Raw genomic sequence first — 57437 nt, 5'->3', positions numbered from 1 at the left:
GATTAAGGTTGTACGCAGCCCAGCGCCGGAATTCAATAAAGTCAGCAGCGCTCATTGAAGGTGAACGATCTACTATTTTAGATGTTGTTATTGTTCCATCATAATTCAAATTGAAGCGACCTGATTTTCCCTGTTTGGTGGTAACAATAATAACGCCGTTTGCACCACGTGAACCATAGATCGCAGTGGCAGAGGCATCTTTAAGGATATCGATAGATTCAATGTCTCTGGGGTTTAATGTTTCAATCGACGAAGCAGACATCAAAGGCACTCCATCTACCACATACAACGGCGAATTACTTGCCGATAAGGAACGATTTCCACGAATACGAACACTTCCAATAGTTCCCGGCCGTTCGCTTGATTTAATATCAACACCTGCAGCTTTTCCCTGTAGAGCTTCTATAGCGTTGTTTACAGGACGGTTTGTTAAAGCTTCGGCACTAACGCTCGCCACAGCGCCTGTAACATCCGATTTTTTCTGAGTTCCATAACCGACAACTACAACCTGATCCATTTCAGAAATCATGGTTTTTAAAATAATAGTAGGCGTCTTATCATTCACCACTACCTCCTGTGTTTCAAATCCTACATTGGAAATTACCAATGTTGAATGTAACGGTGCGTTGATCTTAAAGACACCATTATCATCTGTCACAACCGTCATCTCACTTCCTTTCAGTTTAACACTGGCCTTCACAACCGGTTTAGCCGTTTCATCCAGAACAGTGCCGGTAACCGTGACTGGCTGTTGGCCTAATAAAAACAAAGGCAAACAAAAAATGGCTACTGTTAAGAACAGCCTGCAGCAAGCATACGTCTTTCGTTTCATGTTCATTTTATTTAAGGGTTCTTCTATACAGATAAAAATAAAAAACAGGTTTTTCATAAAAAAGCTTCTTCCTTTATACTACAACATAAAGCCATTGAAATAAAACCGGGGCAATAACAATACTGGCTTACAATCCTTATCTAAGGTAAAGTGTTGGTAAAATTCAGGCATCCTGTTCTATCCTGAAATCACTGCTGCAAGTAGCAGAAAGGCGCACCAGATAAGGTTTAGCCTCAAAAAAATATTTGCAATATTGACAAATATCCGGGAAAATAAATCCCTGGATAGGGTTCAACTGGTCAGCCTGAAATCGCCCTTCTTAATATAGCGTCCCCATCGGCCTTTGCCAGTGGCATATCTGCTCCAGTTTGTTTATGCACTAATTGCGCAGGCGTTACAGTATGAAGATAATGATACACACGGTCCAGTACCTGCTTCACTTTTTCGGTAGTGGTTTCCCCGTAAGGAATATCATAATCCGGCTTCATAAGATGCAACGGCATGGTAGCATCATTGCCTTTACCGGTAACATACTGTGCTGCAGCCATACCGGCTGGCATTAAAGCAATTACAAGTAAGAACGCTTTACTGATCCTGATAAGCATCATCTCCATTTAGGAGTTAGGCTGATAAGTATTAAGGCATGTAAAACACTTCTTTAAGCGGCACCGATACAGGCGAATGGTCAGGGTTGGTTTCCATAATATCGGCCATATAGGCCCACCATTTTTTCATTACAGGATGCGAAGGAAGATCGTCCATTGATTTACCCTCTTCCAGCTTCAGCACACCCAGCAGGTCATTGGTATCGCTGTCCAGGAAGATAGCATAATCGCTCACCCCGGTTTCCTTCAGCAGGACCGATAACTCGGGCCATAGCGCATCATGTCTTTTCTTATACTCGGCTTCATAGCCTTTGAATAGTTTCATTTTAAAAGCAAGTCGTTGCATGTAACAGGTTATTGAGTTAAGATCATTACAAAAGCAGCTATAATAACCGCCCAATGCTTACAATCATTCCTCAAGATAATAGGTTTCTTATTCCGGGGCATCCTGATCTGTCCTGAAAAAAAGGATGGAATGGGGCAAACGCATTTTAAATTCAATCCTAAAACTATGCATAGGGTTAAATAAATATTCCCCTTTCATGGGTTAACGGGGTACAATACATTCTTTATAATCCTTGCACCACTTAGGAGCTTAATAACCGGGCAAATAAGCCTGCTGAAAATTCAGGGAGTGACAGGAAGCATAAAAGCCTCCAATATCAGAGGGGTTTGCGCTGAAGGATGCAGCAGCTAAGTCCAGATATACTGTATTTTTTGCTTTGACCCGAGTTATCTCTAACCAGGATCAGACCTGCAGATGAGAATACCTGTAAGCCCATAAAAGAGAAAAACAAGCAATAGTCATGTATAGATTTTCTTTACAGGTCAATTAATTTACACCGCTCACATAAATATTTTGATGATAACGCCAACATCGGCGAATTATTACGGCCGCCTGATTCGTGCCTTTATGAATCAGAAAAATGTTATGCCATCAATGCACCACTTTACCGCCTCCTAGGGCCGGAAAGGAAAGTCTGTATTTTCTATATGCTCCTTCTGCATGATCGTAGCGATTTCAGATACAATGCCGGGATGAGCGGCGGCTACATTATTTTTTTCAGCAGGGTCTGTATCAAGATCATATAATTCTATCGGAGTAGCGGTTTCCATTGCCTTTAACCGTACGGCTTTCCAGCGGCCCATGCGTACTGCCTGTTTGCCTCCCTGCTCATGAAACTCCCAATACAAATGATCATGCTGCTTTTGTTTGCGCCCCAGCAGTTCCTGCACAAAAGATATACCATCAATACCGGCCGGAGCTTTGGTTCCTGCCAGCTGTGCGCATGTGGGCAATACATCCCAAAAGGCGCCAATGTACTTAGACTGTGAACGGGGTTTTATTGTACCAGGCCAGTATGCAATAAAAGGCGTTCGGATACCGCCTTCATACAGATCTCTTTTAAAACCCCGGAAGCCGCCATTGCTGCTGAAAAAAGCAGGGTCATTGCCCCCTTCCTTATGCACACCGTTATCACTTGCAAAAATGATCAAGGTATTTTTGTCGATACCTAATTGTTCCAATTGCTGTTTGACTTCTCCTACGTACAGATCCAACCGGCTGACCATTGCCGCATAAGCTGCACGGGGATAAGCCTGCGGCTGATACCCTTTGCCAGCCCAGCCGCTTGCAACAGCTACAGGCTGCTCGTTAAACATTTTTTTATAAAAAGTAAATAAGGAATCATTCTGTGGTAACTGCAATGCCGCGTGCGGCAAAGTGTACGACAGAAAAAGAAAAAACGGCTCGCTGCTGTTGCTTTCAATAAAAGCTTTTGCCTTATCATGAATGAGCTGTGCGGAATACACCTGCTGATCCTGCGGTGAGTTGGGCAGATCTACCCTTGTATTGTTGTGCCATAAATGATCGGGAAAATAGTCGTGCGCCAGCGATTGACAATTATATCCATAAAACTCGTCAAAGCCCTGCCTGACAGGATTTCCAGGGGTTTCGATGTAACCCAGGCCCCACTTTCCAAAGCAGCCGGTTGCATAGCCTGCATCTTTTAGAACTTCAGCAACCGTAACCGCATCTGCCGGTAATGGCCATTGCCCCTCCGGTGAGGTGGCTTTATTACCCCGGACAGGCGTATGGCCCGTATGCTGGCCGGTCATCAGCGATGAGCGGGATGGCGCACAAACAGAAGTGCCGGAATAGAACTGGCTAAACTTCATCCCCTGGTGTGCCAGGAGATCAATATTAGGTGTTTTTATTTTCTGTTGGCCGTACACTCCTATATCACCAATGCCTAAATCATCGGCCAGTATGAAAATGATATTGGGCTGTTTAGGCTGTTGCTGCGCCGCAGCTGAAAAACTATAAATAAGTAATATTAAAAAAACAGGCAGGATACTTTTTTGATTCATAAAGTAATTACAATTAATTTTCAACAGTGGGTACAACAAGAATAGGGATCTGTGCCTCATGTAAAATCCTTACAGAAGTTTCACCATTTAATAAACGGGATAGTGCCCCATGGTGACGCATACCTACTACAATCATTTCCGCGCCCGCTTCCCGTGCATAGTTTACCACTTCATCTTCCACAGACCCAAGCAGGATATTGATAGCGGCAGGTTTTACCGGAAGCGGTTCAACCAGTTTCTCTAATTGCTCTGCTGCAGTTTTCTTATAAGTATCGATCAATTCCATTTCATTAGGTAAAATAGCCGGTTCAATAGCACCCAGCGGATCCATGACATTCACTCCTGTATAAGAGCCAATAGGTGGTATGACATGCACAAGATGCAATTCAGCATTTAGCTTACGGGCTATCTCAACGGCCTTGTTTAAAACAATTTCTGTTTTTTCCTGCAGGTCTAACGCTGCTATAATTTTATTCATACTGTTTATTTATATGGATTATGTAATTTAGTTCAGGATATAAAGCTACTACATTGAAACAAGATAAAGAAGTTTGGCTGAGAGGCGAAATAGTAGATGGTGTTACACCATTGCTGCAGCCTGTTGCCCATGCGATGCTGCAGGCACAGGAAGAGATTAACACGCTGATGGAAGATTTCCCTGATGAATTGCTCTGGAATCAACCTGCAGGCTGTGCCCCGCCGGCTTTTCACCTTTTACATATTGCAGGTGTATTAGACCGGCTGCTTTGTTATGCAGCAGGAAAAAGCCTTACGGATGCGCAGTTGCAATACCTGAAACAGGAATCTGTGCCGGCAGCTACAACAGTAAAACATTTATTGCAACATTTTAATAATCAGGTTATCATAACCATCGAACGCCTGAAACAATTTACCGTACAAGATTTAGCATCATACAGAGGAGTTGGACGGGCTGCCCTGCCATCGACAGTAATAGGGCTTTGCACGCATGCAGCCGAACATACCATGCGCCATACAGGACAATTGCTGGTAACCGTTAAAGTGCTTACACAATTGATAACGGGCCGTCAAAGTTCCTGAATAGCCTTCAGCTATCTTCAATTTTGCCGGACAGCCTTTATAAAACGGATGAATTATAATTGATACACATTATTATATAATTTTAAAAAGGAAAATACTGGTGTCATGAGCTTATTGAATATATATACGGGTGGACAGCAAGAATATTTGAAAAGACTGAATATCATCTATACAAAGCTTGTTGAAAAAATAAATAAGGATGCCGAACTTTCGCCTCAAGAAAAATCTAAAGCCAGGGAGCATGCTTTAAAAGATTTAAAGACCAACAAAAAGAACAGCATCAGGAATTCTTATTAGCCCGTTACTTTCATTATATCCGTCGCTGCAGTTTTCGGCTTAAATCTTGTATTATGCTTTATTATTTTAATACAGATATCATGAAGAAAGCTTATCTATTAACCGGAGCCGGATTATTTATCGCAGCAGGAACAGCTGCTTATTTTGCCTGCCGTAAAACCATACCCACAGGAATTAAAGCAATTAATCACTTTAAAAAGGAGCGGTTTGCCGGGAAGTGGTATGAAATTGCCCGGCTTGATTATCGGTTTGAAAAAAACATGAGCCATGTTACAGCTGCCTATACCCCAAATGAAGATGGTACTATAAAAGTTACCAATACCGGTTATAATTATAAAACATATAAACAGGAGCAATCTATAGGGAAAGCAAAATTCGCCGGTAATGAAGAAGTAGCTATGCTTAAAGTGTCTTTCTTTGGACCCTTTTACGCAGGTTATAATGTAATTGCTATTGACGATAATTACCAGTATGCTTTAATATGCGGCAGAAGCAGGGATTATTTATGGCTGCTATCAAGAGAAAAAACAATGCCTGAAACGGTAAAAAATGAATACCTGGCCATTGCGGAAAAAGCAGGCTTCGATATTTCAGAACTGGTATGGACCAGGCAATTATAGCTAAAAAATTCCCGTAGCCTTCACAGAATGATACCAGATTCGCATTTTTCAAATAAAAATAATGGAAATAATTCATCCCGGCTCTTACGAGCTGCTTTCTGCTGCTGAAGCCATACAAATTCAGAAAAAAATGCGGGAACAGATCAATCTCCGGCCTTTTAAAGGTGCAATTCATTATATCGGAGGCGCAGATATATCTTTTAACAAATTTGAAGACACTGTTTACGGAGGTATTGTAATACTGAAATATCCCGAAATGACAATAGTTAAAAATGTATCAGTTGTTGCACAAACCAAATTTCCTTATATATCCGGATTATTGGCATTCAGAGAAGTACCTGCATTGTTAATGGCCTGGAACAAACTGGATATAAAGCCTGACCTGATGGTACTTGACGGTCAGGGAATTGCTCATGAAAGACGCATGGGCATCGCAACGCATTTTGGATTGCTTACAGATGTACCTTCTATTGGTTGTGCCAAATCCAGGCTTACCGGCACTTTTGAAGATCCACCTGATACAGTATTTGGCTCATCACCCCTGATGCATAAATCGGAACAGGTAGGTGTAGCGCTCAGGACGAAGGTAAATTGTAATCCTGTATTTGTGTCTCCCGGCCATAAGATTAGCATTGAACAAAGTGTGGATATTATTAAGCACTGTACCAGGAAACACCGCATTCCCGAGCCTACGCGCCTGGCCCATTTACTCGTTAATGAAGTACGCATCGGCCATAAAACTATTAATCGTAATACTTTATTTTAAAGTTTTCAGGGGAAAGCCGTATCAGTTGAATACAAAGCTTTTATAGAGATTATCCAAAAAGTCAGGTAACAATCGGGTAACGGTGCTCATTGTTTTTCTTTTTCAACGTTTCCTTATATTATCAGGCTTCATGTATAAATAATAGTAGTCAACATATTTTTTTATGATTGATTTTTGGGGCTTGAATGTTTCAGATATTTCCTGCATTTTCACGCTACACATTGATAATTGCAATAATTACAAAAATACAGAAAAGCTGATGCCGGTAACATTGACTTTTCTTGATTGTTTTACAGGTTTCATAGTTGCGAAATAAAAGAACGTTCCATACTTTCAAATTTTTGAAAGACTTTCTGCACACCCTTACCAGCTTTTCATTAAGAACTTTTGCCTAAATCCAAGCCGTCAAGATCCGGAGGCAGTAGCATCAACTGGTGCTGATTGTACATTTCAACGATGAAATTGGTAGAGAAACTTAAAAAGATTACCTGTTGCGAAAAATAATTTCCCGATCTCGTAAACACTAAAGATCAACCTGCTTTTAGCTTTGCACTCCCTTAACAAAGTATTAAGGTTTTATTCACCAAAAGAAGTTGCAATGTTTAAACAAAAATTAATCAAATTTTCTATCCTTCTATTTTGCACCGTGATGATTTTAACCGCATTCACAGCGAGCATTTTTGCTCAAACAAAGCAAGCGGGCATTATCGAAGGCAGGATATTAAGCGCTGATAATAAGCCACAACAAAATGTGATCCTGGTGTTGGAGCCTTTGCAAAGACAAACTATGTCGGATGATAACGGTTATTTTGAATTCAGAAATATTCATTACGGGCAATATACTATTGCTGTTAAATCCCTTGGTGTAACGGCGCAGCCTGTTGCTGTTGAGCTTAACACTCCAAAGATATCTGTTGAAGATATCCGGTTGGCAGAAGTGGCCAGTGTGCTGGACCGTGTGATTGTATCTTCTTCTTACAGGCATGTTAACAAAAACAGCACACAGGTGGCCAGGATGCCGATGACTTACACCGAAAACCCGCAGAACTATGCGGTGATCCCCAGTGAATTGTTAAAAAACCAGTTAGTAACCACCACCGAGCAGGCATTGCTGAATATTCCTGGTGTAAGCAATTTATCCATAGCAGGCGGAAGCGGCGGCTCTACGCTGCAGTTCATGTCGCGCGGTTTCACCAACGGTTCTATTATGTACCGCAACGGTGTATCTACCGGGTATGTAACGCTAACAGACCTGTTCAATGTAGAAAGAATAGAAGCGATCAAAGGCCCTTCTGCTACCTTGTTTGGCGGTAACCAGGGTGCGTCTTACGGTGGTGTATATAATATGATCACCAAGCAGCCGCTGGATGTGAAACGTGGTGAGATTTCCTTTACCACCGGCAGCTACGATATGGCCAGGACTACGGTTGATTATAATACGCCATTAAATGAAGATAAAACCGCTTTGCTAAGATTAAACGGGGTGTACGATAGCAGGAATACTTTCCAGCAGATTTCTCAAAATACAGTAGGACTGGCGCCTTCGCTTTTGATAAAAGCAACTGACCGGCTGACGCTGCATTTTGATGGATATTACTTCCGCAGTGCCCGCCCCATCATACTTTTCGGCTTTGAAGCGCCTCCCGGAGGAGGAGGAGGTACTACTGATTATCAGGGAAATGTATCAGCTCTTGGATTGGACCCTAAAAACGCTTACGCTTATCCCGATTTTAACAGTACCCAGCAGACCATAGCCATAAGTGGTATGGCAGAATATAAACTATCTGACAAGTGGACCTCCCAGACCAACTTTTCAATGGCCCGGAATAATAATGTAACGCATTATATTTCGCTGCTTGCAAAAAAGAAAAGCGCAACGGATACCACCTGGATTCGCAGAAGCGTATTAGATATCCCCAGCAGCCAATTGTACACACAGCAATTTCAACAGAATTTTATCGGCGATTTCAACATCGGTAATATGCGCAACCGTTTGTTAGTTGGACTGGATTATTTCAGAAGCAATGTGCTTGGAGCCAGGGCCAGCGCCTTATACGACTCCATACCTACTACTGCCACAACCGCACAACTGTTTATTAAAGAAGCAAAAGTTGATGCGCTGTTCCCCAATGCCAATTATGGCGGTAACAGAAGTATCCAAAACAGCTACGGCTTATATGTTTCTGAAGTGCTGAACGTTACAGACAAGTTGTTGCTGATGGCAAGCCTGCGTATTAACAGGTACACGGCAGTAAACCAATACCAGCAAACCTCCTACTCCCCCAAGCTGGGTATTTCCTATCAAATTATTGACAATGCCCTTTCTGTATATGCCAACTATAACAACGGGTACTCCAACGTTGCAGGGCAGGATTCCCTTGGCAATTCCCTAAAACCTACTTACGCCAACCAATTAGAAGGAGGAGTGAAATTTGACGCCTTCCACCATCGCCTTACGGGTACTGTTAGTGTTTATGATATTAAAGTGTCCAATGTTCCCAGGGCGGTGGGCACCTATTTTATACAGGATAACGAGCAGAGAAGCCGTGGAGTAGACGTGGATATACTGGCCAATCCCGTTCCGGGCCTGAACATTGCAATGGGTTATGGTTACAACGATATCCGGTATGAAAAATACTATGGTCCCACGCAAACAAGCATCGAAGGTAACCGGGTGCCGGGCGCACCCTATCATGCCGGTAATATGTGGGTGAACTATGGAATCACTTCCGGCCCGCTCAAAGGCTTCGGTTTGGGTGCAGGGGGTAATGGACAAAGCAGCAGCTTTACCATCAACACTAATAAGATTACTTTGGACGGGTATACCGTTTTTGGTGCAAGTGCTTTCTACGATGCCCCGAAATTCAGGGTTACGACTAAAATAGATAATATTGCCAACAAGAAATATTTTACGTACAATGCATGGCTGAATGCCGGACCAACGAGAATGTTGCTGTTTAATGTTACTTACAGGTTCTAAATTAGTCATTTGTAATTATAAATGTTGGACTGTTACAAAGCAGTCCAACATTTGATTTTAAATCAATAATGATACGGTCAGTTTTTACTATACTCGTTTTTTTTGTAAGTGCAGCCTGTATAGCCCAGGACTCTTTGTTTACCGGAACAAAGCACCAGCTATATTCCAAAGTCTTAAAAGAAGAAAGACCTTATCGCGTAGCGCTTCCTAAAAGCTATACCGATAAAAAATATACCCCCGCAAGCTATCCTGTTTTATATGTGCTGGACGGAGAAATGGCTTTTGAATACTACACCGCCATTGTTCGGTTTTTAAGCAAGGGCGTATATGCCAGCATCCCCGAAATGATAGTGGTAGGTATTGATAATACAGATAGGACCAGAGACCTTACCCCTACACCAGCATCCAAGCGTTCGCCCGATGATGCTTCCAAAATATTATTTACCGATAGCGGCGGCGGAGAAAATTTTATACAGTTCATCGGTACAGAATTAATGCCTGCTATTGACAGCGCTTACAGAACGAATGGCTATCAGCTATTTGCCGGCCATTCTTTCGGAGGGTTACTTGCTACCTATACTTTATTGAACCACACCCATCTTTTTAATGCCTACCTGGTACATGATCCCAGCCTCTGGTGGGATCACCAATATATGTTAAAGCAAACCGCTCAACTGCTGCCGGGTATCCAATTTAAAAATACAAGAGTATATGTTTCGCAGGCCAATAATGAAGACAAAGGATCGTTTGATGACCATTTTGAAAGCATTAAAGCTTTTCGCCACATTTGCGATTCAATAAATAATCAGACACTGACATTACAATACAGGTTTTACGAATATGAAGATCATGGTACGCTTCCGCTGCCTGCTACTTTCGACGGGCTCAGGTATATTTTTGATGGATTCCGGACCGATTTTAAAAAAATCGCTTCCAATAAGAATCATTTAACAGAAAACTATAAAATTTTCTCTCAAAAAGTAAACTATACTTTTCAGCCGTCTGAGCCCATGCTTGATTTTATAGTAAGCTATTTTAAAAAACAAAATAAAATGGAAGCGGCAGAAGCAGTGCTTAAACAATACCAGCTTCTTTATCCTGAAACAGCACCGCTAAAGCTATAGTATACAATATTTATCATCTCAAACTATCTATATAAATGGCAGTAATTAAAACCAGCGGGGTTCCTTCAAAAAAGAAAAAAGGAAGTTTGTTTAACAGGATCATTGCATGGCTGCACCTTTGGCCCAGCATTGTATCGGGCATTATTGTAGTTTTTGTATGCCTTACCGGCACCATTATAGTGTATAACGAGGAAATCATGGATTATACTGCCGGCGATGCCAAATATGTAACGGTGCCTCATCAGGCCAAACGTATTGCCCATGATGAAATCGTTAAAAAAGTAACCGCCTATGATCCGGATCTGGCTATTTCCGAATTTGTCCTTTTTAAGGATCCTGCAAGAAGCATGCGTATCCGAGCTTTCAATCCCAAGAAAAGAAAGCTGTCAATGGTATATGTAAATCCCTATTCGGGTGAAGTACTGAAAGTGGATAATACGGTCTTCTTCTTTTTTGTAACAGCCCATTTACATGCAGAGCTCCTGGCAGGTAAGGTTGGAGGATGGACCGTAGCCATTGCAACCATCGTATTTGTGATAAGCTGCATTACCGGCCTGGTGCTGTGGTGGCCTAAGAAATGGAACAGAGCTACCCGGCAGGCCAGCTTTACTATTAAATGGAAGGCCCGGTTTAAACGCCTTAATTATGACCTGCATAATGTGTATGGATTTTACTCGCTGCTGGTATGCATGATATTGGGAACAACAGGATTGATTATATTCTTTCATCCATTGATGAACCTAACCATAAAAGCTACCGGCGGAACGCTGGCACATCTGGATGAAGTGCTGCCCAAAATGGATACTACCAAAGCTTCTAAAGACATGGTGTATTTTGCTTACCAGGTTTTGGAAAAAGACTATCCCGAGAAAAAAATGGTCAGCATCTGGAATTTTGACAAGCAGGAACTGGGTGCCTTTGTTTTCACCTCCGGCCACGCCAACCTGAAAAGCACCGAAAACGCCGATATTACTATTTATGACCGTTATACAGGAGAGAAAATAGCGGTTGATAAAAAATATCTTCAGCATGAAAAAACAGAAAACATTGTCTGGCAGCTGCATATGGGGCAATGGTGGGGCTGGGTTGGAAAACTCTCGACCTTCCTTGCCGGCATCGTGGCTACTTCATTACCCATTACCGGCTTCCTGATCTGGTGGGGCAGAAGAAATAAAAAGACCAAAAGAAAGGTAATCGTAAAAAAGCCAGAAACGGCTGCTACAACAGTTCCGGTTTAGTTTTCAGCCAGGCCGATATCAGCAATCGCTTTGGCGGCTACCCACCCGGTGCTCCATGCGTTTTGAAAATTATACCCACCGGTAATACCATCTACATCAATCACCTCGCCTGCAAAAAACAGGTGAGGTATTTTTTTGCTCATCATTGTGGCGGAATCTATCTCGTTTAAGAAGAGTCCACCGGCAGTTACAAATTCCTCTTTAAATGTGGTTTTACCATTAACCGAAAAAGGATAAGCTGTAAGATTCCTTATTAATTCATTCTGAGGTTTAGCCTGCAGATCTGCTCTCCGGCAGCCTTCCGCCACTCCGCTCTGATGCAGGAGGAACTCCCATAAACGTTGTGGCAATCCAAAAGGATTTTTATGATGTAATAATTGAGAACCATTCTCTGTTCTTAATTGCAGCATCCGTTCTTTAAGCGTTTGTTCATTGTATTGTGGTAACCAGCTCACTAAAATATCAAACTGCCAGTTTTTTTCTGCCAGCTCACGCGCAGCGTAGGCACTTAATTTTAGTATGGCCGGACCACTCAACCCCCAGTGCGTAATCAATACCGATCCTTGCTGTTGCATCCGGGTTCCTATAATTTTTACCACCGCATCTGTTACACTTACTCCCATCAATTTCGTTACAGGATGTTGAGGCAAATTGAATGTGAACAAAGACGGAACAGGGGCAGCGAAACTATGGCCGGTGTTTTTCAGCCAGTCGAACATAGAAGCTTTTGGAGCGCCTCCTGTAGCAATGCAGACAAAATCAGCGGTTAGCTTCTGATGTGTTGATGTTTCTAATTCAAAGCTTCCGTTAACAGCGCTAACAGCTTTTATATCACATTGCATCTTTATTTGTATATTGAATTTATCCGCTTCCTTCAATAAACAATCAATAATAGTCTGGGAAGAATCAGTTACAGGAAACATGCGCCCATCCGGTTCTGTTTTAAGTTGTACACCACGTTCTTTAAACCACTCAATCGTATCTTTTGTAAAAAAGTGATGAAACAGTTTTTTTACAAAATTATTTCCGCGGGGATACCGTTTGCTCATTTCTACAATATCAAAACAGGCATGAGTTACATTACAACGGCCTCCACCGCTTATTTTTACCTTTGAAAGGAGCCTGCTGGAACGTTCAACGATCGTCACTTTTAATGCAGTGTTCATTCTTGCTGCATTAACTGCGCAGAAAAACCCGGCAGCGCCGCCGCCAATTACCATGAGGGATTGGGGTTCATGTTTCATAGCCGATGGTCAATAAACGATGGGCTCACTTCAACAGACAAACAAATTACTGTTTGCCCGCTCCGCCTCTTCAATAGGTGCATAGTTGGAAAGTATATCAGCCCTGTCTTTTCTCACACACACGTCATGTTCAAAATGTACAGAAGGTGTGCCATCCTTTGTCTTCACCGTCCAGCCGTCTTTTTCAGTATATACCTCTTTTCTTCCCATGTTAATCATAGGCTCAATAGCCAGTACCATACCCTCTTTAAGCTTTACACCGCTTCCACGCTTGCCGTAATTCGGCACCTGCGGATCTTCGTGCATACTCTGCCCTAAACCATGCCCAACCAGTTCTCTTACCACACCGTAGCCATTCTTCTTTTCTGTATGCTCCTGGATGGCAAAAGCGATATCGCCCATACGATTACCTGCAACGGCTTTTTCAATACCTTTATATAATGATTCTTTAGTGATCTTTACAAGCTGCTGTACTTCTCTGGGCACCTCCCCGATCACGAATGTATAGGCATGGTCTCCATGCCATTTGTTTAATATAACTCCTACATCAATAGAAACGACATCACCATCCTTCAGTTCGTTTTTATTGGGAAATCCATGCACCACCACATCGTTCACCGAAATACATGAATTATACGGATAACCATGATAGTTCAGAAAAGAAGGGACTCCGTTGCGATCTCGTATATATTTACCAATAAACTCATCAAGGGATAAGGTAGTAATACCTGGCGTAAGAATTTTGGCAACCTCGCTTAATGTTTCACTTACCAGCAAAGCGCTCCTGCGCATCAGCTCTACCTGTTCATCTGTTTTAATAATAATCATAACCTGCAAATTTCATAAAAAAACCCGGTATTTTAACCGGGTTAAAGAGATATTAAATGAGATCATTGCTAAATCTGAACTGCAGATGCAGTTTGCCGCCCCTGTATGCGGCCACTTTTCATTAATCCGTCATACTGGCGCATCATCAGCTGTGTTTCGATTTGCTGAAGTGTATCAAGAATTACGCCCACCATGATCAGCAACGATGTACCGCCGAAGAACATCGCAAAGCCCTGTGTCATGCCAAACAGCAATTGGATAATTCCGGGAAGGATGCCCACTAAAGCCAGCATAACTGCACCGGGGAATGTGATCCTGTCCATAATAGTACCAATATAATCAGTTGTCGGCTGCCCTGGCTTTACACCGGGTATAAAACCGTTATTCTGCTTAAGATTATCAGAAATCTGCTTGGGGTTGAATATTAAGGCTGTATATAAGAAGGTAAAGCCAATTACTACTGCAGAGTAAATAAGCATGTACCAGCCGTTGGTATGATCGGTAAACATCTTACCTAATTCGCTGCCACTTTTACCCATCGTAAATAAGGTGGGAATAAAAAGTATTGCCTGGGCAAAAATGATAGGCATTACACCTGCGCTGTTTACTTTTAAGGGTAAAAACTGGCGGGCGCCACCAAACTGCCGGTTGCCTACAATTTGTTTGGCATAATTAACCGGCACTTTCCTTACTGCCTGTATCAGCAATATACATCCCATATTGATAGCAATATATAAAGCGATCTCAATAATGAAAATGAGTATATTACCGGTACGCTCCGAGCGGAATGCCAGTTCCTGTGCAAAAGCCTGTGGCAAACGGGCAAGGATCCCTATCATAATGATCAGGGAGGTACCATTACCGAGGCCTTTATCTGTAATTTTTTCACCCAGCCACATTACAAATAAAGTACCGGCAGTTAATACCACCACCGTGGTCAGTGTAAAATAAGTAACGCCATAACCGGCTATAATTGCCGGGCCAGATGTTTGCTGCAGGTAAGCCACATAAGCAAATGCCTGTACAACGGTAACCATTACGGTTATATAACGGGTGATCTGATTGATCTTTTTACGGCCGCTCTCACCTTCTTTCTGCATTTTCTGGAAAGAAGGAACTAATACGGTCATCAGCTGCACAAAGATAGAGGCAGTGATATAAGGCATAATACCCAGGGCAAAAATGGAAGCCATATTAAAGGCACCACCGGCAAAGGTATTAATGAGATCGAGGATACCATTTTGAGAATGAGATTTGCTCAGTTGCTCTAAAATAATCGGATTGATCCCCGGTAAAGTGATATGCGCCCCAATCCTGTAAACAGCAACAAGCAATAAAGTGTAAAGAATTTTACTTCTCAACTCTTCAATGCTCCAGATATTCTTTAATGTTTGTATAAATTTTTTCACCTGATTTCTTCTTGATTAAACAATCGTCGAATTTAAATGATGCAGCACTCCGGTAGCCCATTTAAATTTTTCAGAATTACTTTACAACTTCTACAGATCCACCGGCAGCTTCAATCAGCGATTTAGCTTTCTCGCTTATTGCATGAACCTTAAAGCTGAATTGGCCCTTCAGTTCACCAGTACCCAATATCTTGATCTTGTCGGTTTTGGCAGCTGCACCTATTGAATATAAAGATTCAAAAGTAAATTCAGTTAAACCATATACTTCAGCATAGTGATCGAACTGGCCTACGTTAAATACTTTATAGGTTATTTTACCTGGATTTTTAAACCCTCTTTTAGGAACACGGCGCTGAATAGGCATCTGTCCGCCCTCATGTGCCATTTTGCTTTTATAACCTGCACGGCTTTGGCCACCTTTATTACCTTTTGTAGATGTGCCACCATAACCGCTTCCTTCACCACGGCCAATTCTTTTTTCCTTGTGTGTAGAACCTTTTGCAGGTTTTAATTCATGCAATTTCATTATATGCTTTTTATTACTTACGCCTCAAAGCGGAGGCTCGCTTTATAAAAAATAAATGTAGAATTTAAGGCTGCAAATGTAACACACTTACACATTAAATTCTACATTCTGTATCGAAAAAATTAGATTTCTTCTACTTTCAGCATGTGCTCTACCTTACGGATCATACCCAGCACCTGCGGTGTAGCTTCTACTTCTTTACTGCTGTTGGTTTTGTTAAGTCCTAAAGCCTTTAAGGTTAATTTTTGCCTTTCAGGGCGATCAATCGGACTTTTTACCAATGTTATTTTTACTTTCTTCATTTCGAATATGTTTGAGGTTCAAAGTTGAAAGTTTAAAGCTTATTACAAAATATTGAACTTTAAACGTCTAACTTCAAACGGTATTAACCTTGAAATACTTTCTTTAAACCCAGGTTACGTGTTTTAGAAATGGTTACCGGCTCACGCAACATTGCCAAAGCTTTAACCGTAGCTTTAACCACGTTATGGGGATTAGCAGAACCTAAAGATTTTGCTAACACATTTTGTATACCGGCAGCTTCCAGTACTGCACGCATAGAGCCCCCTGCAATAACTCCGGTACCTGGTGTTGCAGGCAGAATCATTACTTTGGCAGCGCCTTCCTTGCACCATTGATCATGAGGAATAGTGCCTTTTAAAATAGGTACTTTGATGAGGTTCTTTTTGGCATCTTCAATGCCTTTTGTAATAGCTTCCTGCACTTCCTTGGCCTTACCCAAACCATGGCCTACAACACCATTACCATCACCTACTACTACTAAAGCTGAAAAACTAAAAGCACGGCCACCTTTAGTGGTTTTTACCACCCGGTTAATAGCTACCACCTTGTCTTTTAACTCAAGATCGTTTGCTTTTACTTTGTTGTACGTAACTGTTGACATTATTTCTATTTAGAATTATAGTATTTATTAAAATTGAAGACCGCCTTCCCTTGCACCTTCTGCCACTGCTTTTACACGGCCGTGGTATAAATAACCACCGCGGTCAAAAATCACTTCTTTCACGCTCAGCTCACCGGCTTTCCGGGCAATAGCTGCGCCTACCAGCTTGCTTTTATCGGTCTTGTTCCCGGTTTGAGCCATAATATCTTTATCTTTTGAAGAAGCAGCAGCAATGGTTAAACCCTTGCTGTCATCGATCAGCTGCGCATAAATATCAGTATTGCTGCGGAATACTGCTAATCTTGGCTTTTCTGCAGTGCCGCTTATTTTTTTACGGATAGTGTGGCGGATCTTGGTTCTTCTTAATGATTTTGCGTTTGCCATTTTTTTAATTTGAGATTTGAGATTTGAGATTTGAGATTGCTATCCCCAAAATATCCCGAGTCTCCTTAATATTTATTTTACCTCTTTAATTTCAAATTAGAAATTAAAGATCAGAAATTATTTACCTGCTGATTTACCTGCTTTCTTCCTTACAATTTCACCTACAAACCGAACACCTTTTCCTTTATAAGGCTCTGGCTTGCGCAGGCTGCGGATTTTGGCACATACCGCACCTACCAGTTGTTTATCGCTTCCCGCGATGGTGATGATTGGGTTTTGACCTTTCAACTGCTCTGTGGCAACAGTCAGTTCTTTGGGAACCTCTACGATAATATTATGAGAGTACCCTAAAGAAAGATCTAAAATGTTACCCTGGTTGGTGGCTTTATAACCCACACCCACAAGTTCCATTTTCTTTTCAAAGCCATCGGTAACACCCTGTACCAGGTTAGCCAGTAAGGCGCGGTACAAACCATGCTGGGCACGGTGTTCGATCTGGTCTGTAGAACGGCTTAAAGTTACCTGGCCATCTTTTACTTCTACTTTAATATCGGGGTTAACAGCCTGTTTTAATTCACCCTTTTTTCCTTTCACGGTAACTACGTTATCGCTGCTCACCTGTACGGTTACCCCGTCCGGAACTGTAATGATTTTTTTACCTATACGAGACATTGTAATTGTCGATTTTAAAACCCCGTTTTGCAGGGTAAGTTTATAAATTGTATATTCTTTGCCAACCGATCAGCCTACATAGGCCCGGCTTAATGTATTGGCAACTTATTATACTGCTTAGTAGATGTAGCAAAGAACTTCTCCTCCTACATTCTGAGCCCTTGCTTCTTTATCAGTCATTACGCCTTTAGAAGTAGACAGTATAGCTACGCCCAAACCATTTTTCACCCTGCGGATCTCAGCAGGTTTTGCATACTGGCGTAAACCCGGGCGGCTTACCCTTTCCAGGCTCTGAATAGCAGGCTGTTTTGTGTCCGAATCATACTTTAACGCTATTTTAATAACCCCTTGCTTGTTATCTTCCTCAAATTTATACTTAAGAATATAACCTTGTTTGTACAGGATCTCTGTCATGCGTTTTTTAAGGTTAGATGCAGGAATATCAACCACACGGTGACCCGCCATCTGGGCGTTACGTATTCTTGTTAAAAAATCTGCTATAGGATCTGTTACCATAATCTTATTTAATATTGTCCCGAAGTTATCAGGATGTTAATTGAATATTGACATTTGATGCCCGATGCCTGATCTTAAGTTTATTAGGTATCCTGCATCTCGCATTTGAACTACCAGCTTGCTTTTTTAAGTCCGGGAATTTTACCGTTCAAAGCCATGTCTCTTAAAGCAACCCTGGAAATTCCAAAGTAACGTACATACCCTTTAGGACGACCTGTCAGCTGGCAACGGTTCTTAAGACGAACTTTAGATGAGTTTTTAGGGAGCTTATCTAAAGCGGCATAATCACCGGCTTTTTTTAATTCTTCTCTTTTAGCCGCATACTGCTCAACTAATTTTTCTCTTTTTAGCTGACGGGCTTTTATTGAAGTTTTTGCCATTTTATATTATTCAGTTTTGTTAATTACTCAGCGTTTCTTTTAATGTTTTTGAAAGGCATACCTAACTCTTTCAACAGTTCATAAGCCTCTTCATCCGTACCGGCACTGGTAACGAAAGTAATATCCATACCAGTGATCTTGTTCACTTTGTCGATATCAATTTCAGGAAAAATGATTTGCTCGGTTACTCCCATAGTATAGTTACCACGGCCATCAAAAGATTTTTCATTAATACCTTTAAAATCACGTACGCGTGGCAGGGCAACAGAGATCAGCCGGTCTAAAAACTCGTACATCTTTTCACCACGCAAAGTAACCCTTGCACCAATCGGCATATGCTTACGCAGCTTAAAGTTAGAGATATCTTTTTTAGACTGTGTTACAACCGCTTTCTGGCCAGTGATGGTTGAGAGCTCGTCTACCGCCACATCCACCAGCTTTTTATCGGTAACGGCACCGTTTACACCACGGTTCACGCAAATTTTTTCAAGCCTGGGTGCCTGCATTACACTTTTGTAAGCAAACTTCTTAACCAAAGCAGGCACTACTTCGCTTTTATATTTTGCTGCCAACCTTGGAATATATGTATTTGTGCTCATGATCTTTTGTTGTTTTAATCTTTAAAAACCTGCCTGTCGGCAGACAAAGGGATTAAATTTTTTCACCCGATTTTTTAAATACGCGTACAGTTTTACCATTGTCGCGTTCGCGCTTTACTTTAGAAGGTGCTTTTGCTTTGGCATCCCATAACATTACATTACTGATGTTAATGGGAGCTTCGCTTTTTATAATACCTCCTTTGGTATTTTGCGCAGAAGGTTTGGTATGACGTGTTTTAATGTTAACACCTTCTACCAACACTTTTCCTTCTTCTACCAATACTTCTTTTACAAGGCGTGGTTTGGTTTTGTCCTTATCTGCACCAGTTATCACAACCACCTGGTCGCCTTTTTTAATGTTGTACTTGGGTTTAAATCTGTTGCTCATTTTATTATGCTTAATGCTCAATGCTTAAAGCTCAATGCTTAAAGCTTGGTGCTATTTAACGTTTATTGCTTTCAGCTTCCGGCTTTTAGCCTTAGCCTGTATTAAAGTACTTCCGGTGCTAACGATACAATTTTCATGTACCCTTTATCACGCAGTTCCCTGGCTACGGGGCCAAAGATACGTGTGCCTCTTGGCTCATCAGCAGCATTTAAAATTACCACCGCATTGTCATCGAACCTGATATAAGAACCATCTTTACGGCGCAGTTTATTGGTAGTACGTACAATTACCGCTTTGGCAACCGTACCTTTTTTAATACCTCCTGCAGGCATTGCGTCTTTAACGGTAACTACTATTTTATCGCCGATTTTTGCATAACGCTGGCCGCTGTTACCCAGAACACGAATACAAAGTACCTCCTTCGCGCCACTGTTATCTGCTACATTTAACCTGCTTTCTTGCTGTATCATTTCTTAGATTTTAGATGTTAGATTTCAGATGTTAGATTAAAAGCTCTTTCGTCCAAAATCATCCCCTTTACAATATTTTACTAAGCTTAACAATTTTTGTATTTAATGATAAAAGTCTAAATACTAATATCTAAATACTAAAACCTATTTAACTTTTTCTACTACTTCAACCAGCCTCCAGCGCTTCAATTTACTAAGCGGACGGGTTTCCATAATTTTTACGGTATCTCCAATGCTGCACTCATTTTTATCATCATGAGCATGAAACTTAGTTGTTTTTTTCAAAAACTTACCGTAGATAGGGTGCTTTACTTTTCTTTCTACAGCAACAGTTATGGTTTTCTCCATCTTATTGCTGGTTACTACCCCTATTCTTGTTTTTCTTAAATTTCTTTCAGACATTTTAAACTATTTGTTATTTATGCTTGCTCAACCGCAGATTTCTGGCTGATCAAAGTTTGGATACGGGCAATGTCCTGGCGCAGGCTGCGGATAGACATAGGGTTCTCTAGCGGAGTAATAGCGTGTGCAAACTCCAGCTTTTTTAACCTTTGTTTAGATTGCTCCAGCTGCACTTTAAGATCTTCTGCACTTAATCCTTTAATGCTATCTAAAAATTCTTTCTTCTTTGACATGATATTAATTTGAAAATTTGAGAGTATGAAAATGTGAAAATCTCTTTATCTAAAAATCAATCGGTGTGTTATTTATTAATTTGCACACTTACACATTATCACATTTAACATATTAATTTGTAATCAAATCCCTGCGCATGGTAAACCTGGTCTTGATCGGCAGCTTGCCCGAAGCCAGTTGTAATGCCCTGCGCGCTACTTCTTCACTAACACCATCCACTTCGAATATAATACGGCCCGGCTGTACTACCGCAGCCCAGTACTCAAGGTTACCTTTACCTTTACCCATACGTACCTCTGCAGGTTTGTTAGTAATGGGCTTGTCTGGAAAAATACGGATCCATACATTACCTTCCCTTTTCATGCTACGTGTAAGCGCCTGGCGGGCAGCTTCTATCTGGCGGTCGGTAATCCAATGAGAGTCTAACGCTTTTAAAGCATAGGAACCAAAAGATATTGTAGTACCTCTTTTAGCATCGCCTTTCATGCGACCCTTCTGCATTTTCCTGTGCTTGGTTCTCTTCGGTTGTAACATTGCTATTTAATTTGAAAATTTGAAAATGTGAGAATGTGAAAATGAACTCCCACTATCAAAATTCTTTTTATCTTTTATAAACAGGAAATACTATTTTCACATTTCCATATTTACTCATTCAATTATTAATTTTTTCTTTCTCTTGCACCGCGACGGTCACCCCTCCTATCATCACGACGGTCCCTGCGCTCTCCACCGGCACCGGTACTCTTATCATTACCGGAAATAAAGTTCGGGTTCAGATCTCTTTTCGATAACACCTCTCCCTTACAAATCCATACTTTGATACCGATTTTACCGTATACTGTTTGAGCAAATACATTCGCATAATCAATATCCATACGGAAAGTATGCAAAGGAACACGGCCTTGCTTGAACTCTTCGCTACGGGCGATTTCAGCACCATTTAAACGGCCGCTTAATTTTACTTTAATACCTTCGGCACCCATACGGAGCGCAGAAGCTATCGCCATTTTGGTAGCCCGCTTAAAATTGATACGGTTTTCGATCTGGCGGGCAATAGTATCCCCTACGATCATAGCATCCGTTTCAGGGCGGCGGATCTCCAGGATATTGATCTGTACATCATCATTGCCTGTAAGCTTCTTCAGCTCTTCCTTGATCCGGTCTACCTCTCCACCACCTTTACCAATGATAATACCTGGTTTAGATGTATGGATAGTGATGATTAACTTTCCTAAAGTTCTTTCAATAACAATTTTAGAGATACCGCCCTTGTTGATGCGGGCATTAAGGTAAGTCCTGATCTTGTTATCTTCAATTAACTTAGAAGCGAAATCTCTTTTGCTTCCGTACCAATTAGATTCCCATCCGCGGATGATACCTAACCTGTTACCAATTGGATTTGCTTTTTGACCCATATTTACTGGTTATGCGTTTTTAGTTTCTTTTGTCTTTTTAGTAGCAGCTTTAGCTTTTTTTGCAGCTTTTTTATCTTCCTCCGCTTTTACATCAACCACCAATGTAACGTGGTTGCTGCGCTTACGTACGCGATAACCACGCCCTTGCGGGGCCGGGCGCATACGCTTTAGCGTTCTGCCACCGTCAACATATATTGTTTTTACAACCAATCCGGTTTCGTCGCCACCTTCGTTAGCCTGCTTCCAGTTGCTGATAGCGCTTAAAACCAGCTTACGGAGAGGTACTGCAGGATGCTTGGGATTGTGCTCTAATTCAGCCAATACCAGATCCACCCTTTGACCACGTATCAGGTCTGCAAGCAGCCTCATTTTACGGGGCGATGTCGGATAATTTCTAAGTTTTGCTACTGCTTCCATTTTTTTTAAGTTTCAGGTTCCGGGTTTCAGGTTTCAGGTTTTGTAACCCTTAGCCCTCACCTCACCTTCTGTTTTTTTAAATATCAATCTTACTCACTATTCACTACTTACCACCGGCATGTCCTTTGAACTGGCGGGTAGGTGCAAACTCACCTAACTTGTGGCCCACCATGAACTCTGTTACATAAACCGGGATGAATTTGTTACCGTTATGTACAGCAAACGTGTGGCCTACAAAATCGGGAGTAATGGTAGAGCGGCGGCTCCAGGTTTTGATCACCGATTTTTTATTTTTCCCTTCGTTGATGGCCAGCACTTTTTTTTCTAAGTGCGTAGCTACATAAGGACCTTTTTTAATTGAACGAGCCATATCTTAATTACTAATTATTAATTTTTAATTATTTCGAAAGCTTCTTTCCGTTTTTACGTTGGATGATCAACTTGTCGCTACCCTTTCCTTTCGTCCTCGTTTTCAAACCTCTTGAGTATTGTCCATTGCGGCTGCGAGGCTGACCACCGGAAGCGCGGCCTTCACCACCACCCATCGGGTGATCTACCGGGTTCATAGCTACACCACGATTTCTTGGCTTAATGCCTTTCCATCTGTTTCTACCGGCTTTACCCATGCTTTGCAGGCTATGGTCGCTGTTACTTACAACACCTACCGTAGCAAAACAATTAATTAATACTTTTCTCAGCTCGCCTGAAGGCATTTTCAATATTGCGTATTTTTCTTCCTTGTTCGTAAGCTGCGCAGAAGAACCGGCACTGCGGGACAATTTACCACCCTGGCCAGGATTTAACTCAATATTGTGAACGTTGGTACCTAAAGGCGTGTTCTTTAATTTAAGCGCATTACCAATTTCAGGTGCCACCGCATCACCGCTGATGATCTTGGTTCCCACGGTTAAACCCTGGGGAGCAATGATATAACGCTTCTCACCATCAGTATATTCAACTAAAGCGATAAAAGCCGTACGGTTCGGATCGTACTCAATAGAAGCTACAGTAGCTTCAATGTTATGTTTATCTCTTTTAAAATCTACAACACGATATTTCTTTTTGTGTCCGCCCCCCCTGTATCTCATAGTAAGATGACCAGAAGAGTTACGTCCACCAGTACTTTTTTTAGCTTCTAACAAGCTCTTTTCAGGCTGGTTAGTTGTGATTTCAGCGTAAGCGTTCCCGATTCTCCAACGGGTTCCGGCTGTCATCGGTTTAAATTTCTTTACTGCCATTTTTCTTGTTTCAGGTTGCTGGTTCCAGGTTTTTCAACCATTACCACAACATTTTTACTTTATTCAACACTTCGCGGCGGTTGTTTGCCTTTCTGTTTCGCTTATCGGGTATAGTCAAAGTTCATGGTGTAAGTGCTATGAACTATATGCCATTACGATGAGCTTATAAATTTGCGTACAAATCAATCTCTTCACCTTCAGCTACTGTTACATAAGCTTTTTTGAACGAAGGCTTACGACCTTTTATGAAACCGGCTTTGGTATAGCGGGTTTTGTTTTTGGCAGGAGCTACAACAGTATTTACACTTGTTACAGTAACACCGTAAAAGCTTTCAATGGCTTTTTTAATCTCCAGCTTGTTTGATCTTTTATCCACCTTAAAAGCATAGCGGCGCAATTTTTCTTGCTGGGCATTGGCTTTTTCGGTTAAAATCGGTTTTATTAAAACTTGAGAAGGATTCATCTTCTTTATAATTTGATAATGTGATAATTTGCTAATGATTTACCCGCTTCTTCTTAATTAGCATATTAGCTCATTGGCTAAACGGCTAATTCTTCGATTTCCTCTTCTGTGAAGATCTTTGCAGCACTTTCTGTAAGCACCAATACTTCTGAATTAACAATATCATAAGTATTCAGATCGCTTAATGTTACACCCAATACAGTAGGTATATTACGCAAAGACAATTCCACATGATCATTAGGCTCTGCAGAAACAAACATCAGCTTTTTATCTCCTACATTCAGGGCATTCAATACACCGGTAAATGTTTTTGTTTTAGGAGCTTCAAAATTCAGATCTTCAACAATAACAATAGCATTTTCCTTTGCCTTGTAGGAAAGAGCAGAGATCTTGGCAAGATCCTTCACTTTCTTATTCAGCTTAAAGCTGTAATCGCGTGGCTTGGGGCCAAAGATAGTACCACCCCCTTTGTATAAAGGGTTACGGATATTACCTTTACGGCTACCACCGGTTCCTTTTTGCTTGTGCAGCTTTTTACTGGATCCTTTTACCTCGGCACGGGTCTTTACTTTGTTAGTACCCTGGCGTTGCGCAGCTAAGTATTGCTTAACTGCAAGATAGATAACGTGATCGTTTGGCTCAATTGCAAAGATATCATCGGGCAATTCAACCGAACGACCGGTACCCTTACCTTGTATATTTAAAACTTCAACTTGCATTTTCTATAATTTTATCCTTCGACTCCCGATAGCTATCGGGACAGGATGACGTTTAATGATGATTAATTTTGAACTAAAACGATCGAACCAATATGACCGGGAACAGAGCCGCTCACCAGTATATAGTTCTTTTCAGGAAATATTTTTACCACTTTCAATCCTTTCATTTTAACCTTGTCGCCACCCATACGGCCTGCCATACGCATACCTTTCATTACACGGCTGGCATCAGATGAGTTACCCAAAGAACCAGGTGCTCTTTGACGGTCGTGCTGCCCGTGCGATTGCTCACCCACACCGTGGAAACCATGACGCTTAACAACGCCCTGAAAACCCTTACCCTTAGTTGTGCCAACAACGCTAACTTTTTCTCCTTCAGAGAAAATGTCAACGCCAATGGTTTCACCAAGGGCCTTTTCTATCGAAAAATCACGAAATTCTGTTGAAAACTTTTTTGCTGTAGTGTTAGCTTTTGCGAAGTGGTTTTTTTCTGCCTGGTTAGTGCGGCTTTCTTTTTTGTCTCCAAATGATACCTGCAATGCACTGTATCCGTCTGTTTCTTTAGTCTTAACCTGTGTAACAACACAAGGACCTGCTTCAATGATCGTGCAGGCAGTTTGTTTGCCCGTAGGATCGTAGATGCTGGTCATCCCTAATTTTTTTCCAATAATACCTTTCATCTTTTTAAAGTTTACGCCTTACAGGATTATTGGGACTTGGAGGCATGAAATACCTTAATCGATCCCCGTTTGCTATCAACCTTTTCCTTTCTGGGGAAGTACTGATAGTAAACAAACCCTGAACGGCTTGTTTTATGTTGGCTCCCAACTATTTATCGCTGAGAATATTTTTAATCAGAGCTCTTTTATTCCTTGACGGAGTTGAGAGATGACAATGTATTGTAAGAACTAAATGTTCGAATCTCTGCAGATTCGGAAAGCTTATGCTTTGATTTCCACTTCAACACCGCTGGGCAGGTCTAATTTAGACAATGCATCTACCGTACGGGAAGAAGAAGTATATATATCCAACAACCTTTTGTGAGTAGCTAACTGAAATTGCTCACGGCTCTTTTTATTTACGTGAGGAGAGCGAAGAACAGTGAATATTTTACGGTGTGTAGGCAGAGGAATAGGACCTGTTACTACAGCGCCGGTGCTACGTACTGTTTTTACGATCTTTTCAGCTGACTTGTCAACCAGGTTGTGATCGTAAGATTGTAATTTTATTCTGATTCTTTGCGACATTGTTAGATACCCTTTTGAATTGGGAGTGCAAATGTAGGACGAAGATTTGGAATAATCTAATTTTTAAAAAAGAATTTTCAAATTACTGTATCGAAAATAAAAGATTTCTGAAGGGCTAATCCAAAGATATACTTTTTATCCGCTTAAAACGGGGAAGCCTGTAGCATACAGGGCAAACGCATCTAATTTTTATGCTCATATGCTCGCCGGCTGAGTGTTGAGTATGTTTACCTGTACTTTTAATCCTTTCAGTCTTCACTCCGGTATTGGGAGCCCAAAGTGATGCAATAATATATAAGTGTATACACCTATTGCGTCGTAAATATTCAAAGCTATCATAAACAGCTAATATTCAATCATCCGCCTTAAGAAAAACCTGTTTTCGTTAACGGGCTATCCTTGCTTTTCACGGTTTAACTCCTGATCGGAATAGCAGCAGACCATCACAACCGGTATTGGTCATTGCTGTTTTTTTACCATTACCAAAATCGGTGCGTTTCAGTTATATATTGTTAGATAACAGAACATTGTACTGAATGCCAAATATCTTTTTTATCTTTGCCATTCAAAATTAACTTTTATGAAAATTAATTTTCGATTCCTGGCAGTAATATTATCAGCTCTTTTCATCTGCGGCTCCTGTTCTAAAGAGAAAATAGATGAGAATTCGTATGTGATCAGTTATAAATTAACAGGATCTGAGGATGTAAAAATTAAAACCATAAAATATCACACCAACGACGACGGAGGTTTTGAAATACTGAATGTAAATGAAGATGCAGCAGTAAGCTCTTTTGAAAGTCCAACCTATACGCTTCGCATCAAAAGCGCATATATTTTAGCATTTGCTACCGGCACCAGTGCCGCCTCAACATTAACTGCGCAGATATTTAAAGATGGGGTTATGGTAAAAGAATATACCCGAACTGGATTAAACCTGGGTTTGGAACTTGGTCTGCCTTAGCGTCAAATCTGATCATACTTAACCTTAAGATCATAAATTTATTTAGCGTTTCTATTGCTCAATTCCTATTTTTGGGAAAAAAGTACTAGTAATGAAACGTTTATTATTTTTTTTCCTGTTCTTCCAGATTGTTTTACCAGGGTTTGCTCAACCTGTTAAACGTCCAAAACTTGTAGTAGGTATTGTTGTAGACCAGATGCGCTGGGATTATTTATACCGCTACTATGACCGGTACGATAATAATGGCGGATTTAAGCGTATGCTGCATGAAGGATTCAGCTGCGAAAACACTTTTATTAATTACATACCTTCTTATACAGCCATAGGCCACACTACAGTATTTACAGGATCGGTTCCTGCCATTCATGGTATTGCCGGCAATAACTGGATCGACCAGGCCAGTGGAAAAAATGTTTACTGTACCGATGATTCCACTGTTCAGGGAGTAGGCAGCACCTCTGCAGCCGGGAAAATGTCACCGCGCAACCTGCTGGCAACTACAGTTACCGATGAATTACGATTAGCCACCAACTTTCAATCAAAAGTAATTGGCGTTTCTCTTAAAGACAGGGCTTCTATTTTACCGGCAGGCCACCACCCTACCGGTGCTTACTGGTTTGACGATGCCACGGGCAATTTCATTACCAGCAGCTGGTATATGAGTGAATTGCCTAAATGGGCGAGTGATTTTAATGCCAGGAACGAACCGGCCAAGCTCACGGCTGTACCATGGGCCACACTTTACCCGATTAATACCTATAAACAAAGTACTGCAGACGACGTAAAATGGGAAGGTAAATTTAAAGGAGAAACAACTACGGCCTTCCCTCATAACCTGGCAGAATTATATAAAACAGATAAAGATGTGATCCGTAGTTCTCCTTATGGAAATACATTGACCCTGAATTTTGCCAAAGCAGCCATAGATGGTAATAATTTAGGCAGCGGCACTACAACAGACTTCCTTACCATCAATTGCGCTTCTACTGATTATGTAGGACATAAATACGGCCCTAACTCTATCGAAATAGAAGATGTATACCTGCGCCTCGATAAAGAGCTGGGTGCATTTTACCGGTATCTTGACCAAAAAATAGGTAAAGGCAATTACCTCGTTTTCTTAACAGCTGATCATGGCGCTGCTCATGCTGTCAACTTTATGAGAGAATATCAAATGCCTGCAGAGTTTTTAGAACTGAAAAAGATCACCAGCAGCCTGAACCAGGCTCTAAAAGACGAGTTTGGCGCAGAAAAATTAGTTTTATCGAACATGAATTATCAGATCCATTTCAACAAAAAATTAATTAAAGACAAAAAGCTGGATTACGAGTCTGTTAAAAAAGCATCATTAAAATTTCTGAGAGAAATACCTGAAATACAGTTTGTTATTGATATAGAAAATATAGGTGCCGAACCGGTACCTGAACCCATTAAGCAAATGACCATTAATGGTTATAATAATAAGCGTTCGGGCACCATACAGGTAATCCCTTACCCGGCATGGTTTGAAGGAAGCCCCGGCGGTACAGGTACTACCCATGGCACCTGGAACCCACACGATACGCATATTCCACTGGTTTGGATGGGTTGGGGCATTAAACCCGGCAAAAGTAACCGGGAAGTATACATGACCGATATTGCACCTACAGTAGCAGCCCTTCTTCATATCCAGATGCCTAATGGCTGTACAGGCAAAGCCATTGCTGAAGTAACGCAATAGCCTTTTGCAGCATGTCTTTATTAAGCCAGGTTGTATGAAAATCTACAACCTGGCTTTTTATTGACGGTAAATACATCTTTTTATCCGCATCGTAAAAACGGTTTCCTGCTCTGTCTGATACCTTTTAGATTCTGCGTTAAAAAACAAAATATAATGCCTGGAGCATACTCAAAGGCAAGGCCGAGGACCGCCATACAGAAATATCGACCTGGTAAATAAGCTGAAGGCTGACAACTGTTTTAGTTTACCTGTTTAAAAAATGATACCGTAGCAGCGATCGCCTTTTCCCAATCATCAGGATGCCGGCCAAATCCGTGATCTGTATCCATCATTACAAATTCACTTTTTACACCTTTTGATCTTAGCTGGGCATCATATTTCTGTGCATCCCCGATGGTGCTGAAATAAGGGTCAAATCGCAGGTCGGTATCATTTGTGTTAGACATTACTGTTATATTGGGCATACCCGGAGGGTTCGCCGATGACACCCAGTTAGGAGAAATAGCCATTAAATACAACGCCGTTTCCTTAGTGGGTTCCACACCGGTCATTCGATATAATAGTTCTCTTACAGCAGGCCCGTGCTCATGCTGCTGTAAGCTGCTGTATTGTTCATCGGCAAGCGAGAGGTTAGCTAATCCCGCCAGGTTCCCCGATACCCTTACCTGTTTGTTCATATTTTTGTCGCCCTGTACATACAGCATTGCTAAAGTACCTCCGGCACTATGACCGGCCATGTACATTTTAGTGGTGCCTGAACCATATCCACCCGCCAGTGATTTGTATTTTTCAACTGCAGCGGCGATGTCTGCCACTTCATCTGCTACTTTTACCGGCGAATGAATGCGAGGCGGAGGCGCCTGATCCAGTCCGGTAGCGTCAACGAGCCTGTGGCTAAGATTAACCGTTACAAAACCTTTAGTCATAAATAATTTTGCTCTTTCGGTAAAGTCTTCCTTAGTACCGGCTATAAATCCACCGCCATGGATAACAAATACAACAGGTGTTCCTGCGTTATAGCCTTCGGGAAAATAAATATCCATTTCCTGTAAAGCATGACTGCCATATGCCACGTTCAGCTCCGACCTACCCAGTGTATATAATTTATTCTCTTCAGCAGGCAGCGCATCTTTTTTTTCACATCCTACAAATAATGTTGACATAAGAAATACAAAAACTGTAACTGTATGATGATTGCTGATTTTCATAGCTTTCTGTTTTGGAGATAGAAGCAAAATTTTTGCCAGTCAGCACCCGGCAGCCAAAGTTTAATTCCTATTTAAAGGTATTTGTATATTTTTTGCTGATGTCTTCTATCTAAGCCAGCTTTAACGTGACCAGGTTTTTATCGCTGATCTTCGTTCGATTCGCTTTTCTTCTCGAACGGCCCAATGGTCAATGCAAAGCACCTTAATTCGCTAAAGCCTGTAAGCTCATTGTATAAAAAAAAGCCCATTCCTTCCGGAACAGGCTTTTTAAAGCTATTTTATTTTCTCCCCTAAAGGGATGATTACTAAAGGTTATACTCTGAAGTGAGCAAACGCTTTGTTGGCTTCCGCCATACGATGCGTATCTTCTTTCTTTTTAAATGCAGCGCCTTCACCCTTGCTGGCCGCTACAATTTCGTTAGCCAGCTTATCTGCCATGCTGCGTCCGTTCCGGTCACGGCTGTAGCGGATCAACCATTTAATGCTTAAAGAAATTTTCCTGTCGGGACGTACTTCCGAAGGAATCTGGAAAGTAGCACCCCCTATACGGCGGCTGCGCACTTCAACGGCAGGAGTTACATTCGCCAATGCTTTTTTCCAGATCTCATAACCATCTTCATTGGTTTGTTTGGCTACTTTATCTAATGCATCATAAAAAATAGTGAATGCACCACTTTTTTTACCTTCCCACATCAGGTTATTAACAAAACGGGTAACCAGTTTATCATTGAACTTAGGATCTGGCGCTAAAGGGAGTTTCTTGGCTTGTGCTTTACGCATTTTATCTTAATTTTTTAAATAGTCTGTTGTCTAATATCTAACGTCTAAACGTTTAAGATTATTTTTTTGCTTTCTTAGTACCGTATTTAGAACGGCTTTGCTTACGGTCTTTTACACCGGCAGTATCAAGGCTACCACGTACAATATGATAACGCACACCTGGTAAATCCTTTACCCTTCCCCCACGTATCAGCACAATAGAGTGCTCCTGCAGGTTGTGCCCTTCCCCGGGGATATAGGCAATTACCTCAATTTTATTAGTTAAACGAACCTTAGCTACTTTACGAAGCGCTGAGTTTGGTTTTTTAGGTGTAGTAGTATATACACGGGTACAAACCCCGCGACGCTGAGGGCACTGATCTAAAGCCCTTGATTTGCTCTTTGCTTTAATTATTTGTCTTCCTTTACGTACTAACTGGTTAATTGTAGGCATTCCTTATCCTTTAAATTTTGGACGGCAAAGGTAAGGTAAGATTCTGTAACATTCAAAAAAAATCCCGAAAAATTAATTTTCGGGAAAATATTTATTTAACTACCTCATTGTAAGAATTTTTTATACCTTCTCCAGCCACCCATGCGGGTCGCCATGCAGGTTTTCTTTATAATCCAGCAGGTACTTTTTCATATCGGCTGAAATTTTCATATTATCTACATTAAACTTCATCACAAGATCTTTATATTTAAGCTCCTTTACATGAGAAATAGTAGCTGCTGTTCCACAGCCAAATACCTCTTTTAACTGCCCGGCTTCATATGCTGCTACCAGCTCATCAATAGATACCCGGCGCTCCTCTACCTGGTACCCCTTTTCTTTAAATAAATCGATCAGGCTCATACGGGTAATACCGTTTAAAATAGTGCCGTCGGTAAGGTCAGGCGTTACAATGGTATCCCCAATAATGAACATAATATTCATGGCGCCTACTTCCTGTACATATTTATGCTCTAAAGCATCCATCCACAATACCTGGTCATAGCCCTGTTTTTTAGCTTCGGCAGAAGAAAGCAGGGATGCCGCATAGTTTCCGCCGGTTTTGGCAGCCCCGGTACCGCCAGGAGCCGCACGGGTAAATTTTTCTTCCACGTAAATACGGGCAGGAGCCGAAAAGTAAGAACCAACCGGCCCTGTAAGGATCAGGAATTTATAGGCAGAAGATTCTTTTACACCCAGTGTTTCTTCTGTAGCAAATAAAAAGGGACGGATATACAGCGACTCATCGTAGCCCGAAGGAATAAACTCCTTATCCAGCTCTATCAGCTGCTTCATGCCCTCTATAAATATTTCTTCCGGAATTTCGGGCATAGCCATACGCGCCGCCGAGCGGTTCATACGTTTCCAGTTCTCATACGGGCGGAAAATATGAATATTGCCATTCTCATCTTTATGTGCTTTCTGGCCTTCAAAAATGGTTTGAGAATAATGCAGCACAGAAAGGGCCGGTAAAAAACCAAGTTCCTGATAAGGACGAATGTTTACATTTTTCCACACCCCATTTTCCCAGTCTGCCTCCAGCATATGATCCGAAAAATACTTTCCAAAACCTAAATTATTAAAGTCAACCTGCTCTAATTTACTTTCTTTTATCCGCTGCACAGGTATTTGCATCGCCTCTACCATAAAATACTATTTTTGACTATTATTGTTCTTGCGAAGATACGAACACTACCGTAAAATGCAGCATATATGAGCCTGAATGAAATGAATCTCTCTCCTTTCCTGGTGACACAACTCTACCCGGACAGCTTAACAGGCGATCCTGAAAGAACAGGACCGGCTCAAAAAGTTCCGGCCCCGAAGACAGAGCCGGTGAAGTCTGATACCCAATGGAAATTACTGGGAAATAACCAAAAAAACATATTGATTGCAGTTACGTATGAAAATATTGCCCACCTGCCCGATCCCCAGCTGGACTTTCTTATGCAGCTTCTGAAAGCCTGCCAGCTCAGCCTGAACGATGTAGCGCTTATTAATCTCGGCAATTATAAAGACATAGGGTACACCGATATTTTAAGCTATTTTCAAGCAAAGACCATTTTGCTTTTTGGCATCAGCCCTCAGCAATTGGGTTTCCCGTTTGAAACGCCGCAATACCAGGTTCAGGCCTTTACTCATTATACAGTGATTCACGCGCCGGCTTTGCATGACCTGCAAAACGATAAGCCCGCCAAAGGGCTGCTCTGGACCGGCTTAAAAAAGATATTTAATGTATGACTTTAATTTTTGCTACCAACAATATTCATAAGGTAAACGAGATCCGCAACGCCTTAAATCATCATTTTGAAATTATCAGCTTAAAAGAAGCGGGTATAAATAAAGATATTCCTGAGCCGCACCATACCCTGGAAGCCAACGCATCGGAAAAATCACAAACTATTTTTAAGCTTACGGGCAGCAATTGTTTCAGCGAAGACACAGGGCTGGAAGTAGAGGCGCTGAACGGTGAACCGGGTGTAAAGAGCGCGAGATATGCTGAAGGAGAAGAGCAATATAACGACATTACAGACAAATTGCTAGATAAACTCAATGGTGCAAACAACCGGAAAGCAAGGTTCAGAACAGTGATCTCACTGATTATTAACGGTAAAGAGCTTTTGTTTGAAGGGATCTGCACCGGGAACATCAGCCGCGAGCGCAGGGGCACTAACGGATTCGGATACGACCCCGTGTTCGTACCCGATGGCGCCGATAAGACTTTTGCAGAAATGACAATGGATGAAAAAAAACAGTACAGCCACAGGGCAAAGGCTCTGGCAAAGCTGGTTGAGGAAATTGAGGGTTACCAGTAACCAGGATGGCTTTCCGCCCAGACTATCCCCTTCCTGAAAATTGGTTATTTATTTTGACCAGGAGCCTGCCTGAACCGGCAGGCAGGGAACTCCTGTAAAAATTTTTCGTTCATTTTTATATTCCATGAAAGAAAAATTTCATGTACGTTTGAAAAACTTTTTAATAATTTAAAGAATTTGGAACCTACACGCAACCATACGCTTGATGAAAGCGACTTAATTACAGGGTGCATCGAAGGAGACCGCAGGATGCAGGAAGAGCTGTACAGGCGCTTTTCTCCTAAAATGTATGCAGTTTGCTTACGTTATGCCTCCAATGCTGATGAAGCCCAGGATATTTTACAGGACGGATTTATTAAGGTTTTTAAAAAAATGGACAGCTTCAGGGGCGATGGTTCTTTTGAGGGATGGGTAAGAAGGATTTTTGTAAACACCGCTATTGAATATTTCAGGCGAAAAAAATACCTGCAACCTGTAACCGACAAAGAAGAAAATACCATAGAAGGAAAGTACATTTCTGCATTGGATGAGCTGGCCGAAAAAGATATCCTGGAATTAATTACCCGGTTATCCCCAGGCTACCGCACCGTATTTAACATGTATGTGGTGGAGGGGTATTCGCACAAAGAAATTGGTGATATGCTGGGTATAAGCGAAGGCACCAGCAAATCGCAGCTCTCCCGTGCAAAAGCCCTTTTACAGGATTTAGTAAAAAAACATATTGAAGACAGACCGAAGTAAGTTTTATCATGAGCAGCCTTAAAAAAATATATGATCTTGAAGTTACGCCACCGGTTGGCGCATGGCTGAACATTACTCGTGAACTGGATGAAATACACACACACAATAACCTTTCAACCTATATCCATAAGCTGGAGATTGCTCCCCCGGCAAATGTATGGGCGCGTATCGAACGGGAGCTTGATGATATTGATGAATATAAAAATCTCTCCGAAAAGATCCGTTCCTCAGAAGCACCCCCGCCCGGCAATGCCTGGAACCATATAGCGGCTGCTTTGGAGGAAACATCTCTTTCTGACAGGCTGTATCATATACAGGCCGATGTTCCTGCTATAGCCTGGGAGCATATTGCTAAAGAGCTGGACGATCAAAAAGCTTTAGAAATCGTAGAGCGGAAATTGTCTCACTTACAAATTACCCCTCCGGCTGCCGTATGGAACAATATACGTGAAGAGCTGAGTGGGAAGAAAGCACATCACCCGCTTACAGTGCCCATGCATCACGGATGGCTGAAATATGCTGCCGCTGCCTGTTTTATTGCTATTATAAGCGTTACGGCATTTTTTATATTGAATGATGGAGGTGGTGCGGGTACTAATTATACAGCTGGTACTATGCCCGGCAAACCAGGCCCTTTAAACGTTCAGAACGTAGCACCACCCACTGCCAAAACAAAGCAGGCGTCTGCCAATTCAAGGCACCAGGTGCTGGCCGAAATTAAAACCAGGCTGGGTAATGCCTACAGCGTTTCGATGGAAAAGAATACAGAGCTGCAGAACAGGTATATCATTTTAATGACACAGGACGGAAATGTGGTCCGCATGTCAAAAAAGGTAAGCAATATGGCCGATTGTATTGCAGGAGAAGACCATAGCTGTGATGACCAGATCTCCAAATGGCAGAAAGAAATGGCCAGCAGCAGCACCACATCTTCTCCTGATAATTTCTTAGATATTCTGGATATGGCCAGCGAGGAAGTTGCTAACGGTAATAATACTAATTTATAGCCTGCTCCCGCTCATTATAATAAGCGTATATAATTAGCTCAATACCTATTTTTGCAGCAAAAGTTGTAATGGCCCGCATTAAAGTTTTATTACCTGAACATTTTATATTTTCTACGCATATCCCTGTAAGAATTACCGACATCAACTACGGCGGACATTTGGGTAATGACGCACTGTTAAGCATTATTCACGAAGCGCGGCTGCATTTTCTTAATTATTATGGATACAGCGAAATGAATATGGAAGGCGCCGGCCTGATTATGGCCGATGCCGCCATTGAGTTCAAAGCAGAAGCCTTTTATGGAGATGCCCTTACGGTATGGGTGGGTGCTAATGATTTTAACCGTATTGGTTTCGACCTGTGCTATAAGCTTGAAAAAAATACCGATGGAAAAATGGTAACAGTAGCTATTGCCAAAACAGGTATGGTTTGCTATAATTACGACCAAAAAAAAGTAACGGCCGTTCCTGCAAAAGCTTTAACCCGCCTGCAACAATAGCCTTGATAAACCTGTTATTTTAACTAATTTCATATATTGTACCTGTTATCTTAAAATCATGGGAACAGCTGAGGTTCAAACATCATCCAATACCATTATCATTTGCTCCCATATCATTACTTATGGCAATGCCGCTGATGCCATCATTACCGAGCAGATAAGAGATGAAATTGAAACAATGTGGAACGAGCCGCAGGCAAGTATCTCTTTCAATCATACTTATTATGTTATCCGGTTCAGCATAACGGCCGAACATCAGCCCTGGATACAACCGGAAGAAATACTGGCCAACGATAACCCGCGCAATAATTACTTCCGGATCGAAGCGTTTGCCCACGGCAATATTTCTTTCGTGGACGGAATTGGTTGTAATACCGGTTATTTCAAACTGGAGAACCTGTATAAAGGTTCTACTACCGCAGCACATGAATATGGCCACACACTGGGGCTGAAGCACCCCGAACATTTGGACCTGAGAGGCCTGGGCGTTCCTGGTATCATGTATCCCCGCGGCACGTTGGTTGATCCTCAGTTTCAATACGACCCTTCTAAACCTGCAGGAGTTACAGGTGGCACTATGCACCCTATGTACCGGAAAGTAAAGCAGGAAGACGTAGCGTTGTTAAAAATCCCCAAGCTTGATTTCTACCATAATATCGCCACAATAGGGGATTTCAGCAGTGTATGGCACCCCGATCATAAGGATTTTGATGTTGGCTTTGCCTAAGTGATTTTTTGATACAGGATTGATCATTAGCTTTTTCTGGCCGCAATAACCTGACCAACGGCGCTTTCTATATCCTGATAAACGAACCTGAAACCGGCATCCTGCACCTTTTGGCTGTTTACCGTAACACTTTTTAATACTTCAACACTCATTTCCCCGAGCAGGATTTTTAATGCCAAAGCCGGAACGGGAACAGTTATGTGAAATTTTCCATTAACGGCCTTTGCCAGAGCGGTAACCAGGTGTTTGGTAGATACCGGGTGAGGCGCTACCGCATTGTATGCTCCTTCATAAGCTGTATTTTCCATAGCTTCTATATAAAGTGCTGCCAGATCATCTATATGTATCCAGCTTACTATTTGTTTTCCTGAGCCCGGTACAGCAGCCACCCCATATTTTAACGGATTCAAAAACTCCTTTAATGCACCGCCATCTGCACTCAGCACAATTCCTGTACGGATACAGCAGAGCCTTATACCCATTTCTTTAACCGGGCTAACCGACTGTTCCCATTTATAACAGGTAGAGCCCAGGAAATCATCGGCGTGCAACGCCTCTTCTTTAAAAGGATGAGGGTTGGGAATAGCAAGATCGGGCCCGTACCAGCCAATAGCAGAAGCGCTTATGAAAGAGCTTACTTTGTGATTTGTTTTTTGTAAGGCTGTACAAATCAGCTCACCACTTTTTACACGGCTGTCAACAATTTCTTTTTTTCTTTTTTGTGTCCATCGCTTTTCGCCTACATTGGCGCCAGCCAGGTGTATAATATGATCAGCAGCCGCTATGGCTTTTTCATCTATCACCTGCCGGTCTGTATTCCACCAGGCATAGCTTATACCTTCATTTTTTGATTTTTTTGGACTGCGTGTAAGAATTATCACTTCATACCCGTTTTCGGTTAATTTCTTTACCAATGCTGTTCCTATAAGCCCGGTTCCGCCGGTAATTAATACAGTGGACATTTATTGTTAAATATTGAATTGTAAATGTAACATGTAACACTAATAATATGCCAGTATTCGTTTTTTCACCATCATTGGTATTGCACTTTAGTTCGAAAATAGGATAAACACCAACTACAGCAGTAAAAAATAAAAAACCTCCCGCTTTAGCGGGAGGCAACAACTATAAAACTAAACCCCACTCCACATGAATTTCCACAGGGCCTAATCAGGTTTCTTGCCATCAAGAAATGAGTTGATGGTATTGATCTGTCCCTGGTTCTGATCATCGGAAGAAACTTCAAACTTGCTGTAATAACTCTCTATATGTGAAGTATTATTTTTCAGCTCCATATTACGCCTGACGTAAGCAGGAACATTTTCGAACTCATCAGTAGGATCGTTAGAGTTTACGTTAAAAGACAGGTTACGTAATTTCTGGATCCGCTCCAGCTGCCTGCGCTTCTGCATTTCCTCTTCCTGGTAAGCCTCGGTCAAATCATCAATACGCGGCTCTTCTTTTTCTGCCGCAGAAAAGCTGATCGTTGTTTTCTCTGGCTCAATCGACTCGGGCTTTTCGTACACAGAAAACGGTTCCTGATATTGTGGCCCTGCGTGCGGTTGCTTTTGCTCAGCTACAGGCTCCTCCTTTGCTTCTGCATAAATATTGGCTGGCTTAGATAAGTAGCTTCTTGGTTCCTGCTTTACCTCTTCCTCTACTTCCCCTGTCGCTGTCTTATTTTCATGCTGCTCAATAACACGTTCACCGGGCACTGCAGGAGAATGGAATATGCTTGCTACAACATCGTCGACAGCTATTTCCTTTTCGATATTTTCCACATCTTTTACAAACTTCAGCGCTTCGTTATCCGCGCTCAGAAAAAAATGCTGCTCCCGGTCTTCGTTTACTACATCTTCAACTACAGGCATGGGCGCATCATCTATAAAAGAAAAGTCTTCTACCAATTTGGGCGCCATAGGATCGGGCTTCAGTTCTATAGGCTCATGCACTGGTGGTGCAGCCTTTATTTCGGCAGGTATGGTTTCAGCCGCAGGTTGCCCAGGAGTTACTGGTCGCTGATGATTATCATTCTTCAGGGTCATTACAATTTTCCCTTCCGCCACTTCTTCCTTTTTCAATACCGGTTTAACAAAAGGGTCCTTATTCTCAAACCCGGTAGCTATAAGGGTTATACCAATCTGATCGCCTAATGTTTCGTCGTATCCCAATCCCAGGATCACATCGGTATTATCACCGGCATGGCTTAACAGGTAAGACTGGATCACTTCTACTTCATCCATAGTAAACTCATGCTCCCCTTCGGCAGAGTTGATATTGATAAGGATCCATTTGGCCCCTTTAATATCGTTGTCATTCAACAACGGCGAGTTTAATGCTTCTTCAATAGCTTGCTGTGCACGATCTTCGCCTCTTGCTGCAGCATTGCCTAAAATTGCCCTTCCTCCATTTTTCATTACAGTGCATACATCTGCAAAGTCTACATTTATCTGGCCGGTAGAGTTAATAACGTCGGTGATACATTTTGCGGCAGTAGCTAAAACATTATCAGCCTTTTCAAATGCTTCACGCATTTTAAGATTGCCATACTGGTGGCGCAATTTGTCGTTGCTGATCACCAGCAGTGTGTCTACATACTGTTTTAACTGGTTGATACCTTCTTCTGCCTGCAGCTGGCGTTTTTTGCCTTCATAGGCAAAAGGTGTGGTTACTATACCCACTGTTAATACTCCCAGGTCTTTACAGATTTTAGCAATAATAGGAGCGCCGCCCGTACCGGTTCCACCTCCCATGCCGGCTGTAATAAACGCCATTTTAGTATTTACCTCAAGAATCTTCCGTATTTCTTCTAAAGATTCTACAGTAGCCTGGCGACCGATCTCGGGATTGGCACCAGCGCCCAGGCCAGATGTCAACTGCGGGCCTAACTGTATTTTGTTGGGGATTTTACTATTAGCAATCGCCTGAGCATCTGTATTACAAATAATAAAATTCACACCTTCTATATCCTGGTTGAACATGTGGTTTACAGCATTACCGCCACCGCCACCAACACCTATTACTTTCAGGATAGATGATTGTTCGCTTGGTAAATCAAATTGGATCATAACTTAAAAATTTTAGCACGCTTTTGACGTACGGGGTTACAAATGGATTAGTAAGAGAACTTCCTCACTCCGTCCCCCCTCTCCAACGTTTATCCGGAGGACAAATTTGGAGAAGGGGAACAAGGCTTAAGGGATTAAAAGTTGATTAAAAGAGCTTATTATTGTTTGATCGGCTACCGGCCATATCCACAGTATATTTTCTGCAGATCTCAGCGATTTGTATCATTTTTCAAAATGTTTATCTTCTTCGTCTTCAAATATTTTGATGAGCTGTTTTTTAATATTCTCCCAAATATTCTTTTTAGGTTTTGGAGGGGCAGCTATAATCTCAGGAGTGTTTGAGTTTGCGCTCTCTTCCAACACTCCTTCAATCGCCCCTGGTTTCAATAAATCTTCAGGCACTTCTACTTTCGCGAAGTCCTTTTCAAAATCCTGTCTCCTGTTCTCAAAATCGTCATAACCTTTCAGTATAAGTCCCAAGCACGTAGAGTAAGTGGGTTTGGCCAGTTCATCTATATGTCCTGCAGCTAAATGTTCATTAGGTAAGCCTATGCGTGCAGGCAAGCCTGTCACGTATTCTGTAAGCTGTATCAGGTGTCTTAATTGTGAACCACCACCGGTAAGGATAATACCACCATTGAGATGGCGGTTGTCCATACCAATCTGTTTTAAATGATAAGTAACAAAATCCAGTATCTCGCTCATGCGGGCCTGTATAATGTTAGCCAGGTTCTTTACACTGATCTCTTTTGCCGGCATTCCGCGTAAACCGGGGATTGTAATATAGGCGTTGGCTTTAGCCTCGTTTGCCAAAGCGCTGCCAAACTGGGTTTTCATTTGTTCTGCCTGGCTTTTCAATACCCCTAAACCGGTTTTAATATCGTTAGTGATATTTTCACCTGCAAACGGGATCACAGCAGTGTGGCGCAATACGCCTTCGGCGAATACCGCTATATCTGTAGTACCACCGCCTATATCTACAATGGCCACACCTGCTTCCAGATCTTCCTGGGCCATCACTGCTGCTGCAGAAGCCAATGGCTGCAGCACCAGGTCTTTGGTACGCAGGCCTGCTTTTTCCACGCTCCTGTTAATATTGCGGATAGCGTTTTTATCACCTGTAATAATATGGAAATTAGCACCCAGTTTTACACCGCTATAGCCAATAGGCCTTACAATATCCGGCATATTGTCAATGGTATATTCCTGTGGAATTACATCAATGATTTCATCGCCGGCAGGTATATACGTTTTATACTGCTTGTTAACCAGCAAATCTACTTCTGCCTGGGTAATTTCTTCCTCTTCATTTTCGCGAACAATATCCCCACGCGTCTGAAGGCTTTTAATATGATGGCCGGCAATACCTACATACACATCGTTAATGTTTAAATTGGGATTTAAAGACATGCAGTTTTCCAACGCCTGCCTGATCGCTTTGATCGTTTCATCGATGTTCAAAACCTGGCCATGCTTTACACCGTTGCTATTGGCCTTGCCAAAACCAAGTATCTCCAGTTTGCCAAACTCGTTTTTACGGCCGGCAATAACAGCGATCTTGGTGGTACCAATATCAAGACCTACAATAATGGGTTGTTCGGAATTCATAGTATATCGTTTTTTAGTTGTTTTTATTAATAATTATCTTTTATCCTATCTTTTTTATACCTGCCTTTATCCATTCTTCCCAGGATCCTTCTTCCTGCCAGGCGTTGTTTTTTCTACCGTTTTTTTTGCCGGATCGGGTTTTAACAGCACATTTCTTTTTACCTCCCTTTCTTCGGCTTTCTTAACAGCAGGCTTTTTTGCCTCAGCCTTAACAGTGGTCTTAGAACTGGTTGTTTTCTTTGTCTCTGTTTTTTTTATTACGGAGGAAGACTTTTTATCTGTTTTTTTAACTTCTGTTTTCTTTTCAGTTTTCTTCACCGATACCCTTTTCTTTTCTGAAGTTCCTGCAGCGGCAGGTTTCACAGCTGCTGGCGGCCGGGTAGTTTTTTTATCAGATGCTTTTGGTTCTTTCGCTTCTGCTTTTACAACAGGTTTTGCAGGTTTTAAGGAAACAGGCTTTTTATCTGCAGGGACTACCCCTGTATTTTCTTTTTTAACTTCGACTTCGGGCCTGTCCTCGCTGTCATTCATAAACAGCGTTGAGTCTGCCGGTTCAATAGCGCCATAAATCTCATCCGCAGACAAGGTAGTATCGCCTTTCGGCATGGACGTATAGCTTACAACAGGCGCTATCTGCACCATTTCGTTATACGCTCTTGACTGCTGCAACAAGTGCTCAATATTTTTCCGGAGCTGGATGGAATCTACTTTGGTGTAATGCCCTTTCACACCAATCACCTGGCCATTATATTGCACATCGATTTTCTGGTATTTATCAAAACCGGTACGTTTCAGCACCTGGTCGTAAAACAAATACAACCTGTGAAATTTAGAAACGATATCGGTGCCATCTCCCAGGTCTACCTTATGGCTGCCTATTACAGGAATCATTTCCATGTTCCAGCAACCGGCGCCACAATTATTAATATCGATCTGGGCTACCTGTGCATTCCAGAAAGAGTCGTTGCTGATAAAAGAGGCCGTAGCGATAATATTCTGCATTAAAATGCTGTCGGCACTGCTCATGATCTTTTTAGCGGCATAGCCGGTAAATACAGGCAGATCGAGGCTTATCTTATCTGATAAAGGGATATGCCTGCCCGCCTCATCTATATAAAAAGATGCTCCCATGCTGGTAAATATTCTTGCCAGTGGCTTACGCTCTGTTACATTTGCATGGAGCACGTCATTATTATCAAAGTAAAGATCTGCGTTATACACCCATGCGCTTTGCTCGAGCAAATCTTCAATTACCTGCAGGTTAAACTCCGACTTCCGCTGGCCGGTTATATTACCCCTGGTTGCAGCCTTTAACAATGCGGCTATTCGGTCTTCTGAAGTAAAGAGCATATCTTTTTTAAACCCTTCAATCCGTATATCATACCCCTTGCACACACCTGCCTCCTGTGCACGCATAGCTGCTGTGATCACGCTACCCATGCCTATAGCTACACCCAACCACATGAGCGTCAGAAAAAATCGTTTTATAGCTCTTTTTTGTCTCACTTTGTTAAAATCTGTTTTATAGGCGCTACCAGTTTATCTATATCGCCGGCACCAGCCGTAACCAACACCTCTCCAAATTCCTTGTTCCTGTTTACCGCAAAATTGTTTTCTACCCAATTCAGCAATTGCTCTTTGGTGTATAATACTTTTGCGTCCGCCTTTACCTGCTTTAAGATCATACTGCTGGTCACTCCTTCTATGGGTAATTCACGGGCAGGGTATACAGGTAATACAATAACATGATCCACCTTACTTAAAACTTCCGCAAATTCTGATGCGAAGTCCCGGGTCCTGGTGAATAAATGAGGCTGAAAAATAAGCGTACACTTCCTCCCCGGGAACAGGGATTTTACACCATTTATCAACGCTTTCAGCTCTTCAGGATGGTGCGCATAATCATCTATAAACACCAGATCCTCCTGGTGAATAACATACTCAAATCTTCGTTTTACTCCTTTAAAACCGGCAACTGCATTTTTTATCTTTTCTTCTTCTATACCCAGGCTGTGAGCTACACCAATAGCCGCCATCATATTCTCCACATTGTGCATACCGCCCATATTCAGCCTTATACCTGTAATGGTTTTATCCGGCAATACTGCATCAAAATGATAGCCGCCATCTTTTATCTGTATATGAGCTGCATGTATTTCAGCGCTGTCATTTTGCAGGCTGTATGTTAATGTTATGCCAGCCTCCAGCCCCCTCTCCAGGCCAAACTTTTTAAGCAATACACCTCCGGGCTTTACCTTTCCTGCAAACTGGCGGAAAGCATCTTTTACATTTTCTTCGGTTCCGTAAATATCCAGATGATCTGCATCCATGGCAGTTATTACTGCTATATCAGGACTTAACTTCAAAAAGCTGCGGTCGTACTCATCTGCCTCCACCACACAAACATTATTGGCGCTGCCCCAGAAATTGGTACCATAATTGGCAGCAAGCCCACCCAGGAAGGCATTGCATCCATATCCGCTATCCCGAAGCAAATGCGCTACCATGGTTGAGGTAGTGGTTTTGCCATGTGTGCCTGCTACACATATATTGAATGTGTTTTGTGTAATTACCTGTAAAATATCGCTGCGTTTTACAACAGGGTAACCATGCTCGCGGTAATACACCAGCTCTTTATGATCCTCAGGTACCGCAGGAGTATATACTACATAATCTGCATCTTTAGGAATACGCGCCACATCTTCGGTATAATGCACATCAATCCCTGCAGCCTGCAAATCTCTTGTGTTTTCTGTTTCTGTTTTATCGTAACCACTCACTTTTTTACCAAGCGACAAAAAGTACCTTGCAACAGCGCTCATGCCAATGCCTCCGATACCGATCAAATAAACGGTTTGTACCTGGTCAATATGTTTATGTGTTACGCTCATAACCTCATTACAAGAGGAAGTGTTAAATACTTTTAAAAATTTCATCTGCAACTCTTTCGGCTGCATCGGTTATAGCCAGCCTGGAAAGATTGTTGCTTAATTCTTTTCTTTTATGCGCATCAGCCGCCAGCTCAATCACCATCTTTACTACTCTTTTCCCCGCCTCCGCATCTTTTACCATCAGCGCTGCATTTTTATTCACCAACTGCTGTGCATTTACCGTTTGGTGATCTTCGGCTGCGTAAGGATAGGGTACGAAAACTGCTGGTTTTTTAACCACACATATTTCTGCTACAGTCATTGCCCCGGCCCTGGCTATGATAATATCCGCTGCGGCATAAGCATATTCCATACTGGTAATAAACTCATTGGCCCATACCTGCCTATGCTCTTCTGCCACGTGCGCCGCCTCGGCTGATAAGGTTTTACCCGTTTGCCAGATGAGCTGCAGGCCAGCCTTGAGTAACTCATCCACACCAGCCAGCACGGCTTCGTTAACCGATTTGGCGCCCAGGCTTCCACCTACCACCAGCAGCGTTGTTTTCCCCTCTTCCAGTCCAAAAAAATCAAGGGCCTCTTTTTTACCTATAGCAGCATTTACAATCTGGCTGCGTACCGGGTTACCGGTTACGATGATCTTCTCTGCAGGAAAAAAACGCTCCATACCATCAGTTCCTGTAAAAATCTTCGTGGCATTTTTAGCCAGCATTTTATTGGCTTTACCTGCAAAAGAGTTCGACTCATGAATAAATGTGGGAATACCTTTTGCCTGGGCGTGCTTCAGCACAGGAAAAGTGGAGTAACCACCTACACCAATCACGGCATCTGGCCTGAAGTGTTTAAAGATCTTCCGTACCTGCAAAAAACTTTTTATGATTTTTACCGGCAGCCCGATATTTTTTATCAAAGAACTACGGTTGAAACCCGCTATATCTATCCCCTCTATATCGTATCCGGCCTGCGGCACCTTATCCATCTCCATTTTCCCCCTGGCACCTACAAAGAGAAACGTTGTTCCCGGCGCTCTTTGCTTCAACGCATTAGCTATTGCAATTGCCGGGAATATATGCCCCCCTGTACCCCCACCCGCTATGATAATTTTTTTATTCACTGTTATCTTTTTTATCTGCTGTTACAGCCGGCTCTGCTGCATTAACAGGCTCCAGGCTCTCTACGTTCCTGGATACGCTTAAAATGATACCAATAGCAAGGCAGGTAAATAAAAAGCTGGAACCGCCCATGCTTACCAACGGCAGCGTAACCCCTGTTACGGGGAACAAATTCACCGTTACGGCCATATTGGCCAGGGCCTGTATGGCCAGTGTAAAGCTCAGTCCCAGGGCAAGAAAAGCACCAAAGGCAAAAGGACATCTTTTAAAGATCCTGATACATCTGAACAGGAACACCAGATAGATAAATACCAGGAACGCGCCACCTATAATCCCATACTCCTCGATAATGATCGCAAAAATAAAATCGTTATATGCCTGTGGTAAATAATCCCTTGTTGTACTGTTGCCTGGCCCCACCCCCAGGATGCCACCTTTTGCAATAGCAATCTTGGCCTGGTTTACCTGGTACATTTCATCGGTATCGGCTTCTTTGCCGCCATAAATAAAGTTCTCTACACGCCCCACCCATGTGCTTACACGGCCCCATATAGTGCCGGTTTTTTTTACATGAGTTTCTGCAGCAGCCGGCTCCATAACAACAGGCGCCGGCTCTTTATCTGAGCGATGCTGTGCCACTGCCGCAATAATCAGCATGGTTATAGGTATCAAAGCCAGGCCTCCTACCATTAGAAGATGCTTTGTATTTACCCTTCCGATAAACAATAATATCATACAGCTTGCACCCAGCAACAATGCTGTTGACAGGTTTGCCGGCGCAATCAGCATACAGGTGATAGCAATGGGAAGTATCACAGGCAGAAAACCTTTTTTAAAATCCTTGATCACCTGCTGCTTCCTGCTGAGTAATCTTGCCAGATACATGAACAATGCAAGCTTGGCCAGATCGGAAGTTTGCATTGTCATATTGATGAGAGGCAGCTTGATCCACCGGCTGCCTTCATTGATCTTAGCGCCAAAAAACAATGTGTAGATCAGCAGCGGTATGCTCAGCAAAAACAGTATCTGCGCCACTTTTGAATAGATCGTATAATTCACCCTGTGAGCAAAGTACACTACTACAAACCCCAGCAGAATAAAAATGATCTGCTTAAAAAGATATATTTCCGTATTGCCCTTATAATTTTTATATGCCAAAGAACCTGTAGCACTGTACACTGCTAAAAGCGATACCAACGTAAGTAACACTACCAATGCCCATATTACCTTATCACCACGGGTATGACGATTCAGGTTTTCGCGCCAGTCCGTAGATTGTATATTGTTTCTTATTTCAGTTGTTGCAGACATTAATTAGTTCCATGTTTAAAGATCAATATTCAGGGTTCGCGAAGCGATGACTTTACAAATCAATAACCGCACTTTTAAACTGCGTGCCCCTGTCTTCGTAGTTTTTAAACAGGTCGAAGCTGGCACAACCGGGACTCAGCAATACCACATCTCCTTTTTCAGCATAGCTGAAAGCTGCTACTACGGCTTCCTGCGCACTTGTTGTATCTACCATAACAGGTACTACTTCCTCAAAAGCTTCATGAATTTTCTTATTATCAACCCCCAGGCAAATAATCGCCTTAACCTTTTCTTTTACCATATCCATCAGCAGGCTATAGTCATTTCCTTTGTCAACACCCCCTAAAATAAGTATAGTCGGCTTATCCATATTTTCCAACGCAAACCATGTAGAGTTAAGGTTAGTAGCCTTGCTATCATTAATAAACTCTACTCCCCGGATAGTAGCCACAAACTCCATCCTGTGCTCCAGGTTCTGGAAGGTTTGCACCGCCTCCCGAATTTTTTCTTTCCGGATCTCCATTGTGGCACCCGTCAGGCATCCTGCCATAGTATTATATTGGTTGTGTTTACCTTTAAGCGTAAAGTCAAATACGCTCATGGTCATAAAATCTTCTCCTGTTTTTACGTGCATAATGCCGTTCTTGATAAATGCCGCGCTGTTTTCGTTTGCCATACTGATCGTTAATGGGTTAGAATGAATGTTGAACTGATCTATATATTTCATGGTTACCTTATCGTCCTTATTATAGATAAAGTAATCCCCTGCCTTTTGATTCTCTGCTATCCTGAACTTGCTTCTTATATATTTTTCAAAACTGTAATCGTAGCGGTCGAGGTGGTCCTCTGTAATGTTGGTCAATACTGCTATATCAGCCCTGAAATCAACAATATCATCCAACTGAAAACTGCTGACTTCCACAACATATACCGGCTTTGGATCTAAAGCCACCTGCTTTGCAAACGACTCGCCTATATTACCCACCAAAGCTGCATTGAGTCCCCCTGTTTTTAAAATATGCCAGATAAGCGAGGTAGTGGTGGTTTTGCCATTGCTGCCTGTAATAGCAACTATCCTACTATCGCCTTTAAACCGGTATGCCAGCTCAATCTCACTGATAACAGGGATATTTTTCTGACGGACCTTCTTTACCATTTCGTTTTTCTCCGGTATGCCGGGACTTTTCATGATTTCGTCCGCAGCAAGTATCCTTTCTTCGCTATGGCCTCCTTCCTCCCACTCAATACCCGCTGCATCCAGTTCGCCACGATATACTTCTTTCAAAGAACCACTATCGGAAACAAATACATCGTATCCTTTTTGTCTCGCCAGGATGGCGGCACCTACCCCACTTTCTCCTCCACCCAGTATGATCAGCTTCTTCGACACTGTTATCTTAATTTAAGTGTTACCAAACAAATCACAACCAACATCACCTGCATGATCCAAAAGCGTGTTACAATCTTTGCTTCATGATATCCTTTTTTCTGAAAATGGTGGTGCAGGGGGCTCATTAAAAAAATACGCCGGCCTTCACCATATTTCTTTTTAGTGTACTTGAAATAAGTAACCTGTAAACTCACACTTAATATTTCTACAAAAAACACCCCACAGAAAATAGGTATCAGCAGTTCCTTATGCACAATAATGGCAATAGCCGCTATGATCCCTCCTAATGTTAAACTACCCGTGTCTCCCATGAACACCTGTGCCGGGTAAGAGTTATACCACATAAAGCCCACGCAGGCCCCTATCATCGCTGCAAGAAATATAGACAGTTCTCCGAGATTAGGGATATACATGATATTCAAATAATCGGCAAAGAAAAAATTACCGCTGGCATAGGCAAATATGCCCAGCAATACCCCTATCAAGGCAGAAGTGCCCGAGGCCAGCCCATCCAGCCCATCTGTAATGTTGGAAGCATTGGATACGGCTGTTATAATGAATATAACCACCAGGATATATAAAACCCAGGTATATTGCTTTAAAGCATCCGGTAACAGGATAGAGTAGTTAAACTCATGATTCTTTACGAACGGGATGGTGGTAATAGGCTCTTTGGTCTCGACAAAATGTTTCGGCTTATTATTTACCATCCTGGTAATGATATTAGGGTTGTTAGGATTGGGAGTACCATGATACTCTCTCCATATTTTCACATCACTGTTAAAATAGAGCACTGAACCAACCAAGATGCCTATACCTACCTGACCGAAAATTTTGAACCATCCCGCGAGACCGTCCTTATCGCCTTTTTTATAAGCAACCCCCTGCTCCTGTGCCAGACGCTTCGCTCTCAGCTTTAAATAATCATCAATAAACCCTATAATGCCCAGCCATATAGTGCAGGCCAGCATTAGCAGCACATATACTGTATTTAAACGGGCGAAAAGCAGCGTAGGCACTATAATACCGAGTATAATAATAATACCTCCCATTGTTGGCGTTCCTTTCTTAGCCTGCTCTCCAGCCAGGCCCAGGTCGCGAACCGTTTCTCCTACCAGTTTTGCACGCAGGATATTTATTAACTTTTTACCATACACTAATGTAATGATCAAAGCAAATAGCACTGCCATCATGATGCGGAAGGTCTGAAATTCCATCAGCTGCCTTCCGGGAAAGTTTATCCCCTGTTGCTTAAACCATTCAAATAAGTGATATAACATAATTCAGTTGGTATGTTGACAGGTTAAAAAGTTTACAAGGCCAGGCCCTGTCAACTTTTAAATCTTTTTACTTTTAAACTTTTATTTACCTAATAACTCAAACATTTCTTTTACTACCTCCTTATCATCAAAATGATGTTTCACACCATTAATCTCCTGGTATTTCTCATGCCCCTTACCTGCTACCAGAACAATATCCTCTTTACCGGCAAGGTTGATCGCCGTTTTTATAGCTTCCTTCCTGTCCGCAATCGAAATACATTTTCGCATTGCGGCAGCGGGAACTCCTGCTTCCATCTCTTTTATAATTTCACCGGCATCTTCAAAACGGGGGTTATCGCTTGTAAATATTACCTTATCGCTATACTCGCAGGCTACCTCAGCCATTACCGGCCTTTTGGCTTTATCCCTGTTTCCTCCACATCCGGCTACTGTTATTACGTGCTCAAAGCCTTTTTTCAGCTTCTTTATTGTTGCCAGCACATTTAACAAAGCATCTGGCGTATGCGCATAATCAATAATAGCGATCACATGCTCAACGGGCGACATCATATACTCAAACCTGCCCTCTGCCCCATTTAACGTACTCAGCGTTTGCAATACTTCATACTTATCCTGTTCCAGGCAAACCGCTGCCCCGTACACGGCTAAAAGATTGTGCGCATTAAATTCACCAATCAGCCGGAAATGAACTTCCTGCCCATCTACGTTCATATGCAGTCCTGTAATGCTATTATCCAGCACCTTCCCTTTAAAATCACTTACAGCTTTTAAAGAATAAGTCTTTACGGCAGCCTTTGTATTTTGCACCATTACCATTCCTCTCTTATCATCTGTATTGGTAATAGCAAAAGCAGTTTTTGGCAAATCATCAAAGAACTGCTTCTTAACACGGATGTATTCGTCAAACGTTTTATGATAATCAAGATGATCGTGGGATATATTGGTAAAAATACCGCCTGCGAACTGCAACCCGTTTATGCGATGCTGGTCTATAGCATGAGAGCTCACTTCCATGAATGCATACGAACAACCTTCATCCACCATCTTTTTCAACAACTCGTTGAGCTGAACCGTGTCAGGTGTTGTATGGGTAGAAGGCAAAATGGCAGTGCCCACATGATTCTGCACTGTACTTATCAAACCACATTTATACCCAAGATTGCTGAATAACTGGTATAGCAAAGTGGCAACCGTAGTTTTACCATTAGTACCGGTAACTCCTACCAGCTTTAACCGTGCAGACGGGTTGCCATAAAAATTATGCGCTATAATACCCGCAGCAGCAGCACTGTTCTCTACCTGCGCATATACAACCCCCGCTGCAATGGAAGCTGGCAGCACTTCACATACTACCGCCACAGCACCCCCTATAATGGCTTTTTCAATGAACTGATGACCATCTGCTGCTGCGCCCCGCAGCGCTATGAACAGGCAGCCCGGATGAACGGTACGGGAGTCTATACAAATACCCGTTATATCTGTACCGGTATTCCCCGATACTGATAAAAGGCTGGTTTTATATAGAACTTCCTGTAATTGCACTATGCTAATGACTATATTGTTATACGAATGAATTAAACAAGGTTCAACACAATATCCTGTCCTTTTCTGAAAGACGCACCGGGCTGAATAGACTGTTCAGCCACTTTCCCGCTGCCCCTGGCGCGTACGCGCAGGCCCATATCTTCCAGCAACCTGATCGCATCCCTCAGTCCCATTCCTTTTACATTAGGCACCAGGTGATCTTTTACTATATTGGTCTTCAAAACCCTTTTATAATTAGTAGCATACATGGAAGCCCAGCCGTTTTGCTGTATCGAATCCACATATGGCATATTGAGGAAGCCCAGCACATTTTTAATAGCGCTGGAGCTGCCTGCATAGAAATAACTGGTGCTATCCGCAGCGCCCTCATATTCTTTTGGTGTTTTCCGGTCTACATACATAGAGTACACTTTTGTAGCAATTTCCCGGAACACCGGGGCGGCCAGCTGACCACCGTAGTACAGGCCAGATCCGGCTTTTGTACGCACCACCACTATACAAGAGTATTGCGGGTTATGAGCAGGGAAGTAACCGGCAAACGAAGCCTGATAAATACCTGCGCCGTACTTGGTATTACCATCTGCCACGCGCGCTGTACCAGTTTTACCAGCTATCTGGAAAGGCATGTCCTTAAATACATTTTTCCCGGACCCTTCGGTAATAACCAATTCGAGCGCTTTCCTGGCAGCTTCCAATGTAGCAGGCTTGCATATTTGCTGTTCTAAAACAACCGGTTTTCTTTCTTTTACCACAACGCCTTTGTTGCGTACGCTATTTACCAGGTAAGGACTTACCATGGTGCCATTATTGGCAATGGCATTATATAAGGTTAATAACTGCATAGGGCTTACCTGCAAGGCATATCCGAAAGCCATAGTTACCAGGTTCATCTGGCCACCATGATCTGTTTCTAACGGGGCTACACGCGGGTTAGGTATGGCTGTAAGATCTATAGGTGATTTTTTGGTAAGATGGTACTTATCCAGGTACTCTTTATATTCAACAGGCTTTTTGCCAAAAGCTTTAAGGGCAACCCTTCCCATGCCAACATTAGAACTGTGCGCTATGCACTCTTCTATAGTAAGCACACTTTTCGGCATCCTGTGCGCATCGGTAATAGGACGGGGTCCTACCTGCATACGCCCGGTGCTACCTACCTCAAACAAATCACCCGGCTTTACATCTCCTTTATCTATTGAAGCCAGATAACTTACAATCTTAATAGTTGACCCTGGCTCTGTAACCCTTAGCGCATAATTATCATTTTCCCAGTAAGTAGTATCATTAGGATTACGCCCCAGATTGGCTATGGCCTTAATTTTACCGGTTTTGGTTTCCATTAAAATAGCCGTTCCATACTCTGCATGTATCGACTGTAACATGCGCAATAATGCCGTTTCTGTAATATCCTGCATATTTACGTCCAGGGTGGTATAAATATCCCTTCCATCTTCAGGCTCTACCTGGAAACCCTGTACAGGAACCGCTCCGCCGGAAATAAACCGGACCAGCCGTTGGCCATTCTGTCCGTTTAATAAACTGTCATAGCTCATTTCAAGGCCTACATTCATCTTTTTCACCTTACCCTCGCTGTTAATATATTCACGGCTCAAACCAATGGTTCTGTTGGCCAGCAACCCGAAAGGTGCAATACGCTTGCTGGTTTGCTCTACAATGATCCCGCTTTTATTTTTCCCCAGCCTGATCAAAGGAAACTCCCGCAGGGCTTTATAATCCGCAAAAGAAATTTTCTTTTTTAAAGCATAATACCTGTTGCCATTTTTATATGCCTTGTCAAATTCGGCCCGGTACGCTGTTGCCGTTTTATCTTCAAAATAGGATGCCATAGCAACGGCAAATGAGTCAATATACTGGTTATAGATTTTCCCGCCTTTATCGCGAAGTCCGTCGGCTTTAAAATCCATATAAATATCAAACTGTGGCAGAGAAGTGCTTAGCATCTGGCCATCCTCACTAAAAATAGTACCCCTGTCTGCATTGATCTCTACAATCTTCTGGTGCATACTATCCCCCATGCTTCTCCAATGCTCTCCCTGGAACTTCTGGATAATAACCGCTTTACCCAGCACCATTGCAGACAGCACCACTATACCTATAAAGCAAAGGTATACACGCCATAATATGTCTTTTTTAACTTCCATAGTCCCTTTCACAGCCCTCCCCTTCAGAGAGGGAGACAGAAACAATTGATTTAATTATTACCTGATATCATTTATTGAACATTTGCCATATAGCTTTCCAGCGAATCCTTTAGCACATAAGGTGTTTCATTCAACTCACTCAGGCCCAGGGGCCGTAAAGCCTTCGATAATTCGCTGGGCTTACTCCGGAACATCACTTCGCTCTTCAGGCTCTTATATTCCCACTGCAATTCCTTTACTTCTTTGGCCATCGCGTTTATTTTACGCACTGTTTTATCAGCCATATGCCCGTTGTAGATGTACACTACCGCCAGAAAAGCAAGAAAGAAAAGAAAAGGCACCTGCTTTACAATAGATTGATAATTCAACCATTTCTTCCAGCTAAGCTTCAACCGCTTTTCTTTCATACATCATGTTTTTGTAGTTAACTTTATTACACTACCCCCCTTTTAAAGAGAGTCGTCTGGTCAGTTATGATAAGTAGGGCTTTACTCTCTTTATATACAATTATAATCTTTCTGCAACTCTCAGCTTCGCGCTCCTTGATCTCGTATTTTTTTTTAATTCATCCTGACCGGCAGTTACTGGCTTCTTTGTAATCACCTTAAACACTTGCTCTTTTTTTATACTAATGAAGGGGTTTTCGTCGGTCTCTTCCCAGCCTCCCTCTTTAAAAAAATGCTTTACCAGCCGGTCTTCTATGGAGTGAAAGGTGATAACCGCGATCCTTCCTCCCGGTTTTAGCAACGAAACAGATTGTTCCAGCATATCTCTTAACACCTGCACTTCCTCATTTACCTCCATCCGTAATGCCTGAAAAACCTGGGCGAAATATTTATTCGGATTTCCTTTTACCACATCCCTCAGCGCATTTTTGAATCCCTCGATTGTTTTAAGAGAAACCGCATTACGTACCGATACTATCGTTTTCGCAAGCGTGCGCGCATTGGTTACTTCCCCGTATTGTTCAAACAGCTTGTGCAACCTCATTTCAGTATAATGCTGCACCACATCAAAAGCCCTTGTAGCCTGTCTCCTGTCCATCCGCATATCCATGTCGGCATTGAACCTGGTACTAAAGCCACGGTCTGGTTCGTCAAACTGGTGGCTACTAACACCCAGATCGGCCAGTATACCATCTACCCGGCTCACTTCATGCAGGCGCAGGAACCGCTGCAGGTGCCTGAAGTTTTCGGGGATAAAAATAACCCGCTGATCAGCCGGTACATTTCGCCGGGCGTCTGCATCCTGGTCAAAAGCATATAAGCGGCCCTCTTCACCCAGATGTTTTAATATTTCGACAGCGTGCCCGCCACCTCCAAATGTGCAATCCACATATGTTCCTGCCGGATTAATATGTAACCCTTCAATAGTCTCATGCAGCAACACAGGAATATGATAATCGGTCGACAGGTTGGCAGGTTGAAAAGTTGACAAGGTCTCTTTTTCTTCTTCATTCCGACTCCTGTTGTTTTTCCTTTTCAACTTATTAACTTTTAAACATTTCAACTACATGCCACCCATAACCGAACTGGCCAGATCGCTGAACGACTCCGGTGAGAACGAATCAAAGAACTCTTTATATTTTGCCGTATCCCAGATCTCCATTTTATTACCTGCAGGAACCAGCACTATATCTTTCTGCAGACCTGCATACTCTCTTACTGTTGGCGGCAATAAAAGCCGGCCTGCACTATCCGGCTCCACGATCGTGGCACCGTTCAAAAAATAGCGTTTGAATTGCCTTACCTTAGGATCAAAATCATTCAGCGCATTGATCTTTTCTGCAATGGGCTCCCAGGAGCTTAGCGGATAAAGGCTCAGGCATTTCTCAAATCCCCTGTTTATGACAAAACGTTCGGTATCCCCTTCCGCCAGCTGCTTTTTAAAACCAGCCGGTAAAAGAAAGCGGCCTTTTGCATCAACTGTGGCCTCAAACTCTCCAAGGAAACCGATCATAAATATTGTTTATTGTATTTGCAAGTACTAAACTAACACAAAGTAACACTTTTTCCCACTTATCTACCAAATTTTAGCATTTTTGATTTATCCACAAATGAAAAAGGGATGGAAAGCAATACAGCAAAGGGTTTCAGCCAGTTTTTGGTCAATTTTACGCAAAACAGGTGTTAATATAATGTGGATTAATGTATTTAAAAAGTGGAAATCTCAAATACAACACAAAATTATGTGGAACAGAGTTGTAAAAACTGTTGAAAATATAGATTTTTGCTGCATTTAACAGCAGCGGTATGTTCATAAAGAGGAACGGTGCGACGCCTGCCTACCGGACAGGCAGGCAATAATGATGCTAGCAGCACTACCAATGACCCCATAAAATTAAAAAATGCATCCTCAAAACTTATCTATAAAGGATTTTACATACGAACTGCCGGAAGAGAAAATTGCCTTTCACCCATTACAAAACAGGGACGATGCCCGGCTTCTAATTTTTGAAAAGGAAAAGATCCGAACAGATATCTACAGGAACATAGCAGCATATATTCCCGCCAACAGCCTGGTGATCTTCAACAATACCCGGGTGGTGGAAGCAAGGCTCTTATTTAAAAAAGATACCGGCGGGCTCATCGAAGTGTTTTGCCTGCAACCGCATGAAATGTATGCTGATATTACTTCTGCAATGAATGAAACGGGCAAAGTAACCTGGCTTTGCCTGATCGGAGGAGCTTCCAAATGGAAAAACGGGCAAGTGCTACACTTATCTTTTTCTGCAGGCGGGCAGCCCTGCACACTTGAAGCGGCCCTTATAGAAAAAAGGAGCGATTGCTATGTGGTAGCGCTTAGCTGGAATGGCAGCCTGAGCTTTGCCGAAGTATTGCACCACGCAGGCCATGTACCCTTACCGCCTTACATAAAAAGAGCAGATGAGACAGCAGACAAAAACCGCTACCAGACCGTATTTGCACGTTACGACGGATCGGTGGCAGCGCCAACAGCAGGACTGCATTTTACTGAAGATGTACTAAGATCGCTCGAAGAAAAAGGAATAAAACAGCAATTTGTAACGCTGCATGTGGGCGCAGGAACCTTTAAACCGGTAAAAGCCGAAACCATGCAGGAACATGAAATGCACGCTGAATTTATTGAAGTGGGCCGGGAACTGGTAGAACAACTGCTTGAACATCAGGGGCCACTGGTGGCCGTAGGCACTACTTCTTTAAGAACGCTTGAAAGTATGTACTGGCTGGGCGCGAAGCTCATCAGCCAGCCTGGCATTTTTGGCAATTCGTTACCCGTGGTTACCCAATGGGAACCGTATGACGGGTTTTCTCTGCCTTCAAAAGAGGCAGCACTCAAAGCGCTGCTTTCTTATATGAATGCCAAAAATATCAGCCAGTTAATTGCTAAAACGCAAATCATCATTGCTCCTGGCTATGATTTTAAAATGATCAATGGCCTGGTTACTAATTTTCACCAGCCCGCCTCTACGCTCCTGCTTCTGGTGGCCGCACTGGTGGGTAATGACTGGAGGACGATTTATCATTATGCGCTTGAAAACCATTTTCGCTTTTTAAGCTACGGCGATGGGTGTTTGTTGTGGGGCGGGTAATACAAGCCCTGCTCACGAAACAGGCACATAGGTTTTAGAAGTTCTAAAATATCGATTATAAATGCCTGATATAAACGAGGCTTATACAAAAAATCATTTCAAACAAGGGAAAATCACGGAGATTAACCCGAAAAAACAATCTCTCTATTCCTTGCTTGGCGTCTATACCTTTATATAATAAAGTGGCAACATCCTGTATTACTAACACCAGCTTGCTTAACACTAATGAAGAATAATGAACATGTAGTGTACATCAGTATCTCGAGCACCTTGCCTATTACAATTATCTCCGGCGACAGGATACCTGTGCAAATGTTGCAAAAGCTATATCGGCACACCGATATTAAAACCACAATTGGCTATCAGGCAAACTTTATACATCAAGATGTGGATAATGCGTTGGATAGCGTGACTGGCTATTGAAAAATAAAAAACTACCCAACCTTATTTTAGGGAACGCCCAAGAATAAGGCTAGGTAGCTTAGGACAGATGCTATTTTTTTATTTAATTACGTATGCTACGCCAAGCCGTATGTTAATAGAGCCTTCCCATTCTTTGGATTCATTCCCATACGTAGCCCCGAATCCAAAACGACCATCAAGATTGATACGCTTTCCTACATTTCGTTGCATACCCCATGCAGGTATGAAAGAGAAATTAAGTTCATCTGTGCCATTCTTGGAATAAAATCCTTTTGGTTTCACACCTCCTGTTAAAC

Annotated in this window: 64 protein-coding genes (2 of these 64 cut by a window edge); 16 read left to right on the top strand and 48 right to left on the bottom strand. The window is 42.3% G+C overall.

All coding sequences use genetic code 11. The features are described 5' to 3' along the window. The 5 genes from ACYVBM_RS21220 to ACYVBM_RS21200 all read right to left on the bottom strand — a co-directional run. A protein-coding gene (locus ACYVBM_RS21220) for a SusC/RagA family TonB-linked outer membrane protein (RefSeq protein WP_460687705.1) crosses the window boundary here: on the bottom strand, positions 1 to 832 show its 5' end (the start). 2336 nt of this gene lie to the left of the window's left edge; the window shows 832 of its 3168 coding nt (coding positions 1–832); the start codon lies at positions 830 to 832; its stop codon lies beyond the left edge, outside the window. Positions 833 to 1131: 299 nt separating this feature from the next. Continuing rightward, positions 1132 to 1440 carry a hypothetical protein gene (locus ACYVBM_RS21215; RefSeq protein ID WP_460687704.1) on the bottom strand — a complete coding sequence of 103 codons (309 nt, stop codon included), beginning with the start codon at positions 1438 to 1440 and terminating at the stop codon, positions 1132 to 1134. Between the two features lie 28 nt (positions 1441 to 1468). After that, positions 1469 to 1783 carry an L-rhamnose mutarotase gene (gene rhaM, locus ACYVBM_RS21210; RefSeq protein WP_460687703.1) on the bottom strand — a complete coding sequence of 105 codons (315 nt, stop codon included), beginning with the start codon at positions 1781 to 1783 and terminating at the stop codon, positions 1469 to 1471. 614 nt (positions 1784 to 2397) lie between these two features. Then, positions 2398 to 3807 carry an arylsulfatase gene (locus ACYVBM_RS21205; protein WP_460687702.1) on the bottom strand — a complete coding sequence of 470 codons (1410 nt, stop codon included), beginning with the start codon at positions 3805 to 3807 and terminating at the stop codon, positions 2398 to 2400. A gap of 13 nt (positions 3808 to 3820) precedes the next feature. Then, positions 3821 to 4285 (bottom strand): universal stress protein, encoded by a 465-nt coding sequence (locus ACYVBM_RS21200; protein ID WP_460687701.1) that lies wholly within the window; start codon positions 4283 to 4285, stop codon positions 3821 to 3823. Positions 4286 to 4338: 53 nt separating this feature from the next. Here ACYVBM_RS21200 and ACYVBM_RS21195 point away from each other — a divergent pair, with 53 nt between their 5' ends. From ACYVBM_RS21195 to ACYVBM_RS21165, 7 genes are all read left to right on the top strand, one after another. Continuing rightward, complete coding sequence (locus ACYVBM_RS21195; RefSeq protein ID WP_460687700.1) at positions 4339 to 4866, top strand: DinB family protein; 528 nt, start codon at positions 4339 to 4341, stop codon at positions 4864 to 4866. 105 nt (positions 4867 to 4971) lie between these two features. Further along, on the top strand, positions 4972 to 5163 hold the full coding sequence (locus tag ACYVBM_RS21190; protein WP_460687699.1) for a hypothetical protein: 192 nt from the start codon (positions 4972 to 4974) through the stop codon (positions 5161 to 5163). 80 nt (positions 5164 to 5243) lie between these two features. Continuing rightward, the gene (locus ACYVBM_RS21185; protein ID WP_460687698.1) at positions 5244 to 5783 is read left to right on the top strand and encodes a lipocalin family protein; all 540 of its coding nucleotides are present in this window, start codon (positions 5244 to 5246) and stop codon (positions 5781 to 5783) included. Positions 5784 to 5844: 61 nt separating this feature from the next. Beyond that, positions 5845 to 6549: a deoxyribonuclease V gene (gene nfi, locus ACYVBM_RS21180; RefSeq protein WP_460687697.1), complete on the top strand. Its 705-nt coding sequence runs from the start codon at positions 5845 to 5847 to the stop codon at positions 6547 to 6549. 649 nt (positions 6550 to 7198) lie between these two features. Then, positions 7199 to 9529, top strand: a complete 2331-nt coding sequence (locus ACYVBM_RS21175; RefSeq protein WP_460687696.1) for a TonB-dependent receptor domain-containing protein — start codon at positions 7199 to 7201, stop codon at positions 9527 to 9529. A gap of 68 nt (positions 9530 to 9597) precedes the next feature. Further along, entirely contained in the window at positions 9598 to 10653 is a 1056-nt protein-coding gene (locus tag ACYVBM_RS21170) for an alpha/beta hydrolase (protein WP_460687695.1), read from the top strand. Positions 10654 to 10688: 35 nt separating this feature from the next. After that, the gene (locus tag ACYVBM_RS21165; protein WP_460687694.1) at positions 10689 to 11891 is read left to right on the top strand and encodes a PepSY-associated TM helix domain-containing protein; all 1203 of its coding nucleotides are present in this window, start codon (positions 10689 to 10691) and stop codon (positions 11889 to 11891) included. Here the strand turns inward: ACYVBM_RS21165 and ACYVBM_RS21160 are convergent. From ACYVBM_RS21160 to rpsJ, 24 genes are all read right to left on the bottom strand, one after another. Continuing rightward, positions 11888 to 13135 carry a BaiN/RdsA family NAD(P)/FAD-dependent oxidoreductase gene (locus ACYVBM_RS21160; protein WP_460687693.1) on the bottom strand — a complete coding sequence of 416 codons (1248 nt, stop codon included), beginning with the start codon at positions 13133 to 13135 and terminating at the stop codon, positions 11888 to 11890. The genes ACYVBM_RS21165 and ACYVBM_RS21160 overlap by 4 nt on opposite strands. 30 nt (positions 13136 to 13165) lie before the next feature. Beyond that, positions 13166 to 13963, bottom strand: a complete 798-nt coding sequence (gene map, locus ACYVBM_RS21155; protein WP_460687692.1) for a type I methionyl aminopeptidase — start codon at positions 13961 to 13963, stop codon at positions 13166 to 13168. A gap of 68 nt (positions 13964 to 14031) precedes the next feature. Next, positions 14032 to 15372, bottom strand: coding sequence for a preprotein translocase subunit SecY (gene secY, locus ACYVBM_RS21150; protein WP_460687691.1), 1341 nt, complete (start codon positions 15370 to 15372; stop codon positions 14032 to 14034). Between the two features lie 76 nt (positions 15373 to 15448). Continuing rightward, complete coding sequence (gene rplO / locus ACYVBM_RS21145) at positions 15449 to 15898, bottom strand: 50S ribosomal protein L15 (RefSeq protein WP_460687690.1); 450 nt, start codon at positions 15896 to 15898, stop codon at positions 15449 to 15451. 122 nt (positions 15899 to 16020) lie between these two features. Continuing rightward, the gene (gene rpmD / locus ACYVBM_RS21140; RefSeq protein ID WP_460687689.1) at positions 16021 to 16200 is read right to left on the bottom strand and encodes a 50S ribosomal protein L30; all 180 of its coding nucleotides are present in this window, start codon (positions 16198 to 16200) and stop codon (positions 16021 to 16023) included. A gap of 83 nt (positions 16201 to 16283) precedes the next feature. Then, positions 16284 to 16802, bottom strand: coding sequence for a 30S ribosomal protein S5 (gene rpsE, locus ACYVBM_RS21135; RefSeq protein ID WP_460687688.1), 519 nt, complete (start codon positions 16800 to 16802; stop codon positions 16284 to 16286). 27 nt (positions 16803 to 16829) lie between these two features. Beyond that, positions 16830 to 17186 (bottom strand): 50S ribosomal protein L18, encoded by a 357-nt coding sequence (gene rplR / locus ACYVBM_RS21130; protein WP_460687687.1) that lies wholly within the window; start codon positions 17184 to 17186, stop codon positions 16830 to 16832. Between the two features lie 117 nt (positions 17187 to 17303). Then, positions 17304 to 17858 (bottom strand): 50S ribosomal protein L6, encoded by a 555-nt coding sequence (gene rplF / locus ACYVBM_RS21125; protein WP_460687686.1) that lies wholly within the window; start codon positions 17856 to 17858, stop codon positions 17304 to 17306. A gap of 117 nt (positions 17859 to 17975) precedes the next feature. Continuing rightward, positions 17976 to 18374, bottom strand: coding sequence for a 30S ribosomal protein S8 (rpsH, locus tag ACYVBM_RS21120; RefSeq protein ID WP_460687685.1), 399 nt, complete (start codon positions 18372 to 18374; stop codon positions 17976 to 17978). Positions 18375 to 18484: 110 nt separating this feature from the next. After that, positions 18485 to 18754, bottom strand: coding sequence for a 30S ribosomal protein S14 (gene rpsN, locus ACYVBM_RS21115; protein WP_346238789.1), 270 nt, complete (start codon positions 18752 to 18754; stop codon positions 18485 to 18487). 23 nt (positions 18755 to 18777) lie between these two features. After that, complete coding sequence (rplE, locus tag ACYVBM_RS21110) at positions 18778 to 19353, bottom strand: 50S ribosomal protein L5 (RefSeq protein ID WP_460687684.1); 576 nt, start codon at positions 19351 to 19353, stop codon at positions 18778 to 18780. 52 nt (positions 19354 to 19405) lie between these two features. Next, positions 19406 to 19741: a 50S ribosomal protein L24 gene (gene rplX, locus ACYVBM_RS21105; protein WP_460687683.1), complete on the bottom strand. Its 336-nt coding sequence runs from the start codon at positions 19739 to 19741 to the stop codon at positions 19406 to 19408. Positions 19742 to 19842: 101 nt separating this feature from the next. Next, a complete protein-coding gene (gene rplN / locus ACYVBM_RS21100; RefSeq protein ID WP_330973951.1) occupies positions 19843 to 20211 on the bottom strand; it encodes a 50S ribosomal protein L14 in 369 nt (122 codons plus the stop codon). A gap of 144 nt (positions 20212 to 20355) precedes the next feature. Further along, a complete protein-coding gene (gene rpsQ, locus ACYVBM_RS21095) occupies positions 20356 to 20613 on the bottom strand; it encodes a 30S ribosomal protein S17 (RefSeq protein WP_460687682.1) in 258 nt (85 codons plus the stop codon). Between the two features lie 17 nt (positions 20614 to 20630). Then, positions 20631 to 20846, bottom strand: coding sequence for a 50S ribosomal protein L29 (gene rpmC / locus ACYVBM_RS21090; RefSeq protein WP_460687681.1), 216 nt, complete (start codon positions 20844 to 20846; stop codon positions 20631 to 20633). Between the two features lie 112 nt (positions 20847 to 20958). Next, positions 20959 to 21381: a 50S ribosomal protein L16 gene (gene rplP, locus ACYVBM_RS21085; protein ID WP_460687680.1), complete on the bottom strand. Its 423-nt coding sequence runs from the start codon at positions 21379 to 21381 to the stop codon at positions 20959 to 20961. 125 nt (positions 21382 to 21506) lie between these two features. Next, positions 21507 to 22262 carry a 30S ribosomal protein S3 gene (gene rpsC, locus ACYVBM_RS21080; protein ID WP_460687679.1) on the bottom strand — a complete coding sequence of 252 codons (756 nt, stop codon included), beginning with the start codon at positions 22260 to 22262 and terminating at the stop codon, positions 21507 to 21509. A 9-nt stretch (positions 22263 to 22271) separates the two neighbouring features. Next, the gene (gene rplV / locus ACYVBM_RS21075; RefSeq protein WP_460687678.1) at positions 22272 to 22679 is read right to left on the bottom strand and encodes a 50S ribosomal protein L22; all 408 of its coding nucleotides are present in this window, start codon (positions 22677 to 22679) and stop codon (positions 22272 to 22274) included. 103 nt (positions 22680 to 22782) lie between these two features. Continuing rightward, positions 22783 to 23049: a 30S ribosomal protein S19 gene (gene rpsS, locus ACYVBM_RS21070; protein ID WP_346238781.1), complete on the bottom strand. Its 267-nt coding sequence runs from the start codon at positions 23047 to 23049 to the stop codon at positions 22783 to 22785. Between the two features lie 28 nt (positions 23050 to 23077). After that, positions 23078 to 23917, bottom strand: a complete 840-nt coding sequence (gene rplB / locus ACYVBM_RS21065) for a 50S ribosomal protein L2 (RefSeq protein WP_460687677.1) — start codon at positions 23915 to 23917, stop codon at positions 23078 to 23080. 163 nt (positions 23918 to 24080) lie between these two features. Then, on the bottom strand, positions 24081 to 24380 hold the full coding sequence (rplW, locus tag ACYVBM_RS21060; RefSeq protein ID WP_460687676.1) for a 50S ribosomal protein L23: 300 nt from the start codon (positions 24378 to 24380) through the stop codon (positions 24081 to 24083). A gap of 77 nt (positions 24381 to 24457) precedes the next feature. Then, the gene (gene rplD, locus ACYVBM_RS21055) at positions 24458 to 25099 is read right to left on the bottom strand and encodes a 50S ribosomal protein L4 (RefSeq protein ID WP_460687675.1); all 642 of its coding nucleotides are present in this window, start codon (positions 25097 to 25099) and stop codon (positions 24458 to 24460) included. A 62-nt stretch (positions 25100 to 25161) separates the two neighbouring features. Then, complete coding sequence (gene rplC, locus ACYVBM_RS21050) at positions 25162 to 25779, bottom strand: 50S ribosomal protein L3 (protein ID WP_460687674.1); 618 nt, start codon at positions 25777 to 25779, stop codon at positions 25162 to 25164. Between the two features lie 261 nt (positions 25780 to 26040). Continuing rightward, on the bottom strand, positions 26041 to 26346 hold the full coding sequence (gene rpsJ / locus ACYVBM_RS21045; RefSeq protein WP_008584585.1) for a 30S ribosomal protein S10: 306 nt from the start codon (positions 26344 to 26346) through the stop codon (positions 26041 to 26043). Between the two features lie 580 nt (positions 26347 to 26926). Between rpsJ and ACYVBM_RS21040 the strand changes: the two genes are divergently transcribed. Both ACYVBM_RS21040 and pafA read left to right on the top strand, forming a co-directional pair. Continuing rightward, positions 26927 to 27310, top strand: coding sequence for a hypothetical protein (locus tag ACYVBM_RS21040; RefSeq protein WP_460687673.1), 384 nt, complete (start codon positions 26927 to 26929; stop codon positions 27308 to 27310). Positions 27311 to 27401: 91 nt separating this feature from the next. Beyond that, positions 27402 to 29030: an alkaline phosphatase PafA gene (gene pafA / locus ACYVBM_RS21035; protein WP_460687672.1), complete on the top strand. Its 1629-nt coding sequence runs from the start codon at positions 27402 to 27404 to the stop codon at positions 29028 to 29030. Between the two features lie 239 nt (positions 29031 to 29269). Here pafA and ACYVBM_RS21030 read toward each other — a convergent pair whose 3' ends face one another. The 4 genes from ACYVBM_RS21030 to ACYVBM_RS21015 form a co-directional block, all read right to left on the bottom strand. Next, positions 29270 to 30238 carry an alpha/beta hydrolase gene (locus ACYVBM_RS21030; protein WP_460687671.1) on the bottom strand — a complete coding sequence of 323 codons (969 nt, stop codon included), beginning with the start codon at positions 30236 to 30238 and terminating at the stop codon, positions 29270 to 29272. A 312-nt stretch (positions 30239 to 30550) separates the two neighbouring features. Beyond that, positions 30551 to 31018, bottom strand: coding sequence for a 30S ribosomal protein S7 (rpsG, locus tag ACYVBM_RS21025; RefSeq protein ID WP_114790684.1), 468 nt, complete (start codon positions 31016 to 31018; stop codon positions 30551 to 30553). A 58-nt stretch (positions 31019 to 31076) separates the two neighbouring features. Then, on the bottom strand, positions 31077 to 31451 hold the full coding sequence (rpsL, locus tag ACYVBM_RS21020; protein ID WP_114790683.1) for a 30S ribosomal protein S12: 375 nt from the start codon (positions 31449 to 31451) through the stop codon (positions 31077 to 31079). 120 nt (positions 31452 to 31571) lie between these two features. Beyond that, positions 31572 to 32636 (bottom strand): branched-chain amino acid aminotransferase, encoded by a 1065-nt coding sequence (locus ACYVBM_RS21015; protein WP_460687670.1) that lies wholly within the window; start codon positions 32634 to 32636, stop codon positions 31572 to 31574. A gap of 66 nt (positions 32637 to 32702) precedes the next feature. Between ACYVBM_RS21015 and ACYVBM_RS21010 the strand changes: the two genes are divergently transcribed. The 6 genes from ACYVBM_RS21010 (at position 32703) to ACYVBM_RS20985 (ending at position 36780) form a co-directional block, all read left to right on the top strand. Beyond that, positions 32703 to 33230: a hypothetical protein gene (locus ACYVBM_RS21010; RefSeq protein ID WP_460687669.1), complete on the top strand. Its 528-nt coding sequence runs from the start codon at positions 32703 to 32705 to the stop codon at positions 33228 to 33230. Next, the gene (rdgB, locus tag ACYVBM_RS21005) at positions 33227 to 33805 is read left to right on the top strand and encodes an RdgB/HAM1 family non-canonical purine NTP pyrophosphatase (protein WP_460687668.1); all 579 of its coding nucleotides are present in this window, start codon (positions 33227 to 33229) and stop codon (positions 33803 to 33805) included. The genes ACYVBM_RS21010 and rdgB overlap by 4 nt, the downstream gene beginning before the upstream one ends. Positions 33806 to 33982: 177 nt before the next feature. Next, the gene (locus ACYVBM_RS21000; protein ID WP_460687667.1) at positions 33983 to 34546 is read left to right on the top strand and encodes an RNA polymerase sigma factor; all 564 of its coding nucleotides are present in this window, start codon (positions 33983 to 33985) and stop codon (positions 34544 to 34546) included. Positions 34547 to 34554: 8 nt separating this feature from the next. Continuing rightward, positions 34555 to 35553, top strand: coding sequence for a hypothetical protein (locus ACYVBM_RS20995; RefSeq protein WP_460687666.1), 999 nt, complete (start codon positions 34555 to 34557; stop codon positions 35551 to 35553). Positions 35554 to 35621: 68 nt separating this feature from the next. After that, positions 35622 to 36053, top strand: a complete 432-nt coding sequence (locus ACYVBM_RS20990) for an acyl-CoA thioesterase (RefSeq protein WP_460687665.1) — start codon at positions 35622 to 35624, stop codon at positions 36051 to 36053. A gap of 58 nt (positions 36054 to 36111) precedes the next feature. Beyond that, the gene (locus ACYVBM_RS20985) at positions 36112 to 36780 is read left to right on the top strand and encodes a peptidase M10 (protein WP_460687664.1); all 669 of its coding nucleotides are present in this window, start codon (positions 36112 to 36114) and stop codon (positions 36778 to 36780) included. Positions 36781 to 36806: 26 nt separating this feature from the next. On the opposite strand, the gene ACYVBM_RS20980 is transcribed toward ACYVBM_RS20985, so the two are convergent. From ACYVBM_RS20980 to mraZ, 14 genes are all read right to left on the bottom strand, one after another. Then, on the bottom strand, positions 36807 to 37742 hold the full coding sequence (locus ACYVBM_RS20980; RefSeq protein ID WP_460687663.1) for a TIGR01777 family oxidoreductase: 936 nt from the start codon (positions 37740 to 37742) through the stop codon (positions 36807 to 36809). Positions 37743 to 37946: 204 nt separating this feature from the next. Next, complete coding sequence (ftsZ, locus tag ACYVBM_RS20975) at positions 37947 to 39848, bottom strand: cell division protein FtsZ (protein WP_460687662.1); 1902 nt, start codon at positions 39846 to 39848, stop codon at positions 37947 to 37949. A 222-nt stretch (positions 39849 to 40070) separates the two neighbouring features. Then, positions 40071 to 41456, bottom strand: a complete 1386-nt coding sequence (ftsA, locus tag ACYVBM_RS20970) for a cell division protein FtsA (protein ID WP_460687661.1) — start codon at positions 41454 to 41456, stop codon at positions 40071 to 40073. 66 nt (positions 41457 to 41522) lie between these two features. Continuing rightward, complete coding sequence (locus ACYVBM_RS20965; RefSeq protein WP_460687660.1) at positions 41523 to 42962, bottom strand: cell division protein FtsQ/DivIB; 1440 nt, start codon at positions 42960 to 42962, stop codon at positions 41523 to 41525. After that, positions 42959 to 44392, bottom strand: a complete 1434-nt coding sequence (gene murC / locus ACYVBM_RS20960) for a UDP-N-acetylmuramate--L-alanine ligase (RefSeq protein WP_460687659.1) — start codon at positions 44390 to 44392, stop codon at positions 42959 to 42961. Before murC ends, ACYVBM_RS20965 begins: the two co-directional genes overlap by 4 nt. Beyond that, complete coding sequence (murG, locus tag ACYVBM_RS20955; RefSeq protein ID WP_460687658.1) at positions 44370 to 45458, bottom strand: undecaprenyldiphospho-muramoylpentapeptide beta-N-acetylglucosaminyltransferase; 1089 nt, start codon at positions 45456 to 45458, stop codon at positions 44370 to 44372. Before murG ends, murC begins: the two co-directional genes overlap by 23 nt. After that, a complete protein-coding gene (locus tag ACYVBM_RS20950; protein ID WP_460687657.1) occupies positions 45451 to 46767 on the bottom strand; it encodes an FtsW/RodA/SpoVE family cell cycle protein in 1317 nt (438 codons plus the stop codon). Before ACYVBM_RS20950 ends, murG begins: the two co-directional genes overlap by 8 nt. A gap of 52 nt (positions 46768 to 46819) precedes the next feature. Continuing rightward, complete coding sequence (murD, locus tag ACYVBM_RS20945) at positions 46820 to 48157, bottom strand: UDP-N-acetylmuramoyl-L-alanine--D-glutamate ligase (protein ID WP_460687656.1); 1338 nt, start codon at positions 48155 to 48157, stop codon at positions 46820 to 46822. 2 nt (positions 48158 to 48159) lie between these two features. After that, positions 48160 to 49437, bottom strand: a complete 1278-nt coding sequence (mraY, locus tag ACYVBM_RS20940; RefSeq protein ID WP_460687655.1) for a phospho-N-acetylmuramoyl-pentapeptide-transferase — start codon at positions 49435 to 49437, stop codon at positions 48160 to 48162. Positions 49438 to 49518: 81 nt separating this feature from the next. Next, a complete protein-coding gene (locus ACYVBM_RS20935) occupies positions 49519 to 50982 on the bottom strand; it encodes a UDP-N-acetylmuramoyl-L-alanyl-D-glutamate--2,6-diaminopimelate ligase (protein ID WP_460687654.1) in 1464 nt (487 codons plus the stop codon). 32 nt (positions 50983 to 51014) lie between these two features. Next, a complete protein-coding gene (locus tag ACYVBM_RS20930) occupies positions 51015 to 53147 on the bottom strand; it encodes a penicillin-binding protein (protein ID WP_460687653.1) in 2133 nt (710 codons plus the stop codon). A gap of 71 nt (positions 53148 to 53218) precedes the next feature. Continuing rightward, complete coding sequence (locus ACYVBM_RS20925; protein WP_460687652.1) at positions 53219 to 53554, bottom strand: FtsL-like putative cell division protein; 336 nt, start codon at positions 53552 to 53554, stop codon at positions 53219 to 53221. Between the two features lie 100 nt (positions 53555 to 53654). Continuing rightward, a complete protein-coding gene (gene rsmH, locus ACYVBM_RS20920) occupies positions 53655 to 54632 on the bottom strand; it encodes a 16S rRNA (cytosine(1402)-N(4))-methyltransferase RsmH (RefSeq protein ID WP_460687651.1) in 978 nt (325 codons plus the stop codon). A 24-nt stretch (positions 54633 to 54656) separates the two neighbouring features. Next, positions 54657 to 55106, bottom strand: a complete 450-nt coding sequence (gene mraZ / locus ACYVBM_RS20915; protein WP_460687650.1) for a division/cell wall cluster transcriptional repressor MraZ — start codon at positions 55104 to 55106, stop codon at positions 54657 to 54659. Between the two features lie 388 nt (positions 55107 to 55494). Between mraZ and ACYVBM_RS20910 the strand changes: the two genes are divergently transcribed. Further along, on the top strand, positions 55495 to 56718 hold the full coding sequence (locus ACYVBM_RS20910; RefSeq protein WP_460687649.1) for an S-adenosylmethionine:tRNA ribosyltransferase-isomerase: 1224 nt from the start codon (positions 55495 to 55497) through the stop codon (positions 56716 to 56718). 501 nt (positions 56719 to 57219) lie between these two features. On the opposite strand, the gene ACYVBM_RS20905 is transcribed toward ACYVBM_RS20910, so the two are convergent. Continuing rightward, positions 57220 to 57437 carry the end of a hypothetical protein gene (locus ACYVBM_RS20905; RefSeq protein WP_460687648.1) on the bottom strand. The gene runs 370 nt beyond the window's last position, so the window shows 218 of its 588 coding nt (coding positions 371–588); the start codon falls outside the window, past its right edge; its stop codon occupies positions 57220 to 57222.

Source organism: Niabella aquatica, from assembly GCF_054779315.1.
This window is presented reverse-complemented; position numbering and strand designations above follow the sequence as displayed.

What these genes read in the sequence shown, in the direction of transcription:
- ACYVBM_RS20930 (WP_460687653.1), bottom strand. Translation starts at nt 53,147, where the DNA reads ATGGAAGTTAAAAAAGACATATTATGGCGTGTATACCTTTGCTTTATA.
- rpmC (WP_460687681.1), bottom strand. Translation starts at nt 20,846, where the DNA reads ATGTCAAAGAAGAAAGAATTTTTAGATAGCATTAAAGGATTAAGTGCA.
- ftsA (WP_460687661.1), bottom strand. Translation starts at nt 41,456, where the DNA reads ATGAATTCCGAACAACCCATTATTGTAGGTCTTGATATTGGTACCACC.
- ACYVBM_RS20950 (WP_460687657.1), bottom strand. Translation starts at nt 46,767, where the DNA reads ATGTCTGCAACAACTGAAATAAGAAACAATATACAATCTACGGACTGG.
- ACYVBM_RS20985 (WP_460687664.1), top strand. Translation starts at nt 36,112, where the DNA reads ATGGGAACAGCTGAGGTTCAAACATCATCCAATACCATTATCATTTGC.
- ftsZ (WP_460687662.1), bottom strand. Translation starts at nt 39,848, where the DNA reads ATGATCCAATTTGATTTACCAAGCGAACAATCATCTATCCTGAAAGTA.
- murC (WP_460687659.1), bottom strand. Translation starts at nt 44,392, where the DNA reads ATGAAATTTTTAAAAGTATTTAACACTTCCTCTTGTAATGAGGTTATG.
- rplF (WP_460687686.1), bottom strand. Translation starts at nt 17,858, where the DNA reads ATGTCTCGTATAGGTAAAAAAATCATTACAGTTCCGGACGGGGTAACC.
- rdgB (WP_460687668.1), top strand. Translation starts at nt 33,227, where the DNA reads ATGACTTTAATTTTTGCTACCAACAATATTCATAAGGTAAACGAGATC.
- rplN (WP_330973951.1), bottom strand. Translation starts at nt 20,211, where the DNA reads ATGATACAGCAAGAAAGCAGGTTAAATGTAGCAGATAACAGTGGCGCG.
- ACYVBM_RS21175 (WP_460687696.1), top strand. Translation starts at nt 7,199, where the DNA reads ATGATTTTAACCGCATTCACAGCGAGCATTTTTGCTCAAACAAAGCAA.
- rplC (WP_460687674.1), bottom strand. Translation starts at nt 25,779, where the DNA reads ATGAAAGGTATTATTGGAAAAAAATTAGGGATGACCAGCATCTACGAT.
- rhaM (WP_460687703.1), bottom strand. Translation starts at nt 1,783, where the DNA reads ATGCAACGACTTGCTTTTAAAATGAAACTATTCAAAGGCTATGAAGCC.
- rpmD (WP_460687689.1), bottom strand. Translation starts at nt 16,200, where the DNA reads ATGAAGAAAGTAAAAATAACATTGGTAAAAAGTCCGATTGATCGCCCT.
- rpsC (WP_460687679.1), bottom strand. Translation starts at nt 22,262, where the DNA reads ATGGGTCAAAAAGCAAATCCAATTGGTAACAGGTTAGGTATCATCCGC.
- rpsH (WP_460687685.1), bottom strand. Translation starts at nt 18,374, where the DNA reads ATGGTAACAGATCCTATAGCAGATTTTTTAACAAGAATACGTAACGCC.
- ACYVBM_RS21185 (WP_460687698.1), top strand. Translation starts at nt 5,244, where the DNA reads ATGAAGAAAGCTTATCTATTAACCGGAGCCGGATTATTTATCGCAGCA.
- ACYVBM_RS21170 (WP_460687695.1), top strand. Translation starts at nt 9,598, where the DNA reads ATGATACGGTCAGTTTTTACTATACTCGTTTTTTTTGTAAGTGCAGCC.
- ACYVBM_RS21040 (WP_460687673.1), top strand. Translation starts at nt 26,927, where the DNA reads ATGAAAATTAATTTTCGATTCCTGGCAGTAATATTATCAGCTCTTTTC.
- rplB (WP_460687677.1), bottom strand. Translation starts at nt 23,917, where the DNA reads ATGGCAGTAAAGAAATTTAAACCGATGACAGCCGGAACCCGTTGGAGA.
- mraY (WP_460687655.1), bottom strand. Translation starts at nt 49,437, where the DNA reads ATGTTATATCACTTATTTGAATGGTTTAAGCAACAGGGGATAAACTTT.
- ACYVBM_RS21205 (WP_460687702.1), bottom strand. Translation starts at nt 3,807, where the DNA reads ATGAATCAAAAAAGTATCCTGCCTGTTTTTTTAATATTACTTATTTAT.
- ACYVBM_RS21165 (WP_460687694.1), top strand. Translation starts at nt 10,689, where the DNA reads ATGGCAGTAATTAAAACCAGCGGGGTTCCTTCAAAAAAGAAAAAAGGA.
- rpsJ (WP_008584585.1), bottom strand. Translation starts at nt 26,346, where the DNA reads ATGTCGCAAAGAATCAGAATAAAATTACAATCTTACGATCACAACCTG.
- rpsQ (WP_460687682.1), bottom strand. Translation starts at nt 20,613, where the DNA reads ATGTCTGAAAGAAATTTAAGAAAAACAAGAATAGGGGTAGTAACCAGC.
- rpsN (WP_346238789.1), bottom strand. Translation starts at nt 18,754, where the DNA reads ATGGCAAAAACTTCAATAAAAGCCCGTCAGCTAAAAAGAGAAAAATTA.
- ACYVBM_RS21015 (WP_460687670.1), bottom strand. Translation starts at nt 32,636, where the DNA reads ATGGTAGAGGCGATGCAAATACCTGTGCAGCGGATAAAAGAAAGTAAA.
- rplO (WP_460687690.1), bottom strand. Translation starts at nt 15,898, where the DNA reads ATGAAATTGCATGAATTAAAACCTGCAAAAGGTTCTACACACAAGGAA.
- ACYVBM_RS21215 (WP_460687704.1), bottom strand. Translation starts at nt 1,440, where the DNA reads ATGATGCTTATCAGGATCAGTAAAGCGTTCTTACTTGTAATTGCTTTA.
- ACYVBM_RS20995 (WP_460687666.1), top strand. Translation starts at nt 34,555, where the DNA reads ATGAGCAGCCTTAAAAAAATATATGATCTTGAAGTTACGCCACCGGTT.
- rpsL (WP_114790683.1), bottom strand. Translation starts at nt 31,451, where the DNA reads ATGCCTACAATTAACCAGTTAGTACGTAAAGGAAGACAAATAATTAAA.
- ACYVBM_RS20980 (WP_460687663.1), bottom strand. Translation starts at nt 37,742, where the DNA reads ATGTCCACTGTATTAATTACCGGCGGAACCGGGCTTATAGGAACAGCA.
- rpsE (WP_460687688.1), bottom strand. Translation starts at nt 16,802, where the DNA reads ATGTCAACAGTTACGTACAACAAAGTAAAAGCAAACGATCTTGAGTTA.
- ACYVBM_RS21200 (WP_460687701.1), bottom strand. Translation starts at nt 4,285, where the DNA reads ATGAATAAAATTATAGCAGCGTTAGACCTGCAGGAAAAAACAGAAATT.
- ACYVBM_RS20925 (WP_460687652.1), bottom strand. Translation starts at nt 53,554, where the DNA reads ATGAAAGAAAAGCGGTTGAAGCTTAGCTGGAAGAAATGGTTGAATTAT.
- rplV (WP_460687678.1), bottom strand. Translation starts at nt 22,679, where the DNA reads ATGGAAGCAGTAGCAAAACTTAGAAATTATCCGACATCGCCCCGTAAA.
- rplP (WP_460687680.1), bottom strand. Translation starts at nt 21,381, where the DNA reads ATGTTACAACCGAAGAGAACCAAGCACAGGAAAATGCAGAAGGGTCGC.
- ACYVBM_RS20990 (WP_460687665.1), top strand. Translation starts at nt 35,622, where the DNA reads ATGGCCCGCATTAAAGTTTTATTACCTGAACATTTTATATTTTCTACG.
- rplW (WP_460687676.1), bottom strand. Translation starts at nt 24,380, where the DNA reads ATGAATCCTTCTCAAGTTTTAATAAAACCGATTTTAACCGAAAAAGCC.
- ACYVBM_RS21190 (WP_460687699.1), top strand. Translation starts at nt 4,972, where the DNA reads ATGAGCTTATTGAATATATATACGGGTGGACAGCAAGAATATTTGAAA.
- ACYVBM_RS20910 (WP_460687649.1), top strand. Translation starts at nt 55,495, where the DNA reads ATGCATCCTCAAAACTTATCTATAAAGGATTTTACATACGAACTGCCG.
- pafA (WP_460687672.1), top strand. Translation starts at nt 27,402, where the DNA reads ATGAAACGTTTATTATTTTTTTTCCTGTTCTTCCAGATTGTTTTACCA.
- rpsS (WP_346238781.1), bottom strand. Translation starts at nt 23,049, where the DNA reads ATGGCTCGTTCAATTAAAAAAGGTCCTTATGTAGCTACGCACTTAGAA.
- ACYVBM_RS21010 (WP_460687669.1), top strand. Translation starts at nt 32,703, where the DNA reads ATGAGCCTGAATGAAATGAATCTCTCTCCTTTCCTGGTGACACAACTC.
- rplR (WP_460687687.1), bottom strand. Translation starts at nt 17,186, where the DNA reads ATGGCAAACGCAAAATCATTAAGAAGAACCAAGATCCGCCACACTATC.
- mraZ (WP_460687650.1), bottom strand. Translation starts at nt 55,106, where the DNA reads ATGATCGGTTTCCTTGGAGAGTTTGAGGCCACAGTTGATGCAAAAGGC.
- ACYVBM_RS21030 (WP_460687671.1), bottom strand. Translation starts at nt 30,238, where the DNA reads ATGAAAATCAGCAATCATCATACAGTTACAGTTTTTGTATTTCTTATG.
- rplD (WP_460687675.1), bottom strand. Translation starts at nt 25,099, where the DNA reads ATGCAAGTTGAAGTTTTAAATATACAAGGTAAGGGTACCGGTCGTTCG.
- rpsG (WP_114790684.1), bottom strand. Translation starts at nt 31,018, where the DNA reads ATGCGTAAAGCACAAGCCAAGAAACTCCCTTTAGCGCCAGATCCTAAG.
- rplE (WP_460687684.1), bottom strand. Translation starts at nt 19,353, where the DNA reads ATGAGCACAAATACATATATTCCAAGGTTGGCAGCAAAATATAAAAGC.
- ACYVBM_RS21160 (WP_460687693.1), bottom strand. Translation starts at nt 13,135, where the DNA reads ATGAAACATGAACCCCAATCCCTCATGGTAATTGGCGGCGGCGCTGCC.
- nfi (WP_460687697.1), top strand. Translation starts at nt 5,845, where the DNA reads ATGGAAATAATTCATCCCGGCTCTTACGAGCTGCTTTCTGCTGCTGAA.
- map (WP_460687692.1), bottom strand. Translation starts at nt 13,963, where the DNA reads ATGATTATTATTAAAACAGATGAACAGGTAGAGCTGATGCGCAGGAGC.
- rplX (WP_460687683.1), bottom strand. Translation starts at nt 19,741, where the DNA reads ATGAGCAACAGATTTAAACCCAAGTACAACATTAAAAAAGGCGACCAG.